Raw genomic sequence first — 52,692 nt, forward strand, 5'->3', positions numbered from 1 at the left:
TCGCCGTCGAGGAACTGCACGCCGTCTTCAGCCAGTTGTCGCTCGCCAACGTCGTCGCCCTCGAAGAACTGCTGCACGTCGGCGGCGAGAGCGGCGACCGGCTCAGCCTCATGGACACCCTGGAGGACACCTCCGCCGACGACCCCGTCGAAGTCGCCGAGGACCGCGAACTGCGCCGACTGCTCGCCCGCGCCATCAACACCCTTCCCGAACGCGAGAAGACGGTCGTCACGCTCTACTACTACGAAGGCCTCACCCTCGCCGAGATCGGCAACGTGCTCGGCGTCACCGAGAGCAGGGTGAGCCAGATCCACACCAAGTCGGTGCTCCAGCTGAGGGCCAAGCTGGCCGACGTCGGGCGGTGAGAGGCACCGGCGAATCGTCCCCGCCGATGACCCCGCCGCCCCGGCCGTAAAGTGGAGCAGTGCCCAGGATCCGAGCGGCCTCCGTGGCCGAGCACCGCACCATGCAGCGCGACGCCCTCCTTGACGCCGCACGCTCCCTGCTGTCCGAAGGCGGCACGGAAGCGCTGACCTTCCCCGCCCTGGCCGAGCGCACCGGCCTCGCCCGCTCGTCCGTGTACGAGTACTTCCGCTCCCGGGCCGCGGTGGTCGAGGAACTCTGCGCCGTCGACTTCCCGCTCTGGGCCGCCGAGATCGAAGGCGCGATGCAGCGGGCCGAAACCCCCGAGGGCAAGGTCGAGGCGTACGTGCGCCACCAGCTCGGCCTCGTCGGCGACCAGCGCCACCGGGCCGTCGTCGCCATCTCCGCCAGCGAGCTCGACGCCGGCGCCCGCGAGAAGATCCGCGCCGCGCACGGCGGTCTCATCGCCATGATCGTCGAAGCCCTGGCCGACCTCGACCACGACCAGCCCCGCCTCGCCGCCCTGCTCCTCCAGGGCATCGTCGACGCAGCGGTCCGCCGCATCGAACAGGGCCCCGCCGAACCCCCCTCCGCCATCGCGGACGCGGCGGTGGCGATGGCGCTGCGCGGCGTCAAAGGCTGAACCTTCGGGGGGGGCTCCCCCCCGCCCCCTCCCCCCCCACCCCGCCCCGCCCCTACCCCCCTCACCTCACCCGTCCTCAACCACCCCCACCACCGGCAGCAGCCGTGACGGCCCGGCGCGGTGCAGGAGGAGCAGCGGGTTCAGGTAGGTGTCGCCTCTCAGGAGGCCCCAGTGCAGGCAGCCCGTAGCGCAGTGGGAGGGGCCTTCGGCCGTGGTGGCCACTACTTCGCCCGCGGTTACTTCGGTGCCCTGGGTGACGAGGGGGTGTACGGGTTCGTAGGTCGTTCTCAATGGTGGGGTTGTGGGGCCGGGCAGGGTGATGGTCAGGACTCCTTGGCCTGCCACCTGGCCCGCGAAGGTGACGCGGCCCGTGGCGGCTGCCCGGACGGGGGTGCCCGGGGGTGCGGCGAGGTCGATGCCGCGGTGGCCGGGGCCGTAGGGGGTGGCCGGTGGGGCCCAGGGGTGGACGACGGTGGGCGGGAGGACGGGCCAGGTGGCCGCGGCCAGGGCGAGGAGGAGTGCTCGGTACATGGGTCACAGGGTCCCGGTGCGGGGCCCGGGGATGTGGATCTTGGCTCGGAACTGTGGAGTACTGGGCGGTTGTGGACAGCGCCGTCACCCGGCACTGTGCGGGTCCCGTACACTTCTTGTGGCGATCCGGGTCACCGGGTCGACTTCGCACGCCCCGCCAGTGGTCTCACGATCATCGCTGGCCGCGCCTCTCGGTCCTTCGCCCGTCAAGGGTTCAGGGCACGGCGCACCGGGGCGTCAGGCGCGGCAGCCGACCGGCCGCCGCGGTAACCGAGTACCTCAAGGAGTACGGCCATGGCCGTCGTCACGATGCGGGAGCTGCTGGAGAGCGGCGTCCACTTCGGTCACCAGACCCGTCGCTGGAACCCGAAGATGAAGCGCTTCATCTTCACCGAGCGCAACGGCATCTACATCATCGACCTGCTCCAGTCGCTGTCGTACATCGACCGCGCCTACGAGTTCGTCAAGGAGACCGTCGCGCACGGCGGCTCCATCATGTTCGTCGGCACCAAAAAGCAGGCGCAGGAAGCGATCGCCGAGCAGGCGACGCGCGTGGGCATGCCCTACGTCAACCAGCGCTGGCTCGGCGGCATGCTGACCAACTTCTCCACCGTCTACAAGCGTCTGCAGCGCCTCAAGGAGCTCGAGCAGATCGACTTCGAGGACGTCGCGGCCTCGGGTCTCACCAAGAAGGAGCTCCTGGTCCTCTCGCGCGAGAAGGCCAAGCTGGAGAAGACCCTCGGTGGTATCCGCGAGATGCAGAAGGTGCCGAGCGCCGTCTGGATCGTCGACACCAAGAAGGAGCACATCGCCGTCGGTGAGGCGCGCAAGCTCCACATCCCGGTCGTCGCGATCCTCGACACCAACTGCGACCCCGACGAGGTCGACTACAAGATCCCGGGCAACGACGACGCGATCCGTTCCGTCACCCTGCTCACCCGCGTGATCGCCGACGCCGTCGCCGAGGGCCTCATCGCCCGTTCCGGCGTGGCCACCGGCGACTCGAAGCCGGGCGAGAAGGCGGCCGGCGAGCCGCTCGCCGAGTGGGAGCGCGACCTGCTCGAGGGTGAGAAGAAGGCCGACGACGCCGAGGCCCCCGCTGCCGCCGAGGCCGAGAAGCCGGCCGAGGCCGCTGCCGAGGCTCCGGTCGCCGAGGCCACCGAGGCTCCGGCCGCGGACGCCGAGCAGGCCTGACCCCTCACCGGGACCCACAGGTTCGGTAGTTGACGGCGGGGGCCACAAGCCCCCGCCGTCGACCCGTAGCCCCGCAGATCTTCGTAGATCTTTCAGACTCCGAGAGAGAAACACAGACTCATGGCGAACTACACCGCCGCTGACGTCAAGAAGCTCCGTGAGCTCACCGGCGCCGGCATGATGGACTGCAAGAAGGCCCTGGACGAGGCCGACGGCAACGTCGACAAGGCCGTCGAGGCCCTGCGCATCAAGGGTCAGAAGGGCGTCGCCAAGCGCGAGGGCCGTTCTGCCGAGAACGGCGCCGTCGTCTCCCTCATCGCCGAGGACAAGACCTCCGGCGTCCTGGTCGAGCTGAAGTGCGAGACGGACTTCGTCGCCAAGGGTGACAAGTTCCAGGCCGTCGCCGCCAAGCTGGCCGAGCACGTCGCCGCCACCTCGCCGGCCGACCTGGCCGCGCTGCTCGCCTCCGAGATCGAGGCCGGCAAGACGGTTCAGGCGTACGTCGACGAGGCCAACGCCAACCTCGGCGAGAAGATCGTCCTGGACCGTTTCGCGCAGTTCTCCGACGGTTTCGTCTCCGCGTACATGCACCGCACCATGCCCGACCTGCCGCCGCAGATCGGTGTTCTGGTCGAGCTCGACCAGGACAACGCCGAGGTCGCCAAGGGCATCGCGCAGCACATCGCCGCCTTCGCGCCGAAGTACCTCACCCGTGAGGACGTTCCGGCCGAGGTCGTCGAGACCGAGCGCCGCGTCGCCGAGGAGACCACCCGCGCCGAGGGCAAGCCCGAGGCCGCGCTCCCGAAGATCGTCGAGGGTCGCGTCAACGGCTTCTTCAAGGACGCCACGCTCCTTGGCCAGCCGTACGCGCTCGACAACAAGAAGTCCGTCGAGCAGGTCCTGAAGGAGGCCGGTGTCACCCTGAAGCGCTTCACGCGCATCAAGGTTGGCATCTGAGTCTGTTCAGCGTTCGACACTAGACCCCGCTAGGGTCTGAGGCAGTCGTCGGCCGCGCACGCGACGGACGACCGCAGATCTGACGAGGAGGCCATTGCCGCTAGGGACTACGAGTACCCACCGGCAATGGCCTTCTTCGTATGTGCACGAGGAGATCCCCATGAATCAGGGCGCGGACGCCGCCAAGGCCGATCACCCGGCCGACAACAAGCGCGATGACGGCAAGGTCGCCGGGCGCTTCATGCTGAAGCTTTCCGGTGAGGCGTTCGCCGGCGGTGGGGGGCTCGGTGTCGACCCCGACGTCGTGCACAACATCGCCCGCGAGATCGCCGCAGTGGTCCGGGACGGCGCGCAGATCGCCGTCGTCATCGGCGGAGGCAACTTCTTCCGGGGGGCCGAGCTCCAGCAGCGCGGTATGGACCGGGCGCGCTCCGACTACATGGGCATGCTCGGTACGGTCATGAACTGCCTCGCCCTCCAGGACTTCCTGGAGAAGGAGGGCATCGACTCGCGCGTCCAGACCGCCATCACGATGGGTCAGGTCGCCGAGCCGTACATCCCGCTGCGGGCCGTACGCCACCTGGAGAAGGGCCGCGTCGTCATCTTCGGCGCCGGCATGGGCATGCCCTACTTCTCCACCGACACCACCGCAGCCCAGCGGGCCCTGGAGATCGACGCCGAGGCCATGCTGATGGGCAAGAACGGGGTGGACGGGGTCTATGACTCCGACCCCCGCGTCAACACGGACGCGGTGAAGTTCGACGCGCTGGAGTACGGCGAGGTCATCACGCGGGATCTGAAGGTCGCCGACATGACCGCCATCACCCTGTGCCGCGACAACAACCTCCCGATCCTCGTCTTCGAGCTGCTCACAGCGGGCAACATCGCGCGCGCCGTCAAGGGTGAGAAGATCGGCACCCTCGTGAGCGACCAGGGCACCCGGGCCTGACCGGGGGATGGACAATCCCCTGCCGGTCGGACACCGTGCAGGGAAAGACGCTGGTTATCCAGGGCCCAGGGCCTCAGGTCGCACTGAGAACTCCCGGCCCACCCAAGACATGCAGGAGCAAAGCGTGATCGAAGAAATCCTCCTCGAGGCCGAGGAGAAGATGGAGAAGGCCGTCGTGGTCGCCAAGGAGGACTTCGCCGCGATTCGCACCGGGCGTGCGCACCCGGCGATGTTCAACAAGATCGTGGCGGACTACTACGGCGCGCTGACGCCGATCAACCAGCTGGCCTCCTTCTCGGTGCCGGAGCCGCGCATGGCGGTGGTGACCCCGTTCGACAAGAGCGCGCTGCGCAACATCGAGCAGGCCATCCGCGACTCGGACCTGGGCGTCAACCCGAGCAACGACGGCAGCATCATCCGCGTGAACTTCCCGGAGCTCACCGAGGAGCGCCGCAAGGACTACATCAAGGTCGCGCGCACCAAGGCCGAGGACTCCAAGGTGTCGATCCGCTCCGTGCGCCGCAAGGCGAAGGACGCCCTCGACAAGCTCGTCAAGGACAAGGAGTCCGGCGAGGACGAGGTCCGCCGTGCGGAGAAGGAGCTCGACGACACCACCGCCAAGTACGTGGCGCAGGTCGACGAGTTGCTCAAGCACAAGGAAGCAGAGCTGCTCGAGGTCTGATGAACGACTCTTCCTGGGGGGCTCCGCCGAGACCCCAATACTGGGGAACCCCCGAGGGGCCTTCCCAGGGGGCGTTCCCGGCGGGGCCTGCATACGATGCGTATGACGCCCCGCCTCTGTCGAGGACGCAGCAGATGCCCGTCGTTCCCGACGCAGGCAGAGACGCAACTGACCGCGACGAACACGACCCGGGGGCCGCTCGGCTGGGCGGTTCCCTGTTCCGCGACGAGACGCCGCAGGAGCCCATGGCAAGCCCTCCGCCCACCCCGCCCGTGCCCGCGCAGCCGGAGAAGAAGCGGGCAGGCCGCGATCTGCGGGCCGCGATAGGGGTCGGCGTGGGGCTCGGCGCGGTGATCCTCGCGTCGCTGTTCATCGTGAAGGCCGCCTTCGTCGGGGTCATCGCGGTCGCCGTGGTCGTCGGTCTGTGGGAGCTGACCAGTCGCCTGGACGAGCGCAAGCAGATCAAGGCGCCCCTGGTGCCGCTCGCGGTCGGCGGCGCGGCGATGGTCGTCGCCGGGTACGCCAGCGGCCCCGAGGGCGCGTGGGTCGCCATGGCGCTCACCTCGCTCGCGGTGCTCGTGTGGCGGATGACGGAACGCCCCGAGGGCTACCTCAGGGATGTCACGGCGGGTGTGTTCGCCGCGTTCTACGTGCCGTTCCTCGCCACCTTCGTCGCGATGCTGCTCACCGCCTCCGACGGGCCCTGGCGGGTGCTCACCTTCCTGCTGCTCACGGTGGTCAGCGACACGGGCGCGTACGCGGTCGGCTGGCGCTTCGGCAAGCACAAGCTGGCGCCGCGCATCAGCCCCGGGAAGACCCGCGAGGGCCTGTTCGGCGCGGTGTCGTTCGCGATGGTGGCGGGCGCGCTGTGCATGCAGTTCCTGATCGACGACGGCACGTGGTGGCAGGGCCTGCTGCTCGGCCTCGCGGTCGCGGCGAGCGCCACGCTCGGCGACCTCGGCGAGTCGATGATCAAGCGGGACCTGGGCATCAAGGACATGGGCACCCTGCTGCCGGGCCACGGCGGCATCATGGACCGCCTGGACTCCCTGCTGCCGACGGCGCCGGTGGTCTGGCTGCTCCTCGCGATCTTCGTCGGGACCCGCTGACCTGCGTTTTCGTACGGCTTTGAACGGTGAGGGCTCGTCGTCCACAGGACGGCGAGCCCTTTTCCGTACGTCTGAGACACTTGAGGAACCATGCCCAAGCCCGGAGAACTCACTTTCGTCGCCCCCCGCGGAGCCAAGAAGCCGCCGCGGCACCTCGCCGACCTCTCGCCCGCCGAGCGCAAGGAAGCCGTCGCCGCGATCGGCGAGAAGCCGTTCCGCGCCAAGCAGCTCTCGCAGCACTACTTCGCGCGGTACGCCCACGACCCGGCGGAGTGGACCGACATCCCGCTCGCCGCGCGCGGCCGGCTCCAGGAGGAGCTGCTGCCCGATCTGATGTCGGTCGTGCGGCACATCTCGTGCGACGACGACACCACCCGCAAGACGCTGTGGAAGCTGCACGACGGGACGCTGGTCGAGTCCGTCCTGATGCGCTACCCGGACCGGGTGACGATGTGCATCTCCTCGCAGGCCGGCTGCGGCATGAACTGCCCGTTCTGCGCCACCGGCCAGGCGGGCCTGGACCGCAACCTGTCGACCGCCGAGATCGTGCACCAGATCGTGGACGGCATGCGCGCGCTGCGCGACGGCGAGGTCCCCGGCGGCCCCGCCCGCCTGTCCAACATCGTCTTCATGGGCATGGGCGAGCCGCTCGCCAACTACAAGCGCGTCGTCGGCGCCATCCGCCGCCTCACCGACCCCGAGCCGGACGGCCTGGGCCTGTCCCAGCGCGGCATCACCGTCTCCACCGTCGGCCTGGTGCCCGCCATGCACCGCTTCGCCGACGAGGGCTTCAAGTGCCGCCTCGCCGTCAGCCTGCACGCGCCGGACGACGAGCTGCGCGACACCCTCGTACCGGTCAACACCCGGTGGAAGGTGCGCGAAGTGCTCGACGCCGCCTGGGAGTACGCCGAGAAGTCCGGGCGCCGCATCTCCATCGAGTACGCCCTGATCCGCGACATCAACGACCAGGCGTGGCGCGGCGATCTGCTCGGCCGGCTCCTCAAGGGCAAGCGGGTGCACGTCAACCTCATCCCGCTGAACCCGACGCCGGGTTCGAAGTGGACGGCCTCGCGGCCCGAGGACGAGAAGGCGTTCGTCGAGGCCATCGCGGCGCACGGGGTGCCCGTGACCGTCCGCGACACCCGGGGCCAGGAGATCGACGGAGCCTGCGGTCAGCTCGCCGCCTCCGAGCGATAGGGCCCGTGTAATCTGGCCGGAAACATCTGCATATTCCGACAGGGGAGCGCCACAGCGCTGAGAGTGCGGGACCCGCTTCAGGGAACGGCCCGCAGACCCTCTGAACCTTGCCCCGGTCATTCGGGGTAGGAAGTTCGGCGATTACTCAAGCTGTTGCGCCCTGCCCGCACGACCTGCCGTCGTGCGGGCAGGGCCGCGTCTCTTCCTGGTCACATCCAGGAGGAATGAAGAAATGCGCAGTACCAAGAGGCTCGCGGCCGGCGCGCTCGCCGCCGCCCTCGGGGTCGTCACGCTGGCGGCCTGCGGCGGCTCGGACGGCAAGAAGGCGTCCGGCGCCACCGGCGACAAGACCGTGACGCTGGTCAGCCACGACTCCTTCGCCGCGTCGGACGCGGTGCTCAAGGCGTTCACCGCGCAGACCGGCTACACCGTGAAGGTCCTCAAGAGCGGGGACGCCGGGGCCGCCCTCAACCAGGAGATCCTCACCAAGGGCTCCCCGCGCGGCGACGTCTTCTTCGGCGTCGACAACACACTGCTCTCGCGCGCCCTCGACAACGGCATCTTCACGCCGTACGCCGCCAAGGGCCTGGACCGGCTGCCCGCCGACGTCCAGTTGGACCAGGGCAAGCACCGGGTCACGCCCGTCGACACCGGCGACATCTGCGTCAACTACGACAAGAAGTACTTCGCCGACAAGAAGCTGGCGCCCCCGCAGTCCTTCGACGACCTGATCAAGCCCGAGTACAAGAACCTCCTCGTCACGGAGAACGTGGCGACGTCGTCTCCCGGTCTCGGCTTCATGCTCGGCTCGGTCGCCAAGTACGGCGACGGAGGCTGGCAGGACTACTGGAAGAAGCTGAAGGCCAACGGCGTCAAGGTGGTCGACGGCTGGGAGCAGGCGTACAACACGGACTTCTCCGGTTCGGCCGGCGGCAAGAAGGCCAAGGGCGACCGGCCGCTGGTCGTCTCCTACGCCTCCAGCCCGCCCGCCGAGGTGATCTACGCCGACCCGAAGCCCACCGAGGCGCCGACCGGCGTCGCCACCAGCACCTGCTTCCGCCAGACCGAGTTCGCGGGCCTGCTCAAGGGCGCCAAGAACGAGGCCGGTGGCAAGGCGCTCCTGGACTTCCTGATCTCCAAGAAGTTCCAGGAGGACATGCCGCTCCAGATGTTCGTGGACCCGGTCGCCAAGGACGCGGCGCTGCCGGCGGAGTTCACCACGTTCGGTTCGAAGATCACCGACTCGGCGACCGTCGCCCCCGACAAGATCGCCAAGAACCGTGACCAGTGGGTCAAGACGTGGTCCTCGCTCGTCCTGAAGTAGACCGTCCCTCGGGGAAGCTGCGGGGCAACGCGGTGCGGCTGGGCCTGATGGCCCTGCCCGCCGTGTTCTTCGCCCTGTTCTTCGCCTGGCCCGTGGCCGCCATCGTCGGCCGCGGGCTGAAAGCGGACGGCGCCTGGCAGTTCGGCCGGATCGGCGAGGTGCTGACCGACCCGGACATCGCGCACGTCCTGTGGTTCACCACCTGGCAGGCGCTCGCCTCCACCGCGCTCACCCTCGTGATCGCGCTGCCCGGCGCATACGTCTTCGCGCGCTTCGACTTCCCCGGCAAACAGCTCCTGCGGGCCGTCGTCACCGTGCCGTTCGTGCTGCCGACGGTCGTGGTGGGCACCGCGTTCCTGGCGCTGCTCGGCCGCGGCGGGCTGCTCGACCAGCTGTGGGGCGTGCGCCTGGACACGACGGTGTGGGCGATCCTGCTCGCGCACGTCTTCTTCAACTACGCGGTGGTCGTACGGACCGTCGGCGGCCTGTGGTCGCAGCTCGACCACCGCCAGGAGGAAGCCGCCCGGGTCCTCGGCGCCTCCCGCCTCGCCGCCTGGCGCACGGTGACGCTGCCCGCGCTCGGCCCCGCGGTCGCCGCGGCCGCGCTCATGGTCTTCCTGTTCACCTTCACCTCCTTCGGCGTCGTCCAGATCCTCGGCGGCCCCACCTTCTCCACCCTCGAAGTGGAGATCTACCGGCAGACCGCCGAACTCCTGGACCTGCCGACCGCGGCCGTCCTGACGATCGTCCAGTTCGCGGCGGTCGGCGTGATCCTCGCCGTGCACGCCCGCACGGTGCGCCGCCGCGAGAGCGCCCTGAAACTCGTGGACCCCGCCCAGACCGCGCGGCGCCCGCGCGGCGCCGGCCAGTGGACACTCCTGGCATCCGTGCTCGCGGTCGTGGTGCTGCTCATCCTGCTCCCCGTCGGCGTCCTGATCGAACGCTCCCTGGACACCCCCGACGGCTACGGCCTCGGCTACTACCGGGCGCTCCAGGCCGCCGGGGACAACGGCAGCTTCCTCGTGCCGCCCATCGAGGCGATCGGGAACTCGCTCCAGTACGCCCTCGCCGCCACCGCCATCGCCCTGGTCATCGGCGCGCTCGCGGCCGCCGCGCTGACCCGGCGGGGGAGCGGACGGCTCGTGCGGGGCTTCGACGCGCTGCTCATGCTGCCGCTCGGCGTCTCCGCCGTCACCGTCGGCTTCGGATTCCTGATCACCCTCGACAGACCCCCGCTCGACCTCAGGACCTCCTGGATCCTGGTGCCGCTCGCCCAAGCGCTGGTGGGCACCCCCTTCGTCGTACGGATCATGCTGCCGGTGCTGCGCGCGGTGGACGGGAGGCTGCGCGAGGCGGCGGCCGTGCTCGGCGCGTCCCCGCTGCGGGCCTGGCGCGAGGTGGACCTGCCGCTGGTGCGGCGGTCCCTGCTCATCGCGGCGGGCTTCGCGTTCGCGGTCTCGCTCGGCGAATTCGGCGCGACCGTCTTCATCGCGCGGCCCGACCACCCGACGCTGCCCGTCGCCGTGGCCCGCCTCCTGGGCCGGGCCGGCGACCTCAACTACGGCCAGGCGATGGCCCTCAGCACGATTTTGATGGTGGTGTGCGCGGTGTCGCTGCTCGTCCTCGAACGCCTGCGGACCGACCGGAGCGGGGAGTTCTGATGCTGAGACTGGACGGCGTGACGGTACGTTTCGGCGACCGGGCCGCGCTCGACGCGGTCGACCTGGAGGTCGCCGAGCACGAGACGGTGTGCGTGCTCGGACCCAGCGGCAGCGGCAAGTCGACCCTGCTGCGGGTCGTCGCCGGGCTCCAAGCCGCCGACGCCGGACGGGTGTTGCTCGGTGGCGCCGACCAGAGCGGGGTGCCCGTGCACAGGCGCGGGCTGGGTCTGATGTTCCAGGACCACCAGCTCTTCCCGCAGCGCGACGTCGCCGGGAACGTGGCGTTCGGGCTGCGCATGCGGCGGGCCTCGCGGGACGAACAGGCACGCAGGGTCGGGGAGTTGCTGGATCTGGTCGGGCTGCCCGGCGCCGGGAAGCGGGCCGTCGCCGCGCTCTCCGGCGGCGAGCAGCAGCGCGTCGCGCTCGCCAGGGCGCTGGCGCCCTCCCCCCGGCTCTTGATGCTGGACGAGCCGCTCGGCCAGCTCGACCGCACCCTGCGCGAACGCCTCGTGGTCGAACTCCGGTCGCTGTTCGGGCAGTTGGGCACGACGGTGCTGGCCGTCACGCACGACCAGGGCGAGGCGTTCGCGCTGGCCGACCGGGTGGTGGTGATGCGGGACGGCCGCATCGCGCAGACCGGTACGCCGCTCCAGGTCTGGCAGCATCCCGCCTCGGAGTTCGTGGCCCGCTTCCTCGGCTTCGAGAACGTGGTGCCGGCGACGGTGGCGGGGGAGGTCGCGGACACGCCGTGGGGGAAGGTGCCGGTGCCGCTGGGCGCGGCGCAGGGCGCGGTGCGGCTGCTGGTCCGCCCCGCGGGGGTGTGTCTGGTACCGGAGCGGGACGGGCTGCCGTGCGCGGTGGAGGCGCGGACGTTCCGCGGCAACCACGTCGCCCTGCGGCTGCGGCCCGACGGCGGGCCGTTGCTGGAGGCGGAGTGCGGGCTGGAATCGGCGCCGGAGGTGGGCGACCGGGTGGCGGTCGCCTTCGCGGCGGGCGGCGTGGTGGTCCTGCCGGCGGGCTGAGGCCGCGGTCGGCCTGGGCCGGGGGTGGCGCCGGGCCCCGGACGCCGCGCCTAGCTCGTCGGGGTCAGTTCCTTCGCCGGGGCGGGCTGCGCCGAGCCGTGGGTGTCCGGGGAGCCGAACCACGCCACCGCCACCGCTCCCGCCACCGCGAGGACGAAGCCCAGGACCGCCATCCACGCGAGGCCCGCGCGGGACGCGTCGCCCAGCCACAGCACCCCGATCGCCCCCGGCAGCACCGTCTCGCCCACCACCAGCGCCGCAGTGGCACCGTTGACCGAGCCGATCTGCAGGGCCACCGTGTGCAGATACATGCCGCCGATGCCCGCCACCAGGATCGCGTACAGGGCGGGGTCGGCGAGCAGGGCGCCCGCGTCGAAGGGGTCGACGCCGTTCAGGACGCGGACGCCGACGCCGAGCGCGCCGAAGCCGAGGCCGGAGAGCAGACCGGCGAGGATCGCCGCGCGAGCGCCGAGCAGGCGTACCACCACCGTGCCCCCGGCCATCAGGAGCAGTGCGACGGCGAGCAGCCACCAGTGCGTGGCCACCGGGGTGTGCCCGCTGCCCTCGTGGCCGGCGGCCGACGCGAGCAGGACCAGGGCCGAGCAGACCACGCCGATGGACGTCCACTCCGCGCGGCTCAGCCGGATGCCGAGCAGCCTGACGCTGAGGACGGCCGTGATGACCAGGTTCGCGCTGATCACCGTCTGGGAGAGGAAGAGGGGCAGCAGGCGGGCGGCGAGCGCGCCGAGCCCGAAGCCGACGAAGTCGAGGACGGTCCCGACGATGAACTCCCAGGTCGTCGCGGCCTTCGCAGTGGAGGAGAGGCTGGGTCCGCCGTGCTGGGTCCGGTCGCTCGCGGCCGCGTCGCGGCGGGCCGACTTGCGGGATCCGACGGCTTGCAGGACCGAGCCCGTGCCGTAGCAGACCGAGGCGGCGATGGCGGTCAGCAGACCGAGCAGCACGGGTGACTCCGTTCATGGCGGGGGCAACCGGTTCGCCCCACTCCGCTTTACCAGACGTTTACTGGTCTTTGGGAGTTGCCTGGGGTCCCGCACTTTTCGGCCCGTTCGCCACTCAGGGCTCGCGCGACATGCGGGCGAGCGCCCCGGGGGCCTCGGACACCGAGTCGACCAGGGCGACCCGCACCTCCATCGGGCGGTCCGCGGCCAGCGCCTGGAGCAGCGGCCAGGCGGGCAGGCGCTCCGTCCAGTGCGCGCGGTCGACCAGGACCATGGGCGTCGGGCGGCCCCGCGACTCGTAGTAGTTCGGCGTGGCGTTGTCGAAGATCTCCTGTACGGTGCCGGCCGCGCCGGGCAGGAAGACGACGCCCGCGGTGGAGCGGGCCAGCAGGCCGTCCTCGCGGGTGGCGTTGACGAAGTACTTCGCGATCGCGTTCGCGAAGGCGTTCGGCGGCTCGTGGCCGTAGAACCAGGTGGGGATGCCCACCGAGGTGCCGCCGCGCGGCCAGCGCGTACGGACCTCGAAGGCGGACCGCGCCCACCGGGACACCGACGGCCTGAACGACGGCTGCCCGGCGAGGAGTTCGAGGGCCGAGCCGAGCATCTCGTCGGCGAAGGGCGCCGCGTACGCGCCGAGGTTCGCGGCCTCCATCGCGCCCGGACCGCCGCCCGTCGCCACCGTGAACCCTGCGCGGGCCAGGGTGCGGCCGAGCACGGCCGCGCCCCCGTACTCGGCGGTGCCGCGGGCCATCGCGTGGCCGCCCATCACGCCCACCACGCGCGCCCCGACGAGGAGTTCGTCCAGGGCGTCGGAGATCGCGTCGTCGTGGATGGAGCGCAGCATCGAGGAGAAGACGTCGCCGTCCGCCTTGGTCTGCTGGTACCAGGCGTAGGCGAGCGCGTCGGGTGTGTGCTCGTACCCCTCGGAGAGGCCCTCGAAGAGCTCGGCGGGGGAGTAGAGGCCGCCCCGGTAGGGGTCGAAGGGCAGCTGAGGGACGGGCGGGAAGACCAGGGCGCCGTCGGCGCGGACCTTCGCCGCCGCGTCCGGCTGCATCGCACAGCCGAGGAAGACCGCGCCCGCCGTGTCGGTGGCGAGCAGCGCGACCGTACGGGACGTCAGGTCGACCGACTGGACCCGGAATCCGGCCAGCGGGCCGCGGGCGACGGCCGTGTCGAACTCGGCGAGCGACTCGATCTCGATGTCGCTGCCCGAAGGGAACTGCACGTCTTCGTTCGGCATCTCGTCATGCTAAGCGCGCCGCTGGATGTGCGGTCGGTCGAGTGCGGGCCGGTCATCGGGTGGTCGCGCGGTTCCCCGCGCCCCCGGGGGGGCGCGGCAGCGAATCGGACGTCGACACGTCGGCTCGGCGCGGATCAGCCCCGCAACGGCAGCGCCGCCAGTTCGGAGATCACCAAGGTCAGCGGCGCGAACACCGCCAGCAGGGCGAGGGCCCTGAGGGCCGCGGCGCCGAGGAGCAGCTTCGCCGGAGCGCCGAGGCTCAGCAGCACGGCCGTGGTCTCGGCGCGGGCGTGCCGGGACTCCAGCGCGGCGGTCAGCAGCGTGGCCATCGTGCAGCTCATCACCAGGGCCGCGCCGAGGCCGGTCAGCGGGCCGAAGGGGTGCGGGCCCCGGCCGCCGTACAGCGTGACCACCGCGATCGCCCCGGAGGCCACCGCGCTCACCACACCCAGCGGGCGCCCGATGCGGCGGGCCTCCGCCATCAGGACCCGGCCCGCGAGCAGCCGGGCCGCGCCCGGACGGGCCATCTGGAGCAGCCACCCGCTGAAGTGCGCGAGGCCCGGACCCGCGACCGCGAGGCCCAGGGCGGTCAGCGCCCACCCGGCGAGCACCCCGGCCGGGCTGGCCTGCGCATGGCCCGGCATCGGGAGCGCCGAATCCGCCGCGCCACGGCTCAGGTACGACTCGACCGCGAGGCCCGCCGCGACGAGCGTGACGCCCCAGGGCAGCCCGCTCGGCGCGGGCGCGGGCTCATCGGGGTGGACCGGGTCGCTCGTGTCGGCGGGGCGCCGGGCGTGCGGGCGCAGCGCGAACCCGGCCGCCGCCCAGGCCGACACCGGCAGGATGGTGAGCAGGGTCAGCGCGCCCGCCAGCGGCATCGGCCGGTCGGCGGCGAGCAGACCCGCGGCCGAGCCGTCGAAGGGGAGGCCGGTGACGTCGCCGCGCAGATGCAGATACGTCACGAGCGCCACCGCCGAGCCGAGCGTGCAGGCCACCGCCGTGGACGCGGTGGCGATCGCGGTCAGCCGGGCCGGGCCCAGGCCCACCGCGGACAGCCCCTTACGCGGCCGGGTGCTCGGGTCGGTGCGGGCCACGGCGACCGCGAAGTGCACCGCGGCCGCCAGCGGAACCGCGCACCACAGCAGCCGCAGCACCGACCCCGAGGGGTGGTCGACCGCGTAGCCGAGGGTGCACAGCAGGAGGAGGCCGACCCCGGCCGAGGCCGCCGCCACCAGCAGGCGGCGCAGCAGGATCAGGGGATGGGTGCCGCGGGCTAGACGGAGAGCGAGCACGCCTCAAGGCCCTCCGCATCCGAAGTGCCCCTGTTTCCACGGGCGTTGACCCGGCGTCCGTCGATCAGGATCACCGTGCGGTCGGCGAGTGCGGCCACCTCGGTGTCGTGGGTGGCGATGAGCGTGGTGATCCGGTGCGAGCGGGCCGCGGTGAGCAGGGTGCGCAGCACCTGGGCCGCGTCGGCGCGGTGCAGGGCCGCGGTCGGCTCGTCGGCGAACAGTACGGCGGGGGCGGTCACCAGGGCGCGGGCGATCGCGACGCGCTGGCGCTGCGCCTGGAGCAGGGCGTGCGGGCGCTTCTTGGCGCACGTGTCGATGTCGAGGCGCTCCAGCCACTCCAGGGCGGCCTTCTTCGCGGGACGGTGCGCGATGCCGCGCAGCAGGAGCGGCAGGGCCGCGTTCTCCCAGGCGTTCAGTTCGGGGACCAGGGTGGCTTCGGGGTCGATCCAGCCGAAGCGGTCGCGGCGCAGCTGCTCACGGGCCGCGGCGCCCAGGGTGTGCACGGCGCCGCTGTTGAACCACACCTCGCCCTCGTCCGGCACCAGCTGGCCCGACAGACAGCGCAGCAGGGTCGTCTTGCCGCAGCCGCGCGGGCCGCCGACGGCGAGGATCTCGCCCTCGCGTACCTCGACACTGACGCCGTTCAGGGCGGGCGAGCCGCTGTGGGAATGGTGCAGGGAACGCGCCCACAGCACGTCGTTGTCCGGCGGAGCCACCATGGTGCACACCTCGGTTCGGATCAGAATTCCTGCTCCCCCGCACGAGGGAACGAAGGCAGGGCCGATCGGTCACTGGGCACGCTAGGGAGTGGCGGGTGGCTGACCCAACAGCACGCGGCCCGGCCGCGCCCATCTCACTCGGATGGGCGCGGCCGGGCCGTGGGCGCGGACGGTCAGAGCTTCGTCCAGGCCTCGTCAAGGACCTGACGCAGTACGCCCTCGATCTCGTCGAAGGTCGCCTGGTCGGAGATCAGCGGCGGGGCGAGCTGGACGACCGGGTCGCCGCGGTCGTCGGCCCGGCAGTACAGGCCGTTGTCGTAGAGCGCCTTCGACAGGAAGCCGTACAGGACGCGCTCGGTCTCCTCGTCGTTGAAGGTCTCCTTGGTGGCCTTGTCCTTCACCAGCTCGATGCCGTAGAAGAAGCCGTTGCCGCGCACGTCGCCGACGATCGGCAGGTCGTGCAGCTTCTTGAGGGTGTCGAAGAAGGCGCCCTCGTTGTCGAGGACGTGCTGGTTGAGGCCCTCGCGCTCGAAGATGTCGAGGTTGGCCAGGCCCACCGCGGCGGAGACCGGGTGGCCGCCGAAGGTGTAGCCGTGCAGGAAGGTGTTGTCGCCCTTGTAGAACGGCTCGGCGAGCTTGTCGGAGATGATGCAGGCGCCGATCGGGGAGTAGCCCGAGGTCATGCCCTTGGCGCAGGTGATCATGTCCGGGACGTAGCCGAACTTGTCGCAGGCGAACATCGTGCCGAGGCGGCCGAAGGCGCAGATGACCTCGTCGGAGACGAGCAGCACGTCGTACTTGTCGCAGATCTCGCGGACCCGCTGGAAGTAGCCGGGCGGCGGCGGGAAGCAGCCGCCCGCGTTCTGCACCGGCTCCAGGAAGACGGCGGCGACGGTCTCGGGGCCCTCGAAGAGGATCTCCTGCTCGATCTGGTCGGCGGCCCAGCGGCCGAAGGCGACCGGGTCGTCGCCGTGGATCGGGGCGCGGTAGATGTTGGTGTTCGGCACCTTGTGCGCGCCGGGGACCAGCGGCTCGAAGGGGGCCTTCAGGGCCGGCAGACCGGTGATGGACAGGGCGCCCTGCGGGGTGCCGTGGTAGGCGACCGCACGCGAGATGACCTTGTACTTGGTGTGGTTGCCGGTGAGCTTGTGGTACTGCTTCGCCAGCTTCCACGCGGTCTCGACGGCCTCGCCGCCGCCGGTGGTGAAGAAGACCTTGTTGAGGTCGCCCGGAGCGTAGTTCGCGAGGCGCTCGGCGAGCTCGACGGCCTTGGGGTGGGCGTAGGACCAGACCGGGAAGAAGGCCAGCTCCTGCGCCTGCTTGTACGCGGTCTCGGCGAGCTCGTGACGGCCGTGTCCTGCGTTGACGACGAACAGGCCCGACAGGCCGTCGAGGTACTTCTTGCCCTTGTCGTCGTAGATGTAGGTGCCTTCGCCACGGACGATGGTGGGAACGGGCGCGTTCTCGTACGACGACATGCGGGTGAAGTGCATCCACAGGTGGTCGTAGGCGGTCTGGCTGAGGTCCTTGCTCACGGCTATCGGGTTCCCCACATATAGGTCTGCTTCTTCAGCTTGAGGTAGACGAAGCTCTCGGTGGAGCGCACGCCGGGGAGGGCGCGGATCCTCTTGTTGATCACTTCGAGGAGGTGGTCGTCGTCCTCGCAGACGACCTCCACCATCAGGTCGAAGGAGCCCGCGGTCATCACCACGTACTCGCATTCGGCCATGGCCGTCAGCGCCTCCGCCACGGGGTCGAGATCGCCCTCGACGCGGATGCCGACCATCGCCTGGCGCCGGAACCCCACGGTGAGCGGGTCGGTGACGGCGACGATCTGCATCACGCCCTGGTCGAGCAGCTTCTGGACGCGCTGGCGCACGGCCGCCTCGGACAGGCCCACGGCCTTGCCGATCGCGGCGTACGGGCGGCGCCCGTCTTCCTGGAGCTGCTCGATGATCGCCAGGGAGACGGCGTCGATCGACGTTCCGTTGCTGCGACGCGGAGCGTCTCCTTGAGGGGCGGTGGTCGGGAGACGGGAGGGCGGTCCGTTCCCGATCCTGGGGTCTTCGCTTCGGCTGGCCACGAAGCCACTGTGCACCCGACTCGCTCCGTCCCGCAACCCCGAAGCGATGAAATTCGTTGTTCCGTGACCTCAAGAGAACTGAATCCGAAGTTCGCGAGCGTCGGGCCTGTCGAAAGCGTCACCCCACCGACTAGGGTGGGCTGTCTCATCCATCGGACATCGGAGCCGGGAGGCCAGCGAAGTGACCACCGAACTGCGTCGGTTGCGCACACTACGTAACTACATCGACGGGGAGTTCCGCGATGCCGCCGACGGGCGGACCATCGAGGTGGTCAACCCGGCCACGGGCCAGGCGTACGCCACCTCGCCGCTCTCCGGCCAGGAGGATGTCGATGCCGCCATGGCGGCCGCCGCCGCGGCCTTCCCGGCCTGGCGCGACACCACCCCGGCCGAGCGCCAGCGCGTCCTGCTCAAGATCGCGGACGCCTTCGAGGAGCGCGCCGAGGAGCTGATCGCCGCCGAGTCGGAGAACACCGGCAAGCCGATCGAGCTCACCCGCAGCGAAGAGATCCCGCCGATGGTGGACCAGATCCGCTTCTTCGCGGGCGCCGCCCGGCTGCTCGAAGGCCGCAGCGCCGGCGAGTACATGGAGGGGATGACCTCGATCGTCCGCCGTGAGCCGGTCGGCGTCTGCGCGCAGGTCGCGCCCTGGAACTACCCGATGATGATGGCGGTGTGGAAGTTCGCCCCGGCGCTCGCCGCGGGCAACACGGTCGTCCTCAAGCCCTCGGACACCACCCCGGCCTCAACTGTGCTGATCGCGGAGATCATTGGGGCGATCGTGCCCAAGGGCGTCTTCAACGTCATCTGCGGCGACCGCGACACCGGCCGCGCGATGGTCGAGCACAAGACCCCGGCGATGGCCTCCATCACCGGCTCCGTACGGGCCGGCATGCAGGTCGCCGAGTCCGCCGCCAAGGACGTCAAGCGCGTCCACCTGGAGCTGGGCGGCAAGGCCCCGGTCGTGGTCTTCGAGGACGCCGACATCGCCAAGGCCGTCGAGGACATCGCGGTCGCCGGGTACTTCAACGCGGGCCAGGACTGCACGGCCGCGACCCGGGTGCTCGTGCACGAGTCGATCCACGACGACTTCGTGACCGCGCTCGCCAAGGCCGCCGCCGAGACCAAGACCGGGCAGCCCGACGACGCGGACGTGCTGTACGGCCCGCTCAACAACGCCAACCAGCTCAAGCAGGTCTCCGGCTTCATCGACCGGCTGCCCGCGCACGCCAAGGTCGAGGCGGGCGGCCACCGGGTCGGCGAGCAGGGCTACTTCTACGCCCCGACCGTCGTCTCCGGCCTCAAGCAGGACGACGAGATCATCCAGAACGAGGTGTTCGGGCCGGTCATCACCGTCCAGTCCTTCACCGACGAGGCCCAGGCCCTGGAGTACGCGAACGGCGTCGAGTACGCGCTCGCCTCCTCGGTGTGGACCAAGGACCACGCGCGCGCCATGCGGATGTCCAAGAACCTGGACTTCGGCTGCGTCTGGATCAACACCCACATCCCGCTGGTCGCCGAGATGCCGCACGGCGGATTCAAGAAGTCCGGCTACGGCAAGGACCTTTCGGCGTACGGCTTCGAGGACTACACCCGCATCAAGCACGTGATGACGTCCATCGAGGGCTGAGCCGCGGCCCGAACGGCCGCAAGGGGCGGGGGAGTTCCCCCGCCCCTTCTCGCTGCCCGGCCCCCCGACAGGGTGTCTGGCCGGGGGCGTACGGCTGTACGCAGCGTCCATTGAAGCGGGTGGGCTCTGGCGGGCATCCTGCGGGAATGCCACCGACCGCGTACCGCGCCAGCAGCCCGTTCACCCGCCGCAGCCTCCTGCGCGCCCTCGGCGGCGGGGCCGCGCTGGCCGCGCTGGCCGGCTGCGGGGTCCCCGCGGCGTACGTCGAACCCGGCGAGCGGGCCGGGCGCGACCGCTCGGCGGACGACAAGAGCCTCACCTTCGCCAACTGGCCGCTCTACATAGACGTCGACGACAAGGACCCCGCCAAGCGGCCGACCCTCGACGCCTTCGCCCGGAGCACCGGGATCTCCGTCACGTACACCGAGGAGATCAACGACAACGACGAGTTCTTCGGGAAGATCAGCCCGGCGCTGATGAACCACCAGGAGACCGGCCGGGACCTGATGGTCATCAGCGACTGGATGGCGGCCCGGTTCGTGCGGCTCGGCTGGGTGCAGCAGATGGACCGCGCCAAGCAGCCCAACGTGAGCAAGTACCTCGACCCCCAACTGCGCACGCCCGCCTTCGACAAGGGGCGGCTGCACAGCGTCCCGTGGCAGTCCGGGATCACCGGCATCGCGTACAACAAGAAGAAGCTCGGCCGGGAGATCCGGCACGTCAGCGATCTGTGGGACCCGCGGCTCGCGGGCAGGGTGACGCTGTTCTCCGGGCTCGACGAGTCCTTCGCGCTCCTGATGCAGGGCGACGGCGTCGACATCACCCAGTGGACCGCGGCCGACTTCCACCGGATGTGCGACCGGATCGAGAAGCTGGTGGCGAAGAAGCAGATCCGGCGCTTCACCGGCAACGACTACACCAGCGACCTCAACAAGGGCGATGTGCTGGCCTGTCAGGCCTACAGCGGCGATGTGTTCCAGCTCAAGGCGGACAACCCCGACATCGAGTTCGTGGTGCCCGAGGAGGGCGCGGAGCTGTGGGCCGAGTCGATGATGATCCCCAACCTGGCCCGCCACAAGGCCAACGCGGAGGCGCTGGTCGACTACTACTACGACCCCCACGTGGCCGCGGAGCTGGCCGCCTCGGTCAACTACGTCTGCCCCGTCCCGGCCGCCCGCGAGGTCCTCGCCTCCGCCAAGGACAAGGACCGTGCCGCCCTCGCCGAGGACCCCCTGATCTTCCCGGACGACGCCATGCGCAAGCGCCTCGCCATCGCCCGGGACATCACGTCGCAGGAGCGGGTCGAGTTCGCCAAGCGGTGGAACGCGATCGTGGGGCTGTAGCCCACCCAGGTATTGAACGCGTTCAATGCGAGCGTACGCTGCGATCACGAGCGAAGCGCCCCGGTGAGGCCGGAGGCGATGGCCGTGGCGGAGACGGTGGTCGGCTGAGGGCGGGTCAGGATGCCGGGGTGTCCGGTCGGCCGAAGGCGGCCACCACGATTCCCAGTGCGGTCCGGTTCATGGCCTCGCCCTTGGCGTCCACCGCGTTGACGCTGTAGACGAGCGTCCGGGACAGGTCGGGCGTGGCCGCGATCAGCGCGTTGTAGCCCCAGCGGCCGCCCGTCTTGCCCCACACCTCGCGGCCGCCCAGCCTGAGCGTCTCCAGACCCGCGCTGTACGCGGCCGGGGCGCCGGACCCGTACTGGCGGACCTCCCTGCCCGGCACCGTGAACATCTCCTTCAGCTGGGGCCCGCGCACCACCTGCCCCTTGAACAGAGCCCGCAGGAACGTCTCCAGGTCGGCGGTGGTGGAGATCAGGTCGCCGGCCGCGAAGGCCTCGGTGGCGCCCCAGACCGACACGTCCCGCAACTCCTTGGTGCCGTCGGCTTTCGGGAACTCCTGGTAGCCGTGGTTGTGCGGGCCGCGGATCGCCGGATCGGCGCCCGGGAAGCCGCTGCCCGTCAGGTGCAGCGGACGCAGGATGCGGCGCTCGACCTGGTGCGCGTACGCGTCGTGGGTGACCCTCTCGATGAGCAGCCCGGCCACTGTGTAGCCGATGTTGTCGTAGTGCTGCTGGGAGCCCGGCGCGAACAGCGGCTTGTGGGCGGTGGCCTGCCGGACCATGTCCGCCGGGTCGTGCAGGTCGAACCGGTGCGCATACCAGTCGTCGACCGTCTCGCCGCTGCCGCTGTCGTAGGACGGTATGCCGCTGGTGTGGTTGAGCAGCTGGCGGACGGTGACCATGTCGTACTCCGCCGGGATCAGGTCGGGCAGATAGGCGCGCACCGGCCGGTTCAGGTCGACCCTGCCCTCGCCCGCGAGTTGCAGCACCACGGCCGCGGTGAAGACCTTGGTGACCGAACCCGCCCGGAAACGGCCGGCGGGGTCGGCCGGGCGGTGGCTCTTCAGATCGTGCACCCCGGCGCTGCCGCGCCAGCCGCCCCCGGCGCCCCCGACCCGGACCAGCGCCGCGGTCGCGTCCGCGCCCGGCTTCCCGGCGTTCTCGATGGCCGCGCGCAGGGCGGCGGTGTCGAGGGTGCCGCTGTCCTGGTGGCTCGCGGACCGGGCCGCGCCGGGCGCGGGGGCCGCCGCGGTGGCCGGGCCCGCGGCGATGCCCAGGACGAGAGCGGTGGCGATCAGAGTGGTGCGGGTGCGGGCGTTCATGCCTGGTCTCCGTGATTCGGGCGGTCCGTCGTGCTGATGGACACCATCCTGCTGATCACGGGCGCCGGGCGGATCGCCGGAGCGGGCGGTTCTGGGGGCCCGACTCCTCACCGGCGCGGGGGAGTCGGGCCACGCGGTCCTCCCCCTCAGGAGGGAGCGCCCGCCGCGATCAGGCCCGACTCGTACGCACAGATCACCGCCTGGACGCGGTCCCGCAGGCCCAGCTTCGCCAGGACGTTGCCCACGTGCGTCTTCACGGTGTGCTCGGAGACGGTCAGTTCGGCGGCGATCTCCGCGTTGGACAGACCGCGGCCGAGCAGGAGCAGCGTCTCGCGCTCGCGCGCGGTCAGTGCGTCGAGCCGCCCCGAGGGGGCCGGGGCCGCCGGGCGTGAGGTGTACTCGGCGATGAGCCGCCGCGCCACCGACGGCGCGACCAGCGAATCCCCGGCCGCCACCACCCGTACCGCATGCACGAGATCGTCCCGCCGGACATCCTTGAGGAGGAAGCCGCTGGCCCCGGCGTGCAGCGCCTCGTACACGTACTCGTCGGAGTCGAAGGTGGTCAGCATCACCGTGCGGCAGGCGCTCCGCGCGCTGATCGCGCGGCAGGCCTCGATGCCGTCCAGGTGCGGCATCCGGATGTCGAGCAGCGCCACATCGGGCGCCAGCCGGCGCACGGCGTCGACGGCCTGGGCGCCGTCGCCCACCTCGGCGACCACCTCGATGTCCTGCTGCATGTCCAGGATCAGCGCGAAGCCGCTGCGCACCAGCTCCTGATCGTCGGCCACCACCACACGGATCGTCATGCCCCCACCTCCGCAGGGGAGATTACAAGGGTGGTGTCCGCCGGGTCGGGGGCGATGGCGCCCAGCGGGACGACCGCCCGGACCTCGAAGCCCCGGCCGTCCGGGCCCGGCCCGGCCGTGGCACTGCCGCCGTGGGCCGCGGCGCGCTCGCGGATGCCGATCAGACCGTGCCCGGTACCGGGTCCCGGCGCGCCGCCGGGCCCGCTCCCGTCGTCCAGGACCGTGACCGTCAACTCCCGTGCTCCATAAGCGAGTTGTACGGAGATGGAGCGGGCCGCCGCGTGCTTGACCGCGTTGGTCAGGGCCTCCTGCACGATCCGGTACACGGTCGCCTCGGTGTCCGGCGGCAGCGCGTGGGGTGCGCCCGTCGCCTCGTAGGAGACCGTGGGGCCGCCGAGCGACACCCGCTCGACCAGCGCGGGCAGCCCCGCGATCCCCGGCTGCGGCTCGCGCGGGGCGGCCGTGCCGTCCGGGGCGGCCTCCTCGCGCAGCACCCCCAGCATCCGGCGCAGCTGCACCATCGCGTCCCGGCCCGTCTCGGAGATCGCCTCGAACGCCGCCTCCGCCCGCGCGGGCGCCGCCCGCACCGCCAGCGGACCCGCCTCCGCCTGCACGATCATGATGCTGACGGCGTGCGACAGGATGTCGTGCATCTCCCGTGCGATCCGGGCCCGTTCACGCGCCGCGGCCTGCTCGGCCTCGATGCGGTTGGCCCGCTCCAGCTGCGCCGCCCGGTCCTCGACGGCCGCGGTGTAGGCCTGCCGGGTGTGGGTGAGCCGGCCCAGCGCGTACGCGGCGCCGAAGACGAAGAAGGAGAACATCAGCTCCTTGGCGTCCTGGGTGTTGAGCGCCACCGAGGGCAGGATCAGCGCGGCGACCAGCGTGCCGACGGCGACCCGCTTGCGTACCGGGGACAGCGCGGCGACCGAATACAGGGCGACCAGACCCGGATAGGGCAGCGGCTGGCCGGGCCCGTCCAGGGTCAGTTTGTACGCCGCTCCGGCCGCCAGGACCGCGAGCGTCACCGCGACCGGGGCCCGGCGCCGCCACACCAGGGGCAGCACCGACAGCGAGGTCAGCGCGTAGTCGGCCCAGGTGGCCGGGCGCAGCCCGTCGGGCCGGTCCACGGCGAACGGGATCGTCATCGCCGCCTGCACCAGCAGGGCGAGACCGATGTCGACCACCCATCCGTTCGCCGCCCGCAGCCGCGCCGTCAGCCACTCCGTACGCACACCCTGTCCCCCCGTCGAGCCGCTATCGCCTCGACAGGATGCCGCACAGAGTGTCCACCCGGTTGGTGGTGATCGAGTCCACGCCCCGCTCGATCAGCCGGCGCATGCTGCGCCCGGTGTCCGCGGTCCACGCCGAGACGAGCATCCCGTTCCGGTGGGCCGACTCCACCAGCTCGGAACTGACAAGCCCGAAGCGGTAGTTGAGCCAGCGCGGCCGCACGTCATCGATCAGCGCGGGCCGCGGCGGGGCCGGGGAGGTCCAGCTGAGGGCGATCTCGGCGCGCGGGTCGGCGGCGCGGACCCGCAGCATGGTGACCGGGCCCGCGCAGTAGTACACCCGCTCGCCCGCCCCGCACTCGCGGACCGTGCCCACCACCTTGCGCACCGACTCCTCGGTGGCACCCGGCAGATCGATCAGCACCCGGTGCGCGCCGACGGCCATCAGCGCCTCGCGGAGCGTGGGAATCCGGCCGCCGGACACCTCCCGCACCTCCTCGTACCGGAGCGCGGCCAGCGGGCGGTCGTGGTTCCACAGCCGCTTCAGCGTCTCGTCGTGCAGCAGCACGGGCACGCCGTCCCGGGTCGGCCGGACATCGATCTCCACCGCGTCCGCGCCCCGCTCCAGGGCCGAGGCGATGGAGGGGAGCGTGTTCTCGCGGACGCGGTACGGGTCGCCGCGGTGGCCCACAACAGTCACGGTGCGCATGGGGTCATTGTGCTGAGCGGCATCGAGCTGAGCCAGTCAGCCCGTTCATTGCGTTCATCCCGACGTCAGCGGGCGAGCCACCGCGCCGTGTAGTCGTCGATCTCGGCGGCGAGCTTCGTCTTGCCCGCGGGATCCAGGAAGGACGCCTCGACGGCGTTCTTGGCGAGGTCCGCCAGGCCCCGCTCGTCCAGGTCCAGGAGGCGGGCGGCGACGGCGTACTCGTTGTTGAGGTCGCTGCCGAACATCGGCGGGTCGTCGCTGTTGATGGTCACCAGGACGCCCGCGGCCACCATCTCCTTGACGGGATGGTCGTCCAGGTCCGGCACCACCCGGGTGGCCAGGTTGGAGGTGGGGCAGACCTCCAGGGCGATCCGGTGGTCGGCGAGGTGCTTGAGGAGCGCCGGGTCCCGGGTGGCGCTGGTGCCGTGGCCGATGCGCTCGGCCCGCAGCTCGATCAGCGCGTCCCAGATCGACTGCGGGCCGGTCGACTCGCCCGAGTGCGGTACGGAGTGCAGCCCGGCGGCGATGGCCTTGTCGAAATACGGCTTGAACTGGGGGCGGGGCACCCCGATCTCCGGTCCGCCGAGGCCGAAGGACACCAGGCCATCGGGGCGTACGCCGTCCTCGGTGGCGAGGCGGGCCGTCTCGGCGGCGGCCTCCAGGCCCGCCTCGCCGGGAATGTCGAAGCACCAGCGCAGCACCGTGCCGAACTCGGCCTCGGCGGCCCGGCGGGCGTCCTCGATCGCCGCCATGAACGCCCGCTCGTCGATGCCCCGGCGGGTGGAGGAGAACGGCGTGATGGTCAGCTCGGCGTACCGGATGTTCTGCCGGGCCATGTCCCGGGCCACCTCGTAGGTGAGCAGGCGCACGTCCTCCGGGGTGCGGATCAGGTCGACCACCGAGAGGTAGACCTCGATGAAGTGGGCGAAGTCCGTGAACGTGAAGTAGTCGGCGAGTGCCTCGGGGTCGGTGGGGACCTTCGAGTCCGCGTGGCGGGCCGCGAGTTCGGCCACGATGCGCGGGGACGCGGAGCCGACGTGGTGCACGTGGAGCTCCGCCTTGGGCAGCCCCGCGATGAAGGGGTGCAGGTCGGTCATGGGGTCCTCCAGGGGTCTGGCGCGGCGGTCCTCGCGTCGGCGTCGTCGGCCTTCGCCGGTCGGGGATCATGGTAGGCCGGGCGCGTCCCGCCGGAGGTCCGGGCCTTAGCATGACGGGACCACGATGGGGGAGGCCCATGTCAGACAACACCCAGCAGCCGTCGGGAGGCCCGGAGCCCCGCGACCCCTGGGCGCCGCCGGAGCACAAGGTTCCGCTGGACAAGCCGCCGGTGCACGACCAGCCGACCGCCGTCTCCATACCCGGGACACCCGGGGCTCCCGGTGACGGCCAGAGCGGCGCCCCGGCCCAGGCAGCGCCCGGCAGCGCGCCGGTTCCCGGGGCTTTCCCCGGCGCGCCCGGCCCCGGCTTCGGCGCACCGACGGGGCCACCGCCCGCCCCCGGCCAGCAGTCGCCGATGGGGCCACCGCCCGCCCCCGGCCAGCCGGTTCCGGGCAGCTACGGCTACCCCGGCTACCCGCAGCAGCCCGCCCAGGGCTACCCCGGCTACCCGGGCCAGTCGTCCTACGGCTACCCCGGCTGGACCGGGATGCCCGCCCCGCAGAACGGCTTCGGCACCGCCGCGATGGTGCTCGGCATCACCTCGCTGGCGCTCATGATCTGCACCTGGGGCGTGGCCGGAATCGTGCTCGGCGTGCTGGCCCTCATCTTCGGGCTGCTCGGCAAGGGCCGGGTCGCCCGCGGCGAGGCGAACAACAGGGGCCAGGCACTGGCCGGAATCATCATGGGCATCGCCGGCATCGTGCTCGGCATCCTGATCCTCGTCCTGCTGATCGTGCTCGTGGCCCACGCCCCGTCCTCGCACACCAGCAGCAACTACGACGACTACGGAGCCTTCCTGTCGCTGGCGGCATCGGCCCGCTGAGGAGCATCACCTGCGCGAAGGGGGCCCGAAGCGGTCCCCTTCGCCACAGGGACGGGTCAGCGCAGCCGCTCCCGCGCCTCCGTCAGTGCGAAGCCCAGCAGGTTCAGCCCCCGCCAGCGCGTGGGGTCCGCCGCCTCAGGAGCGTCCGCCGCCAGGCCGATGCCCCAAATCCGGTCCAGCGGGCTGGCCTCGACAAGGACCCGGTCCCCGGTGGCCAGCAGATACTCCCGCAGCGCCTCGTCCTGGCCGAACTTGTGCAGGCTGCCGGCCAGGACTATGCCGTATCGCTCCCGCTGCCACACCCCTTCGTCGAAGCCGCGCACCAGGCGCCCGGCCTTCTTCGCCAGTGCCGGGTTCGCCGCCGTGAGCGCCGCACGCTCCGCGTCCGCGTCCCCGAACAGCCGCGCCTTCGACGCCATCATCCAGTGCTCGGCCGTCGCGTACTCCACCCCGTCGACCGTGAACGGCGACGGCCACCACTGGCTGAAACAGCTCGGCCCCAGCGTGCCGTCACGCTTCGGGGCGTGGCCCCAGAAGTTCAGGAACTTGATGTGTGCACCGCTCTTGACGTGGGCGATCAGCTCGTCCAACCGGTCCGGATTCCCCGTGGTCTCTGCCATGCACGCGAGTCTGGCACGCGCCACTGACACTCCGTCGGGCCATTCCAGCCACGACGCGACACATGGTCGACAGATTCCGTCGCGTAACCAAAAGGCAACAACGGAATCACTTGTTGGTCAGGTGTGGCTCTGCCAGGATCGTCACTCAAATCGAGCCGAAGCTACGAAGAACGTGGGCGAGATGGACACCGACAACGGCAACAGCAATCGCTTCCGGGCGCAGGACCGCTTCGCGGCCGGCGCCCAGTACATCGGCGGACGGCTGCGCCCCGGCACCTCCGGGCGGCGGCACGAGGTCGTCGACCCGGCCACCGGCGAAGCGGTGTACGCGTACGAACTCGCGGGGCCCGCCGACGTCGACGCCGCGGTGGCCGCGGCCAAGGCGGCCTTCCCCGGCTGGTCCGCCACCACCCCCGGCGAGCGCTCGGCGGCCCTGCACCGCCTCGCCGGTGTCCTGGCCGAGCGCGCCGAGGAGTTCGCGCAGGCCGAGTCCCTCCAGTGCGGCAAGCCCATCAAGCTGACCCGGGAGTTCGACGTACCCGGCACGGTCGACAACACGGCGTTCTTCGCCGGCGCGGCCCGGCACCTGGAGGGCAGGTCGGCCGGTGAGTACGACGGCGACCACACCTCGTACGTGCGCCGCGAGCCGATCGGGGTCGTCGGCTCCATCGCGCCCTGGAACTACCCGCTCCAGATGGCCGCGTGGAAGATCCTCCCGGCGATCGCGGCGGGCAACACCATCGTCCTCAAGCCCGCCGAGATCACCCCTCTGACCTCGCTCCTGTTCGCCGAGGCCGCGAAGGAGGCCGGGATCCCGGACGGCGTGGTCAACATCGTGACGGGCGCCGGGAAGGACGCGGGCGAGCACCTCGTCGGCCATCCGGACGTCGTGATGACTTCCTTCACCGGGTCCACGCCGGTCGGCAGGCGGGTCGCCGAGATCGCCACGGCGACCGTCAAGCGCCTCCATCTCGAACTGGGCGGCAAGGCCCCCTTCGTCGTCTTCGACGACGCCGACCTGGAGGCGGCCGTGCACGGCGCGGTCGCCGCCTCGCTCATCAACTCGGGCCAGGACTGCACCGCCGCCACCCGCGCCTACGTCCAGCGCCCGCTGTACGAGGCCTTCGTGGGCCAGGTCGCCGCCCTCATGGAGACCGTCCGGCTCGGCGACCCGTTCCACGCGGACACCGACCTCGGCCCGCTGATCTCGCACGCCCACCGCGACCGCGTCGCCGGATTCGTGGAGCGGGCCAGGGGCTACGCCCGCATCGTCACCGGCGGCGAGGCCCCGAAGAACGACGGTGCCTACTACCGGCCCACCCTCATCGCCGACGCCGCCCAGGACAGCGAGATCGTCCAGGCCGAGATCTTCGGCCCGGTCCTGGTGGTGCTGCCCTTCGACACCGACGACGAGGGCATCGCGCTCGCCAACGACACCCCCTACGGACTCGCCGCCTCCGCCTGGAGCCGCGACGTGTACCGCACCGGCCGGGCGACCCGGGAGATCAAGGCGGGCTGCGTCTGGGTCAACGACCACATCCCGATCATCAGCGAGATGCCGCACGGCGGCTACAAGGCGAGTGGCTACGGAAAGGACATGTCGGCGTATTCCTTCGAGGAGTACACGCAGGTCAAGCACGTGATGTACGACAACACAGCGGTCGCCAGGAAGGACTGGCACCGCACGATCTTCGGGGACCGATAACCAAGGCCGCCGGACCAGCGGCCGCCGAACCCACCCGAAAGGGCACACAGCGCATGGAGCAGTACGAGCCCGACCTCCCCCAAGCTCTCTCCCCCAAGCTCCCTCCCCCAAGCTCTCAACTTGGTTCGAGCAGGGGGGACCCCCACGTTCGAGTACAGGGGGGACCCCCGCGTTCGAGCGGGAGGGAGCCCCTCGCGGCGGTCCAACTGGCCGCCGTCCGGCGCAGCTTGACCAACGGCAGGGGCGCCCTGCCCCGCCGTTCGCTGCTGCGCGCCTCGGGCGTCGGCGCGCTCACCGTCGGCGGCCTCGCCACCCTGAGCGCCTGCGGGATCCCCGCGGCCACCAAGGAGAACGGCACCGGGCCGTCCAACGCGGACCACTCCGCCCAGGAGAAGGAGATCAACTTCTCCAACTGGACGCAGTACATGGACATCAGCGACGACAAGAAGCACCATCCGACGCTGGACGAGTTCACCCGCCGCACCGGGATCCAGGTCAAGTACACCGAGGACATCAACGACAACGTCGAGTTCTTCGGGAAGATCAAGCCGCAGCTCGCGGCCGGCCAGGACACCGGCCGGGACCTCCTGGTGCTCACCGACTGGCTGGCCGCCCGCCTCATCCGGCTCGGCTGGGCGCAGAAGCTCGACCCGTCCCAGCTGCCGCACGCGTACGCCAACCTCGCGCCGCAGTTCCGCATGCCCGACTGGGACCCGGGCCGCTCCTACTCCTACCCCTGGACCGGCATCCCGACCGTCATCGCCTACAACGCCAAGGCGACCGGCGGCAAGAAGGTCGACTCGATCACCCAGCTGCTCGACGACCCGAGCCTCAAGGGCCGGGTCGGCTTCCTGTCCGAGATGCGCGACACGATCGGGATGACCCTGCTCGACCTGGGCAAGGACCCGGCGAAGTTCACCGACGCCGACTTCGACGCGGCGATCGGCCGGCTCCAGAAGGGCGTCGACACCAAGCAGATCCGCCGCTTCACCGGCAACGACTACACCGGCGACCTGGTGAAGGGCGACCTTGCCGCCTGTGTCGCCTGGGGCGGCGACGTGACCCAGCTGCGCGCCGACAACCCGGACATCAAGTACGCGATCCCGGCCGCCGGTTACATGACCTCCACCGACAACCTGCTGGTCCCGGCGAAGGCCCGGCACCAGAGCAACGCGGAGAAACTGATCGACTACTACTACGAGCTGCCGGTGGCCGCCAAGCTCGCCGCGTTCATCAACTACCTCTGCCCGGTCGACGGGGTCCGCGACGAACTCGCCAGGATCGACCCCAAGCTCGCCGAGAACGAACTGATCCTGCCGGACAAGGCGATGACCGCGAAGTCCCACTCCTTCCGCTCGCTCAGCGAGGCCGAGGAGACGGCGTACGAGCAGAAGTTCTCCAAGCTCATCGGCGCGTAGTGCTCCGCAGGGCTTGAGTTCTTCGGTGCCGGTCCGCTGCGGCTGGTCGTTCCCCCAAGTTCTCGGCTTCGCTCGAACAGGGGGGACCCCCATCGCAGCGCAGCCGCACGATGTCACAGCCCCGCGCCCCTTCAGGGCGCTTGGCCCCTCCCTCCCCCTCGACACCCCCCTGGGACCTCACCCATGACAGACAGCACCGCCGGCGGCGACGTCCGCCTCACCGGGATCAGCAAGACGTACGGCTCCTTCACCGCCGTCCAGCCGCTCGAACTGACCGTTCCGCAGGGCTCGTTCTTCGCCCTGCTCGGCGCGTCCGGCTGCGGGAAGACCACCACGCTCCGCATGATCGCGGGCCTTGAGGAGCCGACCACCGGCACCGTCTTCCTCGGTGACAAGGACGTCACCGACCTGCCGCCGTACAAGCGGCCGGTGAACACCGTCTTCCAGTCGTACGCCCTCTTCCCGCACCTCAACGTGACGGAGAACATCGCCTTCGGGCTGCGTCGGCGCGGCATCAAGTCGGTGAAGAAGCAGGTCGACGACATGCTGGAACTCGTCCAGCTCGGTGATTTCGCGGGGCGCAAGCCGCACCAGCTCTCCGGCGGCCAGCAGCAGCGCGTCGCGGTCGCCCGCGCGCTCATCAACCACCCCCAGGTGCTGCTCCTGGACGAGCCGCTCGGCGCCCTGGACCTGAAGCTGCGCCGCCAGATGCAGCTGGAGCTCAAGCGCATCCAGACCGAGGTCGGCATCACCTTCATCCACGTCACCCACGACCAGGAGGAGGCCATGACGATGGCCGACACGGTCGCGGTGATGAACGGCGGCCGTGTCGAACAGCTCGGCGCCCCGGCCGAGTTGTACGAGAACCCGCGCACCACCTTCGTCGCGAACTTCCTGGGCACCTCCAACCTCATCGAGGCCGAGGTCGGCGAGAAGAGTGGCGACGACATCGTGGTCACCGCCGGCGGCGCCAAGCTGAGGCTGCCCGGCGGGCGATGTTCGGCCCCCACCAGCAGCGGCGGCAAGCTCCTCGTCGGCGTACGCCCCGAGAAGATCTCGCTCGCCCACCGCGACGACGAGGGCGCCATCGCCGACGGCCGCAACCGCGTGACCGGCCGCATCGTCGACTCGTCCTTCATCGGCGTCTCCACCCAGTACCTGGTGGACTCCCCGGCCGGCAGCGGCCTTTCGGTGTACGAGCAGAACATCGAGCGCGACACCCGCCTCACCCCCGGTGCCGAGGTCGTCCTGCACTGGAACCCGGCGCACACCTTCGGCCTCGACGCGGCGCAGGCGATCGACGCGGGCGTGGAGAAGGTCGAGGACGCCGCGTGACCGCCGTGGCCGAAGCGCCGGCGGAACTGCCGGTGCGCAAGGCGTCCACCCGCAAGCGGCTCGTCCCGTACTGGCTGCTGCTGCCCGGCATCCTGTGGCTGATCGTGTTCTTCGCGCTGCCGATGGTGTACCAGGCCTCAACGTCCGTACAGACGGGCTCACTTGAGAAGGGCTTCCAGGTCACCTGGCACTTCCAGACGTACTGGGACGCCTTCAAGGAGTACTACCCGCAGTTCGTCCGCTCCCTGCTGTACGCGGGCACCGCGACGCTCCTGTGTCTGCTGCTGGGCTATCCGCTGGCCTATCTGATCGCGTTCAAAGCGGGACGCTGGCGCAATGTGGTCCTGGTCCTGGTGATCGCGCCGTTCTTCACCAGCTTCCTCATCCGCACCCTGGCGTGGAAGACGATCCTGGCGGACGGCGGCCCGGTGGTGCACGCGCTCGGCGCCCTGCACGTCCTGGACGTCACCAACTGGCTGGGCTGGACCGAGGGCAACCGGGTCCTGGCCACGCCGATGGCGGTGGTGTGCGGACTCACGTACAACTTCCTGCCGTTCATGATCCTGCCGCTGTACACGTCCCTGGAGCGCATCGACTCCCGGCTGCACGAGGCGGCCGGCGACCTGTACGCGACGCCCGCCACCACCTTCCGCAAGGTGACCTTCCCGCTGTCGATGCCCGGCGTCGTCTCGGGGACCCTGCTCACCTTCATCCCGGCGAGCGGCGACTACGTCAACGCCGAACTGCTGGGCTCCACCGACCAGAAGATGGTCGGCAACGTCATCCAGTCGCAGTTCCTCAGGGTCCTCGACTATCCGACGGCCGCCGCCCTCTCCTTCATCCTGATGGCGATCGTCCTGGTCATGGTCACCGTCTACATCCGCCGAGCCGGCACGGAGGACCTGGTCTGATGCCCGTTCTCACATGGCTTCGCCGCCATCTCGTCGTCATCGCGGGACTGGGCACCCTCGCCTATCTGATCCTGCCGAACGTCGTCGTGATGGTGTTCTCGTTCAACAAGCCGAACGGGCGCTTCAACTACTCCTGGACGCGGTTCTCGACCGACGCCTGGAAGGACCCGTGCGGCGTCGCCGACATGTGCGGCTCGCTCTCGCTGTCGCTCCAGATCGCCGTCTGGGCGACGGTCGGCGCGACCGTGCTCGGCACGATGATCGCGTTCGCCCTGGTCCGCTACCGGTTCCGGGCGCGCGGCGCGATCAACTCGCTGATCTTCCTGCCGATGGCGATGCCCGAGGTCGTGATGGCCGCGTCGCTGCTCACGCTCTTCCTCAACATGGGCGCGCAGCTGGGCTTCTGGACGATCCTGATCGCCCACATCATGTTCTGCCTGAGCTTCGTCGTCACCGCCGTCAAGGCCCGCGTGATGTCCATGGACCCGCGCCTGGAGGAGGCCGCGCGCGACCTCTACGCCGGTCCGGTCCAGACGTTCCTGCGGGTGACGCTGCCGATCGCCGCACCCGGCATCGCGGCGGGCGCGCTGCTCGCCTTCGCGCTCTCCTTCGACGACTTCATCATCACCAACTTCAACGCGGGCTCCACCGTGACCTTCCCCATGTTCGTGTGGGGCTCGGCGCAGCGCGGCACACCCGTGCAGATCAACGTCATCGGTACGGCCATGTTCATCATCGCCGTAGTGGTGGTCACCGCCGGCCAGCTCGTCGCGAACCGGCGCAAGAACAGCGCGAAAGCGTAACCGTACGCAGTTCTGAGGGAGTTGGAAATCATGGCCGTGACCCGAGCCATGAACAGTGCAGCGACACAGTCTCTCGCGGGCGCCAGGCCCGTCCCCTTCTGGCTGGAGGACCCCGGCCGCCCCGAGGCGCTGCCCGCCCTCACCGGTGACGAGAAGTGCGACCTCCTCGTCATCGGTGGCGGCTACAGCGGACTGTGGACCGCGCTCATCGCCAAGGAGCGCGACCCCGGCCGGGACGTCGTCCTCATCGAGGGCAAGGAGATCGGCTGGGCGGCCTCCGGCCGCAACGGCGGTTTCTGCGCCGCCTCCCTCACCCACGGCCTGGGCAACGGACTCGCCCGCTGGCCCGGCGAGCTCGCCCGGCTCGAAGAGCTGGGCGCGGCCAACCTCGACGCCATCGAGGCCGCCGTCGCCCGCTACCGGATCGACTGCGATTTCGAGCGGACCGGCGAGATCGACGTCGCCACCGAGCCCCACCAGCTCGAAGAGCTGCACGAGATGTACGAGGAGGCGAACCGGCTCGGCTTCGGCGGGCTCGAACTCCTCGACGAGGAGCAGCTGCGGGCCGAGGTCGACTCGCCCACCTTCCTCGGCGGGCTCTGGGACCGGCGCGGCGTCGCGATGCTCCACCCGGCCAAACTGGCCTGGGGCCTGAAGCGGGCCTGCCTCGAAATGGGCGTACGGATCCACGAGCACACCCCGGGCCTCTCGCTGGCCCGGGTCGGCACCGGCATGGGTGTGCGCACCCCGTACGGGAAGGTCCGCGCCCGGCAGGTCGCGCTCGGCACCAACGTCTTCCCCTCGCTGGTCAAGCGGCTGCGGCCGTACACGGTCCCGGTGTACGACTACGCGCTGATGACCGAACCGCTGAACGCGGCCCAGCTCGCCTCGATCGGCTGGCACCGCCGCCAGGGGCTCGGCGACTCGGCCAACCAGTTCCACTACTTCCGGCTGTCCGCTGACAACCGGATCCTGTGGGGCGGCTACGACGCGATCTACCCGTACGGCGGGAAGGTGCGCAGCGAGTACGACGACCGGCCCGAGACCTACGCCAAGCTGGCCGAGCAGTTCTTCCGCTGCTTCCCGCAGTTGGAAGGGGTGCGCTTCAGCCACGCCTGGGGCGGGGCGATCGACACCTGCTCGCGCTTCTCGGCGTTCTTCGGCACCGCCCACGCCGGGCGGGTCGCGTACGCCGCCGGGTACACCGGACTCGGGGTCGGCGCGACCCGCTTCGGCGCCGATGTGATGCTCGACCTCCTGGCGGGGGAGCGCACCGAGCGCACCGAACTGGAGATGGTGCGCACCAAGCCGCTGCCGTTCCCGCCGGAGCCGGTCGCCTGGGCCGGCATCGGCCTCACCAAGTGGTCGCTCGCCCGAGCCGACGAGAACGGCGGCCGGCGCAATCTGTGGCTCAAGGCCATGGACCGGGTCGGCCTCGGCTTCGACAGCTGACTGTTGACCACTTGATCATTGTGCGCCCCCGGTCACGCCGGGGGCGCACTTCTTTTGATCACGACGTGACCCCGTTCGCTACCAACAATCGGCGCAAGTGGCGTCATAGTTCGGCTCCACCCCTTTCTCCCTGACGGACGCACTGACTGCGCCCTGCGGAGTGGGCTGGGAACGGAGGACGGGCAATGGCTGCCTCGGGGGCAAGGAGCGCGGTGGAATGGCTGGCGTCGGTGGCGCCGGATCCCGACGCCTGCCGGTGGGAGTGGGAGCGGAACCCCCTGGGGGTCGCTCTCCTTCCGGCCGGCAGGCGCTGGGACGTACTGATCCTGCCGGGCGAGCTGGGCCTTGGCACACTCGACGTGCTGACCCGGCTCGTGGACCGGCCGGGTCCCGTGCTCGCCGACTTCGGCGACGCGCGGATGGGCTTCTTCGTGCCGCCGGGCACCGCCGCGCGGTGGCTCGCCACGGGGGTGCGCGGCGCCGGCGCCGGCACCTGGATCGTGGTCCCGTACCCGGGCCGGGCGACCGGCGGGGTGCGCTGGCTGGTGCCGCCGGACGGCTCGGGGACGCTGACCGATCCGACCCTGCTCGAACTCGCGATGCACGAGGCCGCGGCCGGGATCGCGCGGCACCGGGGCAAGCCGGACAAGGGGTACTGACCGGGGGACGGCTCATCGCCGCGCTCACTGCCAGAGGTCTTGACAACCCGATTGGTCTGGACCATGTTGTGCGGGCTTCATGTCTCAATACGCCCTTGCCAGGAGGCAGTTGTGCACCGCACCAGACATCCGGCCCCACGGTCGTCCCTCTTCGCCGCCCTGACGGCGGCCGCCCTCGCCGCGGCCGGACTCGTCGCCGCGGCACCCTCCGCGCGCGCCGCGGACACCGACCTCATGCACAACGGCGGCTTCGAGTCCGGACTCGACGGCTGGAACTGCACCGCGGGCAGTGGCGCCGTCGTCTCCTCGCCCGTGCACAGCGGCAGCGGCGCGCTCCGGGCGACCCCGGTCGGCAGCGACTACGCGCAGTGCGCCCAGACCGTCGCCGTGCAGCCCAACTCGACGTACACGCTGGGCGGTTGGGTGCAGGGCAGCTATGTCTATCTCGGCGCCTCGGGCACCGGCACGACCGACGTGTCCACCTGGACCCAGTCCGCGCCCGCCTGGCAGCAGCTGACGACCACCTTCAAGACCGGCGCGAGCACCACCTCGGTGACCATCTACACGCACGGCTGGTACGGAACCCCCGCGTACACGGCCGACGACATCACCCTGATCGGCCCCGGTGGCACCCCCGTCCAGGCGCCGGCCGCCCCCGCCGGGCTCACCGCCTCCGGTGCCACGTCCTCCAGCGTCGGCCTGAGCTGGTCCGCGGCCACCGGCGCCACCGGCTACAACGTCTACCAGGGCGGCACCAAAGTGGCCTCGGTGAGCGGGACTTCGGCCACCGTGACCGGACTGGCCGCGTCCACTTCGTACAGCTTCCAGGTCACCGCGACCAACTCCGCGGGCGAGTCCCCGAAGTCGGCCGCCGTCACCGCGTCCACCACCGGGGGCACCACCCCGCCCCCCTCCGGGCACGCCCTGGTCGGCTATCTGCACGCGTCCTTCGCCAACGGCTCCGGCTATACGCGGATGGCGGACGTCCCCGACGACTGGAACATCATCGACCTCGCCTTCGGCGAGCCGACCTCCCCGACCTCGGGCGACATCCGCTTCAACCTGTGCCCGGTGAGCCAGTGCCCGACCGTGGAGTCGCTCGCCGACTTCAAGGCGGCCATCAAGGCCAAGCAGGCCGCGGGCAAGAAGGTGCTGATCTCCATCGGCGGCCAGAACGGCCAGGTCCAGCTCACCACGACGGCCGCCCGCGACACCTTCGTCTCCTCCGTCTCGAAGATCATCGACGACTACGGCCTGGACGGCCTCGACGTCGACTTCGAGGGCCACTCGCTCTCGCTGAACACCGGCGACACGGACTTCAGGAACCCGACGACTCCCGTGGTCGTCAACCTCATCGACGCGCTGAAGACGCTCAAGGCCAAGTACGGCTCGACGTTCGTGCTGACGATGGCGCCGGAGACCTTCTTCGTGCAGCTGGGCTACCAGTACTACGGCTCGGGACCCTGGGGCGGGCAGGATCCGCGCTGCGGGGCCTACCTTCCGGTCATCCACGCGCTGCGCGACGGCCTCACCCTGCTGCACGTCCAGGACTACAACTCGGGCTCCGTCATGGGCCTCGACAACCAGTACCACTCGATGGGCGGCTCGGACTTCCACATCGCCATGACCGACATGCTGCTCACCGGCTTCCCGGTCGCGGGGGACACCTCGAAGATGTTCCCGGCGCTCCGGCCCGACCAGGTCGCCATCGGCCTGCCCGCCTCCACCAACGCGGGCAACGGCTACACGACGCCCGCCGAGGTCACCAAGACGTTGGACTGCCTGACGAAGAATTCCGGTTCGTCGTGCGGCTCTTACCAGACCCACGGGAGCTGGCCGGGGCTGCGCGGCCTGATGACCTGGTCCATCAACTGGGACCGCTTCAACGGCGGGGAGTTCTCGAAGAACTTCGACGCATACCCGTGGAGCTGACCACCAGGAGCGCCCCGCACAGACACCAACTGCCCACCACATCAAGGGGCCAGTGGTAGCCGTGCAGGACCAGACCGATGCCCGTCGCCGCCGTCAGCGCCCCCGCGGCGGCGGGCAGCGGCCACCTGCGGCGCATCTGCGGGGCGAGCAGCAGCGCCGCGCCGCCGTACGCCACCATCGCGGTCGCGGTATGGCCCGAGGGGTAGTAGCCGGTGGCGGCCTCCAGCGGTCCCGGCCGGGCGATCCAGTCCTTCAGCGGCACGACCAGCAGCGGCACCAGTGCCATCGTCACCGCGGCGATCAGCGCCGCACGGCGCCGTCCGCGCCACAGGGCGTACGCGATGGCCGGCGCGAGGACCGGAAGGGCGACCGGCATGCTGCCGAGGTCGGAGAGGAACTGGCTGAGCGCGGCGGGCCCGTGGCCGGTGACCGCACGGTCGAGGCGCTCGTCGAGGCGGCGCAGCGGGCCGCCGGAGGCGACCTGCCAGGTGATGACCGCGAACACGCAGAGCAGAGCGGCGACCGTGGCGAAGAGGAAAGCCGGCGACCCCGGAACAGGGGGGGTGGTTCCGGGGCCGCCGCCTTGACCGGCGAACCGCGCGCCCCGGGGGGTATGGGGCGGACGGCCATCCGATCGGTGAGGAGTTCCGGAGCCGGAGGCTCCAGTGGTGTGCGCGAGGGCACGACCAGGGCAAGGCTGGGGATGCTCGGCCCTGGAATCGTCCGCAGTCCCCTGCGGACGAGGTGTTTCTCTCATCTGCAGAAACCGTACGGCAGAGCGCGGGGGACCGACAGCGGGAACTCCATCCCGCCATCGGCCCCCCACACGTTCTTCACAGGCGCCATTCGCTACGGAGCGTCACACGCCGGTGAAGGCCCGCTCGATGATGTCGAGGCCCTCGCCCAGGAGGTCCTCGCCGATGACCAGCGGCGGCAGGAAGCGCAGGACGTTCCCGTACGTACCGCAGGTGAGGACGAGCAGCCCCTCCGCGTGGCAGGCCTTGGCGAGCGCCGCGGCGGCCTCCGGGTTCGGGGTCTTGGAGGCGCGGTCCTTGACCAGCTCGATGGCGATCATGGCGCCGCGGCCGCGGATGTCGCCGATGATGTCGTACTTCTCCGCCATCGTGGCGAGGCGGCCCTTCATGACCTCCTCGATGCGCTTGGCCCTGCCGTTGAGGTCGAGCTCCTTCATCGTCTCGATGGCGCCGAGGGCGGCGGCGCAGGCCACCGGGTTGCCGCCGTAGGTGCCGCCGAGGCCGCCCGCGTGTGCGGCGTCCATGATCTCGGCGCGGCCCGTCACGGCGGCGAGCGGCATGCCGCCCGCGATGCCCTTCGCGGTGGTGATCAGGTCCGGGACGATGCCCTCGTCCTCGCAGGCGAACCACTGGCCGGTGCGGCAGAAGCCGGACTGGATCTCGTCGGCGACGAAGACGATGCCGTTGTCCCTGGCGAACTGGCTGATCGCCGGCAGGAAGCCCTTGGCCGGCTCGATGAAGCCGCCCTCGCCGAGCACCGGCTCGATGATGATCGCGGCGACGTTGTCCGCGCCGATCTGCTTGTTGATCATGTCGATGGCCTGCGCGGACGCCTCGGCGCCGGCGTTCTCCGGGCCGGTCAGCCAGCGGTAGCCGTAGGCGACCGGGACGCGGTAGACCTCGGGCGCGAACGGGCCGAAGCCGTTCTTGTACGGCATGTTCTTGGCCGTCAGCGCCATCGTCAGGTTGGTGCGGCCGTGGTAGCCGTGGTCGAAGACGACGACCGCCTGGCGCTTGGTGTACGCACGGGCGATCTTGACGGCGTTCTCGACGGCCTCGGCGCCCGAGTTGAACAGCGCTGACTTCTTGGCGTGGTCGCCCGGGGTCAGCTCGGCCAGCTGCTCGGCGACGGCCACGTAGCCCTCGTACGGCGTCACCATGAAACAGGTGTGGGTGAAGTCGGCGAGCTGGGCGGTCGCGCGGCGCACGACGGCCTCGGCGGAGGCGCCGACGGAGGTCACGGCGATGCCGGAACCGAAGTCGATCAGGCGGTTGCCGTCGACGTCCTCGATGATGCCGCCGCCCGCGCGCGCGGTGAAGACGGGCAGCGTGGAGCCCACACCGGCGGCGACCGCCGCGAGACGGCGGGCCTGCAGCTCCTGCGACTTCGGGCCGGGGATCGCGGTGACGACGCGGCGCTCCTGCGGGATGGCGCTCATGCGGGGCTCCTGGGTTTTCCTGGGGGATTTCGGACGCTTCCTTGGCTTTCTTGGCAGGCTAGGGCGCGCGGGCGGGGTGTGGCATGCGCCGTTCGGTAGTGGTGGGGGTGTGTCCCTTGTCCTCGGCGGACAGTTGTCCCGGGCGCGGCCGGGCGCTCCCGAGCCGCGCGGTACCGGTGAACCGCCGCGCGCTGCCACTAGATTGAGCGTTCGCACCGCTCAGTACGGACCTGGCTGGTCAGGGGGCAAGGGGTCGATGGACACCGAAGGCACGCACGACGCACGCGGCACCCGATCGGGGGCGGTCCCGCGCCCCGCCGGGCCGCCCCCCATCCCGGCGCTGCCGCCCCGGCCCGTCGAGGCTCCGACGGCCGGGCCGTCCCTCGGCGACTGGCTGCGCACCCCGCGCGCCCCCGCCGAACCGGGCCTGTGGCGCCTGGGGCACAAGCCGCGCCCCGACGCCGATCCGGACCGGGTGCCCGACCGGGCGCTGCTCGTCGGCGCGCTGGTGGCGCTGCTCGCGGCCACCCTGGTCTGGTCGCTGTGGACCAACGGCTACATCCCGCACAGCCGGGTCCTGCTCGAACTGTTCACCCCCACCGGCTGGTGGACCTACCCCCGGCCCCCGGCCGCGCTGACCGCCATCGAGGTCTACAACAGCCTCTTCGCCGCCCTGCTGATCTACGTGTTCGGGCGGATGGGCAACTGGCTGGAGGTGTTCCGCCGGTACGCCGTGGACTGCCCGCAGCCCGAGCGGACGCTGCGCACCGCACTCGCGGGGGCGGCCGCGGTGTGGCTGGTGATAGGGACCAGCCTCTTCCCGTTCTTCTTCACCGTATGGAGCCTGTTCCCGCTCTCGTGGACCACCGGCAACGGCGACCGCGCGGTGGCCACGTTCGTCAACTACGCCCTCTACGTCCTGGTCGGCGGCGCGGTCCTGTGGCCCTTCGCCAAGGCGGGCGACTGGCTCGGCCACGTACGCCGGCGCGGGCGCAAGCCGGACTCCCCGGCGCAGGCCGCACCCGCCGCGCCCTCTCCGGCCGACTGGCCCCAGCTGCGCGCCGCCGGCCAGGGCGCCGCGGCCGACCGGCTGGTGGCGGACGAGCGGGCCGGGCGGATGAACGACGTCGACTGCGTACGCATCCGGCGCGCCTGGGCCACCGTGAACGCCGACCCCTCCCGGCTCGGCGCGTTCAGCCAAGCGGTCGTCGGGCAGGGCGCGCGGGCCTGTCCGCACCCCTCCGGCGACCGCGATCTGCCGGCCCGCGCGGCCACCCACGACCTGCTCACCTCGCAGGTACGCATCGGCCACTACCCCGACGCGGAACGCACCCCGCCCGCCCGCCGGGGCGCGGGCGCAGCCCTCGACCCGGCGGCGCTCGGCTCCTCGCTGCTCGCGGTCGGTCCCTTCGGCTCCGGCAAGACCCGGCACCTGGTGCGGCCCGTGGTGGAGTCGCTCGCGCTCCAGGCGCTCGCCGGGAAGGCCGCCGTGGTCGCGGTGTGCGCGGCGGGCACCCCGCTCGGACCCGACGACGGCTACGACGTGGTGATCAAGCCCGGCGACCCCGCCTCCGCCTACGACCTCGACCTGTACGGCGACGCCGCCGACCCCGACGAGGCCGCGGCCCTGCTCGCCGAGGCCTTCGCCGGCGACCTGCCCGAGATCGACTCACGGCGGGCCGCGACCGCCCTGGCCCAGCTGCTCGGCCCCTACCGCGCAGCCCACGGACGCTTCCCCCCGGTGCCCGTGCTGCGCGAGCTGCTCGACGGCTCGCCCGGCGCCCTGGAGGAGCTGCGGGCCCGCCTCGACACCGGGGAACACCGCGCCTATCACCGCGAACTCGACGCCCGCGCGCGCCAGTTGGGCACCCCGGGCGATCCCGGGCTCGCCCTCGCGGCCCGCGTCGCGGTGCTCGACCGCCCGGCCTTCGAGGGCTTCTTCGACACCACGGGCGAGACCCGCCCCTTCTCGCTGCGCTCGCTGGAACACCCGCTGCGGGTCCGCATCGACCTGCCCGAACGCTCCCACCCCGAGGCCGCGCACCTGCTCACCCGGCTCGTCCTCGCCCAGTTCACCGCCGGCACGGCCGCCCGCCGGGACCGCTCGCTCTTCGCCTTCCTGGCCGTGGACGACGCCACCCACGCCGTCACCGCCGAATCCGTACGGGCCCTGCAACGGCTGCGGAACTGCAACGCCGGGGTGCTGCTCACGCTGCGCGCGCTCGGCGACGTACCGGAACAGCTGCACACCTCGCTGCTCGGCTCGGCGGGCTGCCACATGACGTTCTCGGGGGTCACCACCTGGGACGGGCGGCTCTTCGCGCAGGCCTGGGGCACCGAGTGGGTGGAGACCACCGAGGTCGCCAAGCACACCGTCTTCGCCGACCAGCCGCTCACCCGTGCGGTCCACGCGCTGCGCAAACTCGTCACCGGCAAAGCGGTCACCACCGACGCCGTCACCGTGCGCAAGGTGGAGCGGGAACGCTGGTCGGCCTCGGAGCTCGCCCATCAGGTGCCCGCCGGGCACGCGGTGCTCTCCCTGACGACCGTCGAGGGCGAGCACGCACCGCCGCTCCTCGTGGACCTGCGCGGCTGAGACCGGATTCCGCGCCGGTGAACGGCTCCGCGGAACCTGGCCCGGCTGGCAAAATGGGAGTGCTCCGTTCATACGGGACGTAGCAATCCCCTGCCGAAGGTAACCCGGTCCCATGCCGCCCACGCTCGCCTCGCTCGTCCAGCACTCGGCGCTCAAACTCACCGTGCGCGCGGGGGAGGACCAGCTGGACCGCCCGGTGCGCTGGGCCCACGTCAGCGAACTCGCCGACCCCGTTCCGTACATGGAGGGCGGCGAGCTGCTGCTCATCACCGCGATGACGCTGGACGCCGAGGACCCGGACACCATGCGCCGCTATGTGCGCAGACTGGCCAAGGCGGGGGTGGTCGGGCTCGGCTTCGCGGTCGGCGTCAATTACGACTCCGTACCGGACGCGCTGCTCACCGCGGCGCGCGAGGAGGGCTTCCCGCTGCTCGAAGTGCCGCGGCGCACCCCGTTCCTGGCCATCTCCAAGGCGGTCTCGGCGGCCATCTCGGCCGACCAGTACCGCGCGGTCACCGCCGGGTTCGAGGCCCAGCGCGAGCTCACCAGGGCGGCGCTCTCCGAAGGACCGGCCGACCTCATCGCCCGGCTCGCCGCGCACGTCGACGGCTGGGCGGCGCTGTACGACGCGTCCGGCGCGGTCGTCGCCGCCGCCCCCGAATGGGCCGCCCGCCGCGCCGCCCGGCTCACCGCGGACGTCACCCGGCTGCGCGAACGCGCCGCCCCGGCGAGCGCGGTGGTCGGCGGGGCCGACGACTCCACCGGCGACCGCGTGGAGCTCCAGTCGCTCGGCACCGGACGCCGGATGCGCGGCGCGCTCGCGGTCGGCACGGGGGCGCCGCTGGGCACCGCCGAGCGGTACGCCGTGCACTCCGCCATCGCCCTGCTCACCCTCACCACCGAACGCTCCCGCTCCCTCCAGTCGGCGGAACAGCGCCTGGGCGCGGCGATCCTGCGGATGCTGCTCTCCGGCCAGCAGGACCACGCCCGCGCGGTCGCCGGAGACCTGTACGGCGGGCTCCTGGACGCGCCGTTCCGCCTGGTCATCGCCGAGGTCGCGGGCGAGGCCGAGGCCGGGCTCGGCGTCCTCGCCGAGACCATGGAGTCGGCCGCCGCCCGCAGCGGCGAGGCGGTCCTCGCGGTGCCGGAGGCCGGGCGGCTCGTCGTGCTCGCCGCTGACGGCGGCGAGGCGGTCGCGGCCTGCCTGTCCCACGAGTGCGCCGAGGGCGAGGAACTCGTCATCGGGCTCTCCGCCCCGGCCGGGCCGATCGCCGCCGCCTCCGCGTACAAGCAGGCCGAACAGGCGCTCTCGGTCGCCCGGCGGCGCGGCAAGCCGCTCGTCGAGCACGAGGAGCTCGTCGCGGGCTCCGTGCTGCCGCTGCTCGCCGACGACGCGGTGCGGGCCTTCGCCGACGGGATGCTCCGCGCGCTGTACGAGCACGACGCGACCGGCCGCGGCGATCTGGTGGCCTCGCTGCGGGCCTGGCTCTCGCGGCACGGCCAGTGGGACGCGGCGGCGGCCGACCTGGGCGTGCACCGCCACACCCTGCGCTACCGGATACGCCGGGTGGAGGAAATCCTGGGCCGCTCGCTGGACGACCCGGACGTCCGCATGGAGCTGTGGCTGGCGTTGAAGGTGACGACCACCCCGGACCAGGCCTGACCATTCCCCGCCCCGCGCCCCTGGCAGGGGGCGGTGCGGGGGATGACAAAGCGGCGTACGCCAGGGCCGGACCACTCCACCCCGGACAAACCCACACCCGCCCACACCCGCCTACCGTGTGGGCATGACTTCTACCCACGCCTTCTGGCTCGCCGGCCGCGAGGCCACCGGCGACGACAGCTTCGACGTCACTTCGCCCTGGGACGGCCGTCTCGTCGGCACGGTGGCCATCCCGACCGACACCCAGGTCGAGGAGGCCGTGGCCGCCGCGCACGCCGTCGTGGAGGAGTTCGCGGCGACCCCGGCGCACGTACGGGCCGCCGCCCTCGACCACGTCTCGCGCCGCCTGGCCGAGCGCACCGAGGAGATCGCCCAGCTGATCTCCGCCGAGAACGGCAAGCCCGTCAAGTGGGCCCGCGGCGAGGTCGGCCGCGCGGTGTCCGTGTTCCGGTTCGCCGCCGAGGAGGCCCGCCGCTTCAACGGCGGCGAGGCCCAGCGCCTGGACACCGACGGCGGCGGCGTGGGCCGCCTCGCCCTCACCCGCCGCTTCCCCAAGGGCGTCGTCCTCGGCATCGCACCGTTCAACTTCCCGCTGAACCTGTGCGCCCACAAGGTCGCCCCGGCCATCGCGGTGGGCGCCCCGATCATCCTCAAGCCGGCCCCCGCCACCCCGCTCTCGGGCCTCATCCTCGGCGAGCTGCTCGCCGAGACCGAGCTGCCGGCCGGCTCGTGGAGCATCCTGCCGGTCGCCAACGACAAGATGCCGGCCCTGGTGCAGGACGACCGCCTCCCGGTCATTTCCTTCACCGGCTCCGACAAGGTCGGCTACGCGATCATGGACTCGGTGCCGCGCAAGCACTGCACCCTGGAGCTCGGCGGCAACGGCGCGGCCGTGGTCCTGGCCGACTGGGCCTCGGAGGAGGACCTGGACTGGGCGGCGACCCGCATCGCCACCTTCTCCAACTACCAGGGCGGCCAGTCCTGCATCTCCGTCCAGCGCGTGATCGCGGACGCCGCCGTGTACGACCGGCTGCTCCCGAAGATCGTCGCCGCGGTCGGGGCGCAGGTCACCGGCGACCCGTCCGACTCCGCCACCGACGTCGGCCCGCTGGTCAGCGAGGACGCCGCCGTGCGCGTCGAGTCCTGGGTCGAGGAGGCCGTCGCGGCCGGCGCGAAGCTGCTCGCCGGCGGCAAGCGCGACGGCGCCTCCTACGCGCCGACCGTGCTCACCGACGTCCCGGCCGGCACCACCCTGGCCTGCGAGGAGGTCTTCGGACCGGTCCTCACCGTGCAGAAGGTGGACGGCGAGGCCGAGGCGTTCGCCGCGGTCAACTCCTCCAAGTACGGCCTCCAGGCAGGGGTGTTCACGCACGACGTGCAGACCGCCTTCCGCGCCCACCGGGCCCTGGAGGTCGGCGGCGTGATCATCGGCGACGTGCCGTCCTACCGCGCCGACCAGATGCCGTACGGCGGTGCCAAGGCCTCCGGCGTCGGCCGCGAGGGCGTCCGCTACGCCATGGACGACTACACCTACGAGCGCGTCCTGGTCCTGACGGGCCTCGCCCTGTAGGACCCGGGCTCCACGGGAGCGGCGGCCGGAACCCACTGTGCGGGGGTTCCGGCCGCCGTCCGCCGTTTATGGGGCCGGGTGCCCGCGAGGGGTGGTCCAAGTGCCGGGAATCGGGTACATACGGACGGGTAGCACCTCCCGGTAACGGGCAGCCGCCCGCAGCCGTCAGCCCGCGGCGAGGAGAACCCCTCATGACCGCACCACAGCCCACCCCCAAGGTCTCGGAGCGCGAGGCCCGCCAGGTCGCCGAGGCCGCCCGCGAGCAGGACTGGCGCAAGCCCAGCTTCGCGAAGGAACTGTTCCTCGGGCGACTGCGCCTCGACCTGATCCACCCCCATCCCCAGCCCGCCCCGGACGACGTGGCGCGCGGCGAGGCCTTTCTCGCCAAGATGCGCGACTTCTGCGAGACCCGCGTCGACGGCCGCCTCATCGAGCGCGAGTCGCGGATCCCCGACGAGGTGGTGAACGGGCTCAAGGAGCTCGGCGCCTTCGGGATGAAGATCGACACGAAGTACGGGGGCCAGGGGCTGACCCAGGTCTACTACAACAAGGCGCTCACGCTCGCCGGCTCGGCGAGCCCGGCGATAGGAGCGCTGCTCTCCGCGCACCAGTCGATCGGCGTCCCGCAGCCGCTGAAGCTGTTCGGCACCCAGGAGCAGAAGGACACCTTCCTGCCGCGCTGCGCCCGTACCGACATCTCCGCCTTCCTGCTCACCGAGCCCGACGTGGGTTCCGACCCGGCGCGGCTGGCGACCTCGGCGGTCCCGGACGGCGACGACGCGTACGTCCTGGACGGGGTCAAGCTGTGGACGACCAACGGCGTCGTCGCGGACCTCCTGGTCGTGATGGCCAGGGTGCCGAAGTCCGAGGGCCACAAGGGCGGCATCACGGCCTTCGTGGTCGAGGCGGACTCGCCGGGCGTCACGGTCGAGAACCGCAACGCCTTCATGGGCCTGCGCGGCATCGAGAACGGCGTCACCCGCTTCCACCAGGTCCGCGTCCCGGCCGCGAACCGGATCGGCCCCGAGGGCTCCGGCCTCAAGATCGCCCTGACCACGCTCAACACGGGCCGCCTCTCGCTGCCCGCACTCTGCGTGGGCAGCGGCAAATGGTGTCTGAAAATCGCCCGTGAATGGGCGGGCGTACGCGAGCAGTGGGGCCGGCCGGTCGCCCGGCACGAGGCGGTCGGCGGGAAGATCTCCTTCATCGCCGCCACCACCTTCGCCCTCGAAGCCATGACGGACCTCTCCTCGCAGATGGCCGACGAGAACCGCAACGACATCCGCATCGAGGCGGCCCTCGCCAAGCTGTACGGCTCCGAGATGGGCTGGCTGATGGCGGACGAACTGGTCCAGATCCGCGGCGGCCGCGGCTTCGAGACCGCCGACTCGCTGGCCGCCCGCGGCGAACGGGCCGTCCCCGCCGAGCAGATGCTCCGCGACATGCGGATCAACCGGATCTTCGAGGGCTCCACGGAGATCATGCACCTGCTGATCGCCCGGGAGGCGGTCGACGCCCACCTGTCCGTGGCGGGCGACCTCATCGACCCCGACAAGTCCCTCCAGGACAAGGCGAAGGCGGGCGCCAACGCGGCCGGGTTCTATGCCAAGTGGCTGCCCAAGCTGGTCGCGGGCCCCGGCCAACTCCCGCGCTCGTACGCCGAGTTCGGCCCGCTCGCCCAGCATCTGCGCTACGCCGAGCGCTCCGCGCGCAAGCTGGCCCGCTCGACGTTCTACGCGATGTCGCGCTGGCAGGGCCGGATGGAGACCAAGCAGGGCTTCCTCGGCCGGATCGTGGACATCGGGGCCGAACTGTTCGCGATGAGCGCGGCCTGCGTACGGGCCGAGCACCTGCGCGCCACCGGCGACCACGGACGCGAGGCGGTCCAGCTGGCCGACGCGTTCTGCCGCCAGTCCCGCATCCGCGTCGAGGAGCTCTTCACCCGGCTGTGGAGCAACACCGACGACCTCGACCGCAAGATCGTCGCCGGGGTGCTCGACGGCGCGTACACCTGGCTGGAGGCGGGCGTCGTCGACCCGTCCGACGACGGCCCCTGGATCGCCGACGCGACCCCGGGCCCGGCCAAGCGCGACAACGTCCACCGCCCAATTCGCTGACCGGACAAGGGAGTTGGGGTGCCGGAGCGGCTAGTGCCGCTCCGGCGTCCACTCGGCGACCAGGGTGAGCAGCCCCGGGAACCGCTCTTCGAGGTCGTTCACGCGCACCTGGCTGCGCCGCTCCAGACCGTACTGTCGCTGGCGGGTGATCCCGGCCTCCCTGAGTGCCTTGAAGTGATGGGTGAGGGAGGATTTCGGCCGGTCGAAGCCGAACCAGCCGCAGGTGTGGTCGTACGCCTCCGCTTCGAGCAGCAGCCTGCGCACGATCTCCAGGCGCAGCGGATCGCTCAGCGCGCCGAGCACCGTCTCCAGGCGCAGCTCGGCGAGCGCCGGCTCGGGGAGCGGTTCCGGCGTGCCCTCGGGCGCCGGATGAACCCTGAACTCCGTTGCCATCGGCCCTCCTTCATTCCTCGTCTTCGTTCCTCGCCACCTTGTACGAGTTTCATCGTACAGCGTGCTATGTTCGAGAAATCTCGTACTAGTGAACCCGTGAGGGAGTTCCGCAGTGACAAGCACTCTTCAGGCCTGCCCGGACACCGCCGCCGCGCCCGCGCCCGCCATCGGGCGCCGATGGATCTGGCTGGCGGCCTGGCCCGTGACGGCGGTCTTCGTCCTCTCCAACGCGGCGACCCCGCTGTACGTCCTGTGGCAGCGGCAGATCGGCTTCTCGCGGGGCACCCTGACCGTGGTCTTCGCCTGCTACATCGCGGGCCTGATCGGCTCGCTCCTGGTGTCCGGCGTCCTGTCCGACCGGATCGGCCGCAAACCGGTGCTGCTGCCCGCGCTCGCCCTCGGGATCGTCGCCTGCCTGGTCTTCGCGACGGCGACCTCGGTGGCCGCGCTGATCGCCGCCCGGCTCGCCACCGGGATCGCCGTGGGCGCCGCGGTCTCGGCGGGCATGGCCGCCGTCACGGACATCGCGGGCCCCGAACGGGGGCGGCTCGGCGCACTGCTCGCGTCCTGCGCCATGGTCCTCGGCGCCGGTCTCGGCCCGCTCCTGGCCGGAATCCTCTCCGAGGCGGCGCCCCACCCGACGGTGACGGTCTTCGCGGTCGAGGCGCTGCTGCTGGTGTCGGCGGTGGCGGTGGTGCTGCGCCTGCCACTGGGCCGCCCCGCGGCCGGCCCCCGCCGGGGCCCCTGGATCCGGTTGCCCGCGGTCCCGAGCGGCAGCGGACGCCAACTCGCCCTGGGCGTCGCGGTGTTCGCGCCGGGCATCACGGCGACGTCCTTCGTGCTGTCCCTCGGCCCCTCCCTCCTCGCCACCCTCCTCGGCACCACCAGCCGGGTCCTCGCGGGCGGCATGGCCTTCGTGATGTTCCTGACCGCGACGGCCGTGCAGTTCGCCGTACGCGGGCGGCAGCTGCGGACGATCCTGCTGGCCAGCGCGCTGGCGACGGTCCCGGCGATGCTCGCCCTCATCGTCGCGGTCCGCACCTCATCGGCGCTCCTGCTGGTCCTCGCCGCGGTCCTGGCCGGCGCGGGCCAGGGCCTGGGCCAGCTCGGCGGCCTCTCCCTCCTCGCCGCCGAAGTCCCCGGGACCCGCCTGGCCGAAGCCAACGCGGCCCTGAACGTGGGCGGCTACCTGATGGCGGGCACCCTCCCGGTGGCCGCGGGCTACCTGAGCGACGCGACCGGCCTCGCGACGGGCGCGACGGTGTTCGGGGTGCTGCTCGCGGCGCTCGCCGCGGCGGGCGGGGTGTTCGTGGCGCGCGGCGGCCACCGCCGACGGGCACCGGCCGGGAAGGCGCCGGACGCCGAACCGGCGCCCGCCGCGCACTCATCCCGGTCTTATTGACAGGAGCGCTGTCCGGGCGCACAGCGGATGCGGCCACAATGGGGGGCATGAGCGACAGCCCAGCCCCCCTCGCCGACCCTCACATCGCCTTCGATCCGGCCGTTGGCCGACGCGATGTGGTCGTCCTCGGATCCACCGGGTCCATCGGAACCCAGGCCATCGACCTGGTCCTGCGCAACCCCGACCGCTTCCGCGTGACCGCGCTGTCCGCGGCCGGCGGCCGGGTCGGGCTGCTGGCCGAGCAGGCCCGGCAGTTGAAGGTGCGTACGGTCGCGGTCGCCCGCGAGGACGCCGTGCCCGCGCTGCGCGAGGCGCTCGCCGCGCAGTACGGCGGCGAGCCGCTCCCCGAGATCCTCGCGGGCCCCGACGCCGCCACCGAACTGGCCGCCTCGCCCTGCCACACCGTGCTCAACGGGATCACCGGCTCGATCGGACTCGCCCCGACCCTCGCGGCGCTCGGAGCGGGCCGCACGCTCGCGCTCGCCAACAAGGAGTCGCTGATCGTCGGCGGCCCGCTCGTCAAGGCGATCGCCGAGCCGGGCCAGATCATCCCCGTCGACTCCGAGCACGCCGCCCTGTTCCAGGCGCTGGCCGCCGGCAAGCGCGCCGACGTGCGCAAGCTCGTCGTGACCGCGTCCGGCGGGCCCTTCCGGGGACGTACCAAGAGCGAGCTCGCGGACGTCACCCCGGGCGACGCGCTCGCCCACCCCACCTGGGCGATGGGCCCGGTGATCACGGTCAACTCGGCGACCCTGGTCAACAAGGGCCTGGAGGTGATCGAGGCCCATCTGCTGTACGACATCCCCTTCGAGCGCATCGAGGTCGTCGTCCACCCCCAGTCCTACGTCCACTCCATGGTCGAGTTCACCGACGGCTCCACGCTGGCCCAGGCGACCCCGCCCGACATGCGCGGCCCGATCGCCATCGGGCTCGGCTGGCCCGAGCGGATCCCCGACGCGGCGCCCGCCTTCGACTGGTCCAAGGCTTCGACCTGGGAGTTCTTCCCCCTCGACCAGGACGCGTTCCCCTCGGTGGGACTCGCCCGGCACGTCGGGGAGCTGGGCGGGACGGCTCCGGCGGTGTTCAATGCCGCGAACGAGGAGTGCGTGGAGGCGTTCCTGGCGGGACGGCTGCCGTTCAACGGCATCATGGAGACAGTCACCGATGTGGTGGCGGAGCACGGCACCCCCGCCTCGGGAACCTCCCTCACGGTCTCGGACGTCCTTGAAGCGGAGACCTGGGCACGCGCCCGGTCCCGTGAACTCGCGGTGAAGGCAACAGCGGAGGCACGCGCATGACGATCCTGTTGACGGTCCTCGGCATAGCGCTCTTCGCCGTCGGGCTGCTCATCTCCATCGCCTGGCACGAGCTCGGCCACCTCTCCACGGCCAAGCTCTTCGGCATCCGCGTGCCCCAGTACATGGTCGGCTTCGGCCCCACCATCTGGTCGCGCAAGAAGGGCGACACGGAGTACGGGATCAAGGCGATTCCGGCCGGCGGCTACATCCGCATGATCGGCATGTTCCCGCCCGGGGAGGACGGCCGCATCGAGGCGCGGTCGACCTCGCCGTTCCGCGGCATGATCGAGGACGCCAGGGCGGCGGCCTTCGAGGAGCTCCAGCCGGGCGACGAGGACCGGCTCTTCTACACGCGCAAGCCGTGGAAGCGCGTCATCGTCATGTTCGCGGGCCCGTTCATGAACCTGGTGCTGGCCGTCGCGATCTTCCTCTCCGTCCTCATGGGCTTCGGCACCGCGACCCAGACCACCGAGGTCGCGGGCGTCCAGAAGTGTGTGATCGCACAGAGCGAGAAGCGCGAGACCTGCAAGGCGGGCGACGCCGTCTCGCCCGCCGAAGCCGCGGGCATGAAGACCGGCGACAAGATCGTCGCCTTCAACGGCAAGCCCGTGAAGGACTGGTCCGACCTCTCGGACCGGATCCGCGAGACCATCGGCCCGGCCACGGTCACCGTCGAGCGCGGCGGCCAGCAGGTCACCCTGCACCCCACGCTCGCCAAGAACATGGTGGCCAAGAAGGGCTCGGACGGCCAGGCCGTCCCGGACCAGTTCGTTCCGGCCGGCTACCTCGGCTTCGCCGCGAAGACCGAGATCCAGCCGCTCAGCTTCGGCGCGTCCGTGAACCGCATGGGCGACATGGTGCAGAACGGCGTGCACTCGATCGTCGCCCTGCCCGGCAAGATCCCGGACCTGTGGAACGCGGCCTTCGACGGCGGCCAGCGCAAGGCCGACTCCCCGGTCGGCGTGGTCGGCGCGGCCCGCATCAGCGGCGAGGTGCTCAACCTGGACGCCCCGACGCCGAACATCATCGCGACGTTCCTGTTCCTGCTCGCCGGCTTCAACCTCTCGCTGTTCCTCTTCAACATGCTGCCGCTGCTGCCGCTGGACGGCGGGCACATCGCGGGAGCCCTGTGGGAGTCGCTGCGCCGCAACCTCGCCCGCGTGCTCAAGCGCCCCGACCCGGGCCCGTTCGACGTGGCGAAGCTGATGCCGGTCGCGTATGTGGTGGCCGGAATCTTCATCTGCTTCACGCTGCTGGTCCTGGTGGCGGACGTGGTGAACCCGGTGAAGATCACCTGACGAACGCGGCGGACACGTGTGCCGTACGCGGGTCTCGTACGCAGGCGGGGGCGGCTCGGGCGCACTGTGCCCGAGCCGCCCCTTCGCGTGCCGCCTCGTCGTCGGGGTGAACTCCGGGGGCACGGTGTGCTCGGTGCCCTCCGGGTGACGTAACCTCGAAGGCTGGAGCCCGCCGATCTCGGGACCTTGATCCACACCTTGGGGTTGCACAGCAGATGACTGCGATTTCACTGGGAATGCCGTCCGTACCGACCAGGCTGGCCGAGCGTCGCAAGAGCCGTCAGATCCAGGTCGGGTCGGTGGCGGTCGGCGGGGACGCACCCGTCTCGGTGCAGTCCATGACGACGACGCGGACGTCGGACATCGGGGCGACGTTGCA

The 52,692-nt window shown here is 71.3% G+C and carries 46 protein-coding genes and 1 riboswitch (1 of these 47 running past the window's edge); of the genes, 30 read left to right on the plus strand and 16 right to left on the minus strand.

The features are described 5' to 3' along the window. On the plus strand, positions 1–365 hold the 3' portion of the coding sequence (gene whiG / locus ACIQ8J_RS26715; protein WP_403275128.1) for an RNA polymerase sigma factor WhiG. 478 nt of this gene lie to the left of the window's left edge; only the last 365 of its 843 coding nucleotides appear in the window; the start codon falls outside the window, past its left edge; its stop codon occupies positions 363–365. Between the two features lie 83 nt (positions 366–448). Further along, positions 449–1,006: a TetR/AcrR family transcriptional regulator gene (locus ACIQ8J_RS26720; protein ID WP_403275217.1), complete on the plus strand. Its 558-nt coding sequence runs from the start codon at positions 449–451 to the stop codon at positions 1,004–1,006. A gap of 66 nt (positions 1,007–1,072) precedes the next feature. On the opposite strand, the gene ACIQ8J_RS26725 is transcribed toward ACIQ8J_RS26720, so the two are convergent. Further along, positions 1,073–1,537: a M23 family metallopeptidase gene (locus ACIQ8J_RS26725; RefSeq protein WP_403275126.1), complete on the minus strand. Its 465-nt coding sequence runs from the start codon at positions 1,535–1,537 to the stop codon at positions 1,073–1,075. 294 nt (positions 1,538–1,831) lie between these two features. Here ACIQ8J_RS26725 and rpsB point away from each other — a divergent pair, with 294 nt between their 5' ends. The 9 genes from rpsB to ACIQ8J_RS26770 all read left to right on the plus strand — a co-directional run bounded on the left by rpsB (position 1,832) and on the right by ACIQ8J_RS26770 (position 11,632). Then, positions 1,832–2,731, plus strand: a complete 900-nt coding sequence (gene rpsB / locus ACIQ8J_RS26730) for a 30S ribosomal protein S2 (RefSeq protein ID WP_403275124.1) — start codon at positions 1,832–1,834, stop codon at positions 2,729–2,731. A gap of 120 nt (positions 2,732–2,851) precedes the next feature. After that, a complete protein-coding gene (gene tsf / locus ACIQ8J_RS26735) occupies positions 2,852–3,688 on the plus strand; it encodes a translation elongation factor Ts (protein WP_403275121.1) in 837 nt (278 codons plus the stop codon). Positions 3,689–3,848: 160 nt separating this feature from the next. Next, complete coding sequence (pyrH, locus tag ACIQ8J_RS26740) at positions 3,849–4,637, plus strand: UMP kinase (RefSeq protein ID WP_403275119.1); 789 nt, start codon at positions 3,849–3,851, stop codon at positions 4,635–4,637. Positions 4,638–4,761: 124 nt separating this feature from the next. After that, positions 4,762–5,319 carry a ribosome recycling factor gene (gene frr, locus ACIQ8J_RS26745; protein WP_399056207.1) on the plus strand — a complete coding sequence of 186 codons (558 nt, stop codon included), beginning with the start codon at positions 4,762–4,764 and terminating at the stop codon, positions 5,317–5,319. Then, positions 5,319–6,428 (plus strand): phosphatidate cytidylyltransferase, encoded by a 1,110-nt coding sequence (locus tag ACIQ8J_RS26750; protein WP_403275116.1) that lies wholly within the window; start codon positions 5,319–5,321, stop codon positions 6,426–6,428. The genes frr and ACIQ8J_RS26750 overlap by 1 nt, the downstream gene beginning before the upstream one ends. Before the next feature lie 90 nt (positions 6,429–6,518). Further along, entirely contained in the window at positions 6,519–7,625 is a 1,107-nt protein-coding gene (gene rlmN / locus ACIQ8J_RS26755) for a 23S rRNA (adenine(2503)-C(2))-methyltransferase RlmN (protein WP_053729267.1), read from the plus strand. A 30-nt stretch (positions 7,626–7,655) separates the two neighbouring features. Then, positions 7,656–7,775: riboswitch (TPP riboswitch) on the plus strand. A gap of 82 nt (positions 7,776–7,857) precedes the next feature. After that, positions 7,858–8,949 carry a thiamine ABC transporter substrate binding subunit gene (locus tag ACIQ8J_RS26760; protein ID WP_403275113.1) on the plus strand — a complete coding sequence of 364 codons (1,092 nt, stop codon included), beginning with the start codon at positions 7,858–7,860 and terminating at the stop codon, positions 8,947–8,949. A gap of 47 nt (positions 8,950–8,996) precedes the next feature. After that, positions 8,997–10,610, plus strand: a complete 1,614-nt coding sequence (locus tag ACIQ8J_RS26765; protein ID WP_403275215.1) for an ABC transporter permease — start codon at positions 8,997–8,999, stop codon at positions 10,608–10,610. Continuing rightward, positions 10,610–11,632, plus strand: coding sequence for an ABC transporter ATP-binding protein (locus ACIQ8J_RS26770; RefSeq protein WP_403275111.1), 1,023 nt, complete (start codon positions 10,610–10,612; stop codon positions 11,630–11,632). Before ACIQ8J_RS26765 ends, ACIQ8J_RS26770 begins: the two co-directional genes overlap by 1 nt. A gap of 50 nt (positions 11,633–11,682) precedes the next feature. Here ACIQ8J_RS26770 and ACIQ8J_RS26775 read toward each other — a convergent pair whose 3' ends face one another. The 6 genes from ACIQ8J_RS26775 to ACIQ8J_RS26800 all read right to left on the minus strand — a co-directional run bounded on the left by ACIQ8J_RS26775 (position 11,683) and on the right by ACIQ8J_RS26800 (position 17,925). Then, positions 11,683–12,594 carry a hypothetical protein gene (locus ACIQ8J_RS26775; protein ID WP_403275109.1) on the minus strand — a complete coding sequence of 304 codons (912 nt, stop codon included), beginning with the start codon at positions 12,592–12,594 and terminating at the stop codon, positions 11,683–11,685. 112 nt (positions 12,595–12,706) lie between these two features. Further along, positions 12,707–13,831: an LOG family protein gene (locus ACIQ8J_RS26780; RefSeq protein WP_403275107.1), complete on the minus strand. Its 1,125-nt coding sequence runs from the start codon at positions 13,829–13,831 to the stop codon at positions 12,707–12,709. Between the two features lie 134 nt (positions 13,832–13,965). Beyond that, positions 13,966–15,123 carry a hypothetical protein gene (locus tag ACIQ8J_RS26785; RefSeq protein ID WP_403275105.1) on the minus strand — a complete coding sequence of 386 codons (1,158 nt, stop codon included), beginning with the start codon at positions 15,121–15,123 and terminating at the stop codon, positions 13,966–13,968. Continuing rightward, on the minus strand, positions 15,105–15,842 hold the full coding sequence (locus ACIQ8J_RS26790) for an ATP-binding cassette domain-containing protein (protein ID WP_403275103.1): 738 nt from the start codon (positions 15,840–15,842) through the stop codon (positions 15,105–15,107). The genes ACIQ8J_RS26785 and ACIQ8J_RS26790 overlap by 19 nt, the downstream gene beginning before the upstream one ends. Positions 15,843–16,015: 173 nt before the next feature. Continuing rightward, complete coding sequence (locus ACIQ8J_RS26795) at positions 16,016–17,395, minus strand: aspartate aminotransferase family protein (protein ID WP_403275101.1); 1,380 nt, start codon at positions 17,393–17,395, stop codon at positions 16,016–16,018. Beyond that, the gene (locus ACIQ8J_RS26800) at positions 17,380–17,925 is read right to left on the minus strand and encodes an Lrp/AsnC family transcriptional regulator (protein ID WP_403275099.1); all 546 of its coding nucleotides are present in this window, start codon (positions 17,923–17,925) and stop codon (positions 17,380–17,382) included. Before ACIQ8J_RS26800 ends, ACIQ8J_RS26795 begins: the two co-directional genes overlap by 16 nt. Positions 17,926–18,106: 181 nt before the next feature. On the opposite strand from ACIQ8J_RS26800, the gene ACIQ8J_RS26805 reads away from it, so the two are divergent. Together ACIQ8J_RS26805 and ACIQ8J_RS26810 are read left to right on the plus strand one after the other, a co-directional pair. Further along, complete coding sequence (locus ACIQ8J_RS26805) at positions 18,107–19,555, plus strand: gamma-aminobutyraldehyde dehydrogenase (RefSeq protein WP_403275096.1); 1,449 nt, start codon at positions 18,107–18,109, stop codon at positions 19,553–19,555. 146 nt (positions 19,556–19,701) lie between these two features. Next, positions 19,702–20,898 (plus strand): spermidine/putrescine ABC transporter substrate-binding protein, encoded by a 1,197-nt coding sequence (locus ACIQ8J_RS26810; RefSeq protein ID WP_403275094.1) that lies wholly within the window; start codon positions 19,702–19,704, stop codon positions 20,896–20,898. A gap of 115 nt (positions 20,899–21,013) precedes the next feature. Here ACIQ8J_RS26810 and ACIQ8J_RS26815 read toward each other — a convergent pair whose 3' ends face one another. The 5 genes from ACIQ8J_RS26815 to ACIQ8J_RS26835 all read right to left on the minus strand — a co-directional run bounded on the left by ACIQ8J_RS26815 (position 21,014) and on the right by ACIQ8J_RS26835 (position 26,063). After that, positions 21,014–22,222 carry a serine hydrolase domain-containing protein gene (locus ACIQ8J_RS26815; RefSeq protein WP_403275092.1) on the minus strand — a complete coding sequence of 403 codons (1,209 nt, stop codon included), beginning with the start codon at positions 22,220–22,222 and terminating at the stop codon, positions 21,014–21,016. A 146-nt stretch (positions 22,223–22,368) separates the two neighbouring features. Next, entirely contained in the window at positions 22,369–23,028 is a 660-nt protein-coding gene (locus ACIQ8J_RS26820) for a response regulator (protein ID WP_403275090.1), read from the minus strand. Beyond that, positions 23,025–24,260, minus strand: coding sequence for a sensor histidine kinase (locus ACIQ8J_RS26825; protein ID WP_403275088.1), 1,236 nt, complete (start codon positions 24,258–24,260; stop codon positions 23,025–23,027). The genes ACIQ8J_RS26820 and ACIQ8J_RS26825 overlap by 4 nt, the downstream gene beginning before the upstream one ends. A gap of 22 nt (positions 24,261–24,282) precedes the next feature. Next, a complete protein-coding gene (locus ACIQ8J_RS26830) occupies positions 24,283–24,966 on the minus strand; it encodes a glycerophosphodiester phosphodiesterase (RefSeq protein ID WP_403275086.1) in 684 nt (227 codons plus the stop codon). Between the two features lie 65 nt (positions 24,967–25,031). Continuing rightward, positions 25,032–26,063, minus strand: a complete 1,032-nt coding sequence (locus ACIQ8J_RS26835) for an adenosine deaminase (RefSeq protein ID WP_403275085.1) — start codon at positions 26,061–26,063, stop codon at positions 25,032–25,034. A 137-nt stretch (positions 26,064–26,200) separates the two neighbouring features. Here ACIQ8J_RS26835 and ACIQ8J_RS26840 point away from each other — a divergent pair, with 137 nt between their 5' ends. Beyond that, positions 26,201–26,947, plus strand: coding sequence for a hypothetical protein (locus ACIQ8J_RS26840; protein WP_403275083.1), 747 nt, complete (start codon positions 26,201–26,203; stop codon positions 26,945–26,947). A gap of 56 nt (positions 26,948–27,003) precedes the next feature. On the opposite strand, the gene ACIQ8J_RS26845 is transcribed toward ACIQ8J_RS26840, so the two are convergent. Next, positions 27,004–27,597 (minus strand): NADAR family protein, encoded by a 594-nt coding sequence (locus tag ACIQ8J_RS26845; protein ID WP_403275082.1) that lies wholly within the window; start codon positions 27,595–27,597, stop codon positions 27,004–27,006. 151 nt (positions 27,598–27,748) lie between these two features. On the opposite strand from ACIQ8J_RS26845, the gene ACIQ8J_RS26850 reads away from it, so the two are divergent. The 8 genes from ACIQ8J_RS26850 to ACIQ8J_RS26885 all read left to right on the plus strand — a co-directional run bounded on the left by ACIQ8J_RS26850 (position 27,749) and on the right by ACIQ8J_RS26885 (position 37,782). Next, the gene (locus tag ACIQ8J_RS26850; RefSeq protein ID WP_403275080.1) at positions 27,749–29,272 is read left to right on the plus strand and encodes a gamma-aminobutyraldehyde dehydrogenase; all 1,524 of its coding nucleotides are present in this window, start codon (positions 27,749–27,751) and stop codon (positions 29,270–29,272) included. Between the two features lie 227 nt (positions 29,273–29,499). Beyond that, entirely contained in the window at positions 29,500–30,690 is a 1,191-nt protein-coding gene (locus ACIQ8J_RS26855; protein WP_403607951.1) for a spermidine/putrescine ABC transporter substrate-binding protein, read from the plus strand. Positions 30,691–30,873: 183 nt separating this feature from the next. Continuing rightward, entirely contained in the window at positions 30,874–32,025 is a 1,152-nt protein-coding gene (locus ACIQ8J_RS26860) for an ABC transporter ATP-binding protein (RefSeq protein ID WP_403275077.1), read from the plus strand. Beyond that, positions 32,022–32,936: an ABC transporter permease gene (locus ACIQ8J_RS26865; RefSeq protein WP_399056155.1), complete on the plus strand. Its 915-nt coding sequence runs from the start codon at positions 32,022–32,024 to the stop codon at positions 32,934–32,936. The genes ACIQ8J_RS26860 and ACIQ8J_RS26865 overlap by 4 nt, the downstream gene beginning before the upstream one ends. Beyond that, positions 32,936–33,739, plus strand: coding sequence for an ABC transporter permease (locus ACIQ8J_RS26870; RefSeq protein WP_403275076.1), 804 nt, complete (start codon positions 32,936–32,938; stop codon positions 33,737–33,739). The genes ACIQ8J_RS26865 and ACIQ8J_RS26870 overlap by 1 nt, the downstream gene beginning before the upstream one ends. Before the next feature lie 30 nt (positions 33,740–33,769). After that, on the plus strand, positions 33,770–35,191 hold the full coding sequence (locus tag ACIQ8J_RS26875; protein ID WP_403275075.1) for an NAD(P)/FAD-dependent oxidoreductase: 1,422 nt from the start codon (positions 33,770–33,772) through the stop codon (positions 35,189–35,191). Positions 35,192–35,376: 185 nt separating this feature from the next. Then, the gene (locus ACIQ8J_RS26880; RefSeq protein WP_403275074.1) at positions 35,377–35,850 is read left to right on the plus strand and encodes a hypothetical protein; all 474 of its coding nucleotides are present in this window, start codon (positions 35,377–35,379) and stop codon (positions 35,848–35,850) included. Positions 35,851–35,961: 111 nt separating this feature from the next. Beyond that, positions 35,962–37,782 carry a chitinase gene (locus tag ACIQ8J_RS26885; protein WP_403275072.1) on the plus strand — a complete coding sequence of 607 codons (1,821 nt, stop codon included), beginning with the start codon at positions 35,962–35,964 and terminating at the stop codon, positions 37,780–37,782. Here the strand turns inward: ACIQ8J_RS26885 and ACIQ8J_RS26890 are convergent. Both ACIQ8J_RS26890 and gabT read right to left on the minus strand, forming a co-directional pair. Next, positions 37,733–38,539 carry a phosphatase PAP2 family protein gene (locus ACIQ8J_RS26890; protein WP_403275070.1) on the minus strand — a complete coding sequence of 269 codons (807 nt, stop codon included), beginning with the start codon at positions 38,537–38,539 and terminating at the stop codon, positions 37,733–37,735. The two genes, ACIQ8J_RS26885 and ACIQ8J_RS26890, sit on opposite strands and share 50 nt — an antisense overlap. Positions 38,540–38,641: 102 nt before the next feature. Next, positions 38,642–39,976 carry a 4-aminobutyrate--2-oxoglutarate transaminase gene (gene gabT, locus ACIQ8J_RS26895; protein WP_403275068.1) on the minus strand — a complete coding sequence of 445 codons (1,335 nt, stop codon included), beginning with the start codon at positions 39,974–39,976 and terminating at the stop codon, positions 38,642–38,644. 256 nt (positions 39,977–40,232) lie between these two features. On the opposite strand from gabT, the gene ACIQ8J_RS26900 reads away from it, so the two are divergent. The 4 genes from ACIQ8J_RS26900 to ACIQ8J_RS26915 all read left to right on the plus strand — a co-directional run bounded on the left by ACIQ8J_RS26900 (position 40,233) and on the right by ACIQ8J_RS26915 (position 47,922). Continuing rightward, positions 40,233–42,572 carry an ATP/GTP-binding protein gene (locus ACIQ8J_RS26900; RefSeq protein ID WP_403275067.1) on the plus strand — a complete coding sequence of 780 codons (2,340 nt, stop codon included), beginning with the start codon at positions 40,233–40,235 and terminating at the stop codon, positions 42,570–42,572. Positions 42,573–42,684: 112 nt separating this feature from the next. After that, positions 42,685–44,235 (plus strand): PucR family transcriptional regulator, encoded by a 1,551-nt coding sequence (locus ACIQ8J_RS26905; protein ID WP_403275066.1) that lies wholly within the window; start codon positions 42,685–42,687, stop codon positions 44,233–44,235. Between the two features lie 124 nt (positions 44,236–44,359). Further along, positions 44,360–45,805 carry an aldehyde dehydrogenase family protein gene (locus ACIQ8J_RS26910; protein ID WP_403275063.1) on the plus strand — a complete coding sequence of 482 codons (1,446 nt, stop codon included), beginning with the start codon at positions 44,360–44,362 and terminating at the stop codon, positions 45,803–45,805. Positions 45,806–45,996: 191 nt separating this feature from the next. Then, positions 45,997–47,922, plus strand: a complete 1,926-nt coding sequence (locus ACIQ8J_RS26915) for an acyl-CoA dehydrogenase family protein (protein WP_403275062.1) — start codon at positions 45,997–45,999, stop codon at positions 47,920–47,922. Positions 47,923–47,952: 30 nt separating this feature from the next. On the opposite strand, the gene ACIQ8J_RS26920 is transcribed toward ACIQ8J_RS26915, so the two are convergent. Next, a complete protein-coding gene (locus tag ACIQ8J_RS26920; RefSeq protein WP_403275061.1) occupies positions 47,953–48,315 on the minus strand; it encodes an ArsR/SmtB family transcription factor in 363 nt (120 codons plus the stop codon). Between the two features lie 166 nt (positions 48,316–48,481). Here ACIQ8J_RS26920 and ACIQ8J_RS26925 point away from each other — a divergent pair, with 166 nt between their 5' ends. The 4 genes from ACIQ8J_RS26925 to ACIQ8J_RS26940 form a co-directional block, all read left to right on the plus strand. Beyond that, complete coding sequence (locus ACIQ8J_RS26925) at positions 48,482–49,717, plus strand: MFS transporter (protein WP_403275213.1); 1,236 nt, start codon at positions 48,482–48,484, stop codon at positions 49,715–49,717. A 47-nt stretch (positions 49,718–49,764) separates the two neighbouring features. Continuing rightward, entirely contained in the window at positions 49,765–51,015 is a 1,251-nt protein-coding gene (dxr, locus tag ACIQ8J_RS26930; protein ID WP_403275060.1) for a 1-deoxy-D-xylulose-5-phosphate reductoisomerase, read from the plus strand. Beyond that, positions 51,012–52,313 (plus strand): M50 family metallopeptidase, encoded by a 1,302-nt coding sequence (locus ACIQ8J_RS26935; RefSeq protein ID WP_403275059.1) that lies wholly within the window; start codon positions 51,012–51,014, stop codon positions 52,311–52,313. Before dxr ends, ACIQ8J_RS26935 begins: the two co-directional genes overlap by 4 nt. A 215-nt stretch (positions 52,314–52,528) precedes the next feature. Further along, positions 52,529–52,692: flavodoxin-dependent (E)-4-hydroxy-3-methylbut-2-enyl-diphosphate synthase (locus ACIQ8J_RS26940; protein WP_351996082.1), on the plus strand; the 164-nt coding region annotated here is incomplete at its 3' end.

The sequence above is a fragment of the Streptomyces sp. NPDC094147 genome (genome assembly GCF_044764265.1).
GTDB lineage: Bacteria > Actinomycetota > Actinomycetes > Streptomycetales > Streptomycetaceae > Streptomyces.

What these genes read in the sequence shown, in the direction of transcription:
- ACIQ8J_RS26935 (WP_403275059.1), top strand. Translation starts at nt 51,012, where the DNA reads ATGACGATCCTGTTGACGGTCCTCGGCATAGCGCTCTTCGCCGTCGGG.
- ACIQ8J_RS26780 (WP_403275107.1), bottom strand. Translation starts at nt 13,831, where the DNA reads ATGCCGAACGAAGACGTGCAGTTCCCTTCGGGCAGCGACATCGAGATC.
- ACIQ8J_RS26840 (WP_403275083.1), top strand. Translation starts at nt 26,201, where the DNA reads ATGTCAGACAACACCCAGCAGCCGTCGGGAGGCCCGGAGCCCCGCGAC.
- rpsB (WP_403275124.1), top strand. Translation starts at nt 1,832, where the DNA reads ATGGCCGTCGTCACGATGCGGGAGCTGCTGGAGAGCGGCGTCCACTTC.
- rlmN (WP_053729267.1), top strand. Translation starts at nt 6,519, where the DNA reads ATGCCCAAGCCCGGAGAACTCACTTTCGTCGCCCCCCGCGGAGCCAAG.
- ACIQ8J_RS26915 (WP_403275062.1), top strand. Translation starts at nt 45,997, where the DNA reads ATGACCGCACCACAGCCCACCCCCAAGGTCTCGGAGCGCGAGGCCCGC.
- pyrH (WP_403275119.1), top strand. Translation starts at nt 3,849, where the DNA reads ATGAATCAGGGCGCGGACGCCGCCAAGGCCGATCACCCGGCCGACAAC.
- ACIQ8J_RS26820 (WP_403275090.1), bottom strand. Translation starts at nt 23,028, where the DNA reads ATGACGATCCGTGTGGTGGTGGCCGACGATCAGGAGCTGGTGCGCAGC.
- ACIQ8J_RS26875 (WP_403275075.1), top strand. Translation starts at nt 33,770, where the DNA reads ATGGCCGTGACCCGAGCCATGAACAGTGCAGCGACACAGTCTCTCGCG.
- ACIQ8J_RS26790 (WP_403275103.1), bottom strand. Translation starts at nt 15,842, where the DNA reads ATGGTGGCTCCGCCGGACAACGACGTGCTGTGGGCGCGTTCCCTGCAC.
- dxr (WP_403275060.1), top strand. Translation starts at nt 49,765, where the DNA reads ATGAGCGACAGCCCAGCCCCCCTCGCCGACCCTCACATCGCCTTCGAT.
- gabT (WP_403275068.1), bottom strand. Translation starts at nt 39,976, where the DNA reads ATGAGCGCCATCCCGCAGGAGCGCCGCGTCGTCACCGCGATCCCCGGC.
- ACIQ8J_RS26900 (WP_403275067.1), top strand. Translation starts at nt 40,233, where the DNA reads ATGGACACCGAAGGCACGCACGACGCACGCGGCACCCGATCGGGGGCG.
- ACIQ8J_RS26765 (WP_403275215.1), top strand. Translation starts at nt 8,997, where the DNA reads ATGGCCCTGCCCGCCGTGTTCTTCGCCCTGTTCTTCGCCTGGCCCGTG.
- ACIQ8J_RS26920 (WP_403275061.1), bottom strand. Translation starts at nt 48,315, where the DNA reads ATGGCAACGGAGTTCAGGGTTCATCCGGCGCCCGAGGGCACGCCGGAA.
- ACIQ8J_RS26880 (WP_403275074.1), top strand. Translation starts at nt 35,377, where the DNA reads ATGGCTGCCTCGGGGGCAAGGAGCGCGGTGGAATGGCTGGCGTCGGTG.
- ACIQ8J_RS26725 (WP_403275126.1), bottom strand. Translation starts at nt 1,537, where the DNA reads ATGTACCGAGCACTCCTCCTCGCCCTGGCCGCGGCCACCTGGCCCGTC.
- ACIQ8J_RS26815 (WP_403275092.1), bottom strand. Translation starts at nt 22,222, where the DNA reads ATGAACGCCCGCACCCGCACCACTCTGATCGCCACCGCTCTCGTCCTG.
- ACIQ8J_RS26770 (WP_403275111.1), top strand. Translation starts at nt 10,610, where the DNA reads ATGCTGAGACTGGACGGCGTGACGGTACGTTTCGGCGACCGGGCCGCG.
- ACIQ8J_RS26835 (WP_403275085.1), bottom strand. Translation starts at nt 26,063, where the DNA reads ATGACCGACCTGCACCCCTTCATCGCGGGGCTGCCCAAGGCGGAGCTC.
- ACIQ8J_RS26910 (WP_403275063.1), top strand. Translation starts at nt 44,360, where the DNA reads ATGACTTCTACCCACGCCTTCTGGCTCGCCGGCCGCGAGGCCACCGGC.
- ACIQ8J_RS26870 (WP_403275076.1), top strand. Translation starts at nt 32,936, where the DNA reads ATGCCCGTTCTCACATGGCTTCGCCGCCATCTCGTCGTCATCGCGGGA.
- ACIQ8J_RS26760 (WP_403275113.1), top strand. Translation starts at nt 7,858, where the DNA reads ATGCGCAGTACCAAGAGGCTCGCGGCCGGCGCGCTCGCCGCCGCCCTC.
- ACIQ8J_RS26905 (WP_403275066.1), top strand. Translation starts at nt 42,685, where the DNA reads ATGCCGCCCACGCTCGCCTCGCTCGTCCAGCACTCGGCGCTCAAACTC.
- ACIQ8J_RS26830 (WP_403275086.1), bottom strand. Translation starts at nt 24,966, where the DNA reads ATGCGCACCGTGACTGTTGTGGGCCACCGCGGCGACCCGTACCGCGTC.
- ACIQ8J_RS26850 (WP_403275080.1), top strand. Translation starts at nt 27,749, where the DNA reads ATGGACACCGACAACGGCAACAGCAATCGCTTCCGGGCGCAGGACCGC.
- ACIQ8J_RS26890 (WP_403275070.1), bottom strand. Translation starts at nt 38,539, where the DNA reads ATGAGAGAAACACCTCGTCCGCAGGGGACTGCGGACGATTCCAGGGCC.
- ACIQ8J_RS26810 (WP_403275094.1), top strand. Translation starts at nt 19,702, where the DNA reads ATGCCACCGACCGCGTACCGCGCCAGCAGCCCGTTCACCCGCCGCAGC.
- ACIQ8J_RS26860 (WP_403275077.1), top strand. Translation starts at nt 30,874, where the DNA reads ATGACAGACAGCACCGCCGGCGGCGACGTCCGCCTCACCGGGATCAGC.
- tsf (WP_403275121.1), top strand. Translation starts at nt 2,852, where the DNA reads ATGGCGAACTACACCGCCGCTGACGTCAAGAAGCTCCGTGAGCTCACC.
- ACIQ8J_RS26750 (WP_403275116.1), top strand. Translation starts at nt 5,319, where the DNA reads ATGAACGACTCTTCCTGGGGGGCTCCGCCGAGACCCCAATACTGGGGA.